Origin of the sequence: Limisphaera ngatamarikiensis (genome assembly GCF_011044775.1) — a bacterium.
In the GTDB taxonomy this organism is placed as follows: domain Bacteria; phylum Verrucomicrobiota; class Verrucomicrobiia; order Limisphaerales; family Limisphaeraceae; genus Limisphaera; species Limisphaera ngatamarikiensis.
In genome coordinates this window covers 1-57671 of record NZ_JAAKYA010000096.1, presented here as the reverse complement: position 1 = coordinate 57671, position 57671 = coordinate 1, and the positions used below count along the sequence as shown (strand labels likewise).

Sequence of the window (57671 nt, the reverse complement as noted above, 5' to 3'; positions counted from 1 at the left end):
GGTTTGATCGTCCGGGTCCGGCCTTTGACCGAGACCAGCCTGATTGTGCACTGGCTGACCCGCGAGTGGGGGCGGCTGGGCACGGTGGCCAGAGGGGCGCGCCGGCCCCGCTCACCGTTTCAGGGTCGGCTGGATCTGTTTTTTCACGAGGAACTGGTGTTTTACCGGAGTCGGCGGTCGGACCTGCACCTGTTGCGTGAGGTTCACCTGCTGGCGTCGCATCCGGGATTGCAGACGGACCCGGAACGGTTGCGCCTTGCCGCGGAGGCCGTGCGCCGGATCGAACAGGTGACCGAGCCCGAGGCACCCGTGCCGGGCGTGTTTGAGCTGTTGCTGGGTTTGGTGCGGCATTTGAACGGGCATGCGGCGCGGGCGCGGTTGCGTTTGGCTTTTGAGTTGCGGCTGTTGAGTCTGCTGGGGTGGGACCCGGTGCGACCGGCGGCGGCGTTGTCGGAACCGGCGCGGGCTCTGGTCGAACGGTTGCGCACCGAGGATTGGGCGGCGCTGGAGGTACTCGATCCGGCCGGTCCGGTGACGCGGGAGGTGACCCGGTTTGTGGAGCGGGTGTGGCGGGATCACGTGGGGGTGACGGTGACGGAGCGGACCTGCGGTCCCGATAGGGGTGGGGGCGCCGCACAACGCGGGGGCGGGCCGTGCACGCCCCGGGAGGGCCGGGTTTGAGCTTGCCGGGTGGGGGCGTGATCTGTTAGCACGGCCGCATCCTTATGGCTGCCATCGGGCGTTTTCAGCGAGGCGAGGAAGTGTTTTACGCGAAGGTGGTCGAGGGCGAGCTGTACCGCATGCAGGGCGACCTTTTTGGGTCGCCCTCGTTTGAGCGGAAGCCGACGCCCATGAAGGGGGTTCGGACCCTGGTGCCGGTGACGCCGAGCAAGGTGATCGCGGTGGGTTTGAATTATGCCGATCACGCGCGTGAGACGGGCAAATCCGTGCCGCGGGAGCCGTTGTTTTGGTTCAAAGCGCCGTCGTCCCTGCTGCCGGATGGGGGAAAAATTGAGATCCCATTTCCGGAGCACCGCACGGACTACGAGGCGGAGCTGGCGATCATCATCGGTCGGCGGGCCCGGAACGTTACGCCCAGCGCGGCGTCGCGATACATCCTCGGCTACACCGCGGCGCAGGACATCACGGACCGGACGCTGCAGGCCAGCGACGGGCAGTGGGGCCGGTGCAAGTCGTTCGACACGTTCACGCCGCTGGGCCCCTACATCGAGACGAAGCTGGATCCGCAGGATCTGACGATTCAGTTGTTCCAGAACGGCCAGTTGCGGCAGAACTCGCACACCAGCCAGATGATTTTCAATTGCTTTCAGCTGGTCAGCTTCATCTCCACGCACCTGACGCTGTTGCCCGGGGATGTGATTCTGACGGGTACGCCGGCGGGCATCGGCCCCATTCAGTCCGGGGACCGGTTGGAGGTTCGGATTCAGGGGCTGGCCCCGCTGATCAACACGGTGAAATGAGGGCGGCCGGAGAGGAGCCGCCGAAATCGGACGGATTTTTGGCGAGAGAGACATCATGCGCTGGACCCAAACCTTGATTCCGACGTTGCGGGAGGCGCCGGCCGAGGCGGAGATCGTGTCGCACCAGCTGTTGTTGCGGGCGGGGCTGGTGCGAAAGCTGGCCGGGGGTGTGTACAGTTTTCTTCCGCTGGGGCTGCGTGCGTTGCGCAAGGTGGAACGGATCGTGCGGGAGGAGATGGATCGCGCGGGGGCCATCGAGGTGTTGCTGCCGGCGTTGCAACCGCCGGAGATCTGGCAGCAATCGGGCCGGTATGAGACGGCCCGGCAGGTCCTTTACAAGGTGTACGACAGCGCGCGGCGCGAATGGGTGTTGAGTCCCACGGCCGAGGAGGTGATCACGCTGCTGGCCGCGGCGGAAATCCAGTCCTACCGCCAGTTGCCCAAAAACTTCTACCAGATCAGCGTCAAGTTCCGGGACGAGATCCGGCCGCGGTTCGGGCTGATGCGGGCGCGTGAGTTCATCATGAAGGACGCGTACAGCTTCGACGTCAGCGACGAGGCGGCGCAACAGAGTTATCAGCGGATGTACGACGCCTACACCCGGATCTTTGCCCGGTGCGGGTTGCGCACCTTCCCCGTGGAGGCGGACACGGGCGTCATTGGCGGGACCTTGTCGCACGAGTTCATGGTGCCGGCCGAGACGGGCGAGAACGAGGTGGCCTATTGTGAGGCGTGCGGGTATGCGGCCAATGTGGAAAAGGCCGTCAGCGGGGTGAAGGCCGAATCCGCCCCGGGTGGTGCTGCGACGCCGGGCCCGGAAAAATTTGCCACACCCGGCGTGCAAACCATCGAGGACCTGACGCGACCGCCTTACAACGTCCCGGCTGCACGGCAGATCAAGACGCTGGTTTATCTGGTAGAGAGCCGGCCCTTGATTGTGTTGTTGCGGGGTGACGACCAGTTGAACGAGGCCAAACTGGCGGCCCGCCTGGGCACCACGACGTTCCGTCCGGCCACGGCCGAGGAGATCTTCACCCTTTTGGGGGCGCACCCCGGCAGTCTGGGTGCGGTCAGCTCCACGTTGCCCGGAGCCGCGCCCCCGGTGTGGGCGGACGAGCGTCTCCGGGGTGCCACCGACATGACCACGGGCGCCAACGAGGACGGTTTCCACCTCCGTCATGTGGATGTGGATCGGGATTTGCGGGTCAACGAGTGGGCCGACCTTCGCACGGTGCGTGCGGGCGAGCCCTGCGCGCGGTGTGGCAAACCCCTGCAGATCCGCCGGGCCATCGAGGTGGGCCACGTGTTCAAGTTGGGCACCAAGTACAGCGAGAAGCTGGGTTCGGGCTTCATTGACGAGTCCGGGGTACGCCGGCCGTGTGTGATGGGGTGTTACGGGATTGGGGTGACGCGGACGCTGCAGGCGGTGATCGAACAGTCGCACGACGCGGACGGTATCATCTGGCCCGTGTCGGTGGCGCCCTACGAGGTTTGTCTGACCCCGTTGCAGATGAGCCCCGGCAGTCCCGTGCGCGAGGTGGCCGAACGCCTGTACGAAGCGCTGCAGCGCGAGGGTATCGAGGTGATTCTGGACGATCGCGAGGAACGACCCGGCGTGAAGTTCAAGGATGCGGACCTGGTGGGGTTCCCGTTCCGGGTGAACATTGGCGAGAAATCGCTGGCCAGGGGTCAGGTGGAGATCAAACGACGCGCCGGCGGAGCCCTGGAGGTGGTGGGCGTGGACGAGGCGGCGGGCCGGGTCGCAACCCTGGTGCGGGAAGCCCGCGCCGCGCTGCAGGTGGGCGGTTGAAGCCGGTGCGGCCGGCGTGGCCATTGATCGTCACGGAGCCGGTGTCAGGCGCCGGACCCGGAGGTTTCGGAACCACGTTTCGGTGCCGTGGTCGGTGAGCATGATCCGGCCCCGGCATTTCTCACCGAATCCCGGCGTGTCCCTGAATTTGCTCGCGCGGATGGCGTTGCGGAGGGCGGGACTGTTCAGTTCGTAGGTCAGGACGCAGACGTCGTTGAGCCAGTGCTCGACGAGGGTCCCGCGGACCACGATGCGGGACCGGTTCCATTGTCCGGGCGGGTGGGGTTGGACGGCCGGGTGGGGCGCCAGCACGTCGTAGAAGGCGGCCGTGCGATGGCGGGGGTCACTGACGGTGGTATCGTCCACCATTTGGTATTCGTGGCCGGGGGCGGCGGGCCGGGATTCCAGCACCAGGTATTTGACGCCGTTGTTCCCGCCCGGGACGATCTTCCATTCCCACTCGAACTCGAAATCGTCGAACTCGGCCTCGGTTACCAGGTCCCCTGCACGTCTACCGGGCCATCGGACCAGGCATTGATTCGTGATGACCCAGCCGCGGTCGGGGAAACGAGTGCCCCGATAAGCCCGCCAACCGCGCGGGCTTTGGCCGTCAAAGAGTGACACCCAGGGCTCTGCGCTGGCCGTGGTGGAGTCGGACGGGGGCCCGGCATGACCAGCGAGGCTTGCGAGCACCAGCCACGGCAGAACCATTGCGAAAACCGTTTGTTGCCGGGGTCGGATTGCGCATATCCGGGCTTTGAACGTGCTTGCCAGAGAGGACCGGACCTGGTTCATCAGGCCCGGAGGATGGTCCGATCGGGGGCCGGTGGCCAGTCCGATCTGCGGTTTGTGGGATCGGCGTGGTGGCGGTTGGCCGGGTGCGGTTTTGCATCCTTGACCGGCCCGGGATCCTGAGGGTGGGTGACCGTGGCCTGCGGCCCTGATCCGGGCCGGGCCCAACAGGTCTCCGGTGAGAGACTTACATTCCCTCGGGCCGGGCACCCGGCTGGTGTCGAGTGGCGGGTTGGGAGCCCCGTGCGTGGCCGCTTTAGGGCGACCGGGCGACCTGGCTTGCGGGGAGCGTTTCCTGATGCCGGGTGTGGCAACGCGGCTGGTTACACGTGGGCTCGTCACGAGATGCGCGGAATGGTGGGCCGGCTGGCCGGGCCCTTGCGGGGTGTGTGGGAGCCCCGGGCCGTGCGGTTGGATGGATTTTGGGTTGCGTGGGAGGATTGCGCTTTACACGGTCGGCGGGCCGGATAGGCTGGGGCGCCGGAACAAGGACGAGGTTTATGAATACGAGATTCGCGTTGCTGGCGGCGTTGGCCTGTGCGGGCGCACTGTTGGGGAGTGGTTGCGCCGGGCCGGAGCAGAAGCTGGGGCGAGGCCTTCGGAACACGGGCGAATTGCTGCGTTGGGGGGAGATGCGCCGGACGGTGGAACAAACCGCCTTGTTCGATTCACCGGATCAGGCTTACACGACCGGTCTGGTTCGCGGTTTCAACCGTTCACTGGCCCGAGTGGGTATCGGTTTGTACGAGATTGTCACCTTCCCGGTGCCGCCGTATGGGCCGGTGGCCACGAATTATCTGAAGCCGGAACCGGTGTATCCGGATAATTACACGCCGGACATTCTGGCGGTACCGGAATTCGACTCGGCCACGGAGTTGGGCTTCAGCGGCGGGGACGTGGCCCCGATGATCCCCAACAGTCGGTTCAGGGTTTTCGACCGTTGACGGCGTCAGGATTTTGTTTTGGCTGAGGCGCACCGGCGGGCTGGGCCCGGTGCGCCTTTTGCTTCCCATGACCTGCGTCCGACAATCTCCGGCCAAGGTGAACCTGTTCCTGAACGTCCTGGGGCGGCGGGCGGACGGGTATCATGAGCTGGAGACGATCCTCCACCCGTTGGCCGTGCATGACACGCTGTATTTCGAGCCGCGGCCGATGGGGATCCAGCTGACGTGCAACGATCCTGCGCTGCCCGTGGATGGCAGGAATCTGGTATGGCGCGCGGCCGAGCGGTTCTTTGCGGCGGCCGGGGTTCGTGCCGGCGTGCGAATACATTTGGAGAAGCGCATTCCGCAGGGGGCGGGTTTGGGCGGTGGCAGCGCCAACGCGGCAGTGACCCTGCGCGCACTGAATGAGATGTTCGAACGGCCCCTGTCGGATCCGGCTCTGCACGAGCTGGCAGCCGGGTTGGGATCGGATGTACCGTTCTTCCTGTTGGACCGGCCCGCGTTGGCAACGGGCCGCGGGGAATGCCTGGAAGCGCAGGACTGGTTTCCTGCCCTGCGCGGATGCGCGTTTGTGGTGGTGCACCCGGGGTTTGGCATATCGACCGCCTGGGCGTACGGGCAGTTGGCGCGGTTTCCGGCGTTGCTCAAGGGTGCACCCGGCCGTGCCCGCCAGGTGTTGGAGGCGCTGCAGGGATCGGATGTACGCCGGGCCGCCGCCGGGTTTTTCAACAGTTTCGAAGGACCGGCTTTTGAAAAGTTTCCGGTGCTCGAGCTGTATTGCGAGTTTTTGCGGGACCGGGGGGCGCTGGCGGCGCGAATGACGGGGAGCGGTTCGGCTGTGTTTGCCCTGGTTCGGGACCTGGCCGCGGCTGAGGCGATGGTGGAGCCTTTGCGGAGCCGGTTTGGGGCGGGGCTCTGGACGGCGGCGGTTCCCGTGGTGCCGTGCTGAAAGCGGGGCGGGCAGGAGTTCGTGGCCGGGTGGGGCTGATGGGAAGGGTCGGCAATCTGGCTGGATCGGAGGCGAGCGCAAGTGAGAACCCCGACCGGCCGATCCGAGGGGCAAACGGTGAACGCTTGGCCCTCATGGTCGGGTTGGGTTGGCGACGTGGAGCATGAGGTGGTCGGTGAAAACGAGGGTGCGTGGAGGGCGGCCAGGGCTGACGGCAGGCCTCCTGGGCTGCTTGATCTGGTGGGGCGCTTTTTGGGGATGTCTGGCGGGGGGGAGCGGATTGAACGTGGCCGTGGTGGTGAACGCCGACAGTCCGGCGTCGCTGGCCCTGGGCAATTATTACCGCGAATTGCGCGGTGTGCCGGCCGCGCAGGTCTTTCGGATTCGCTGGGGCGGCGGTCCGGTGGAGTGGTCCCGGGCCGAGTTCGAGAGCCGACTGCTGGTGCCGTTTGCGCAGTGGCTGGAGTCGTCGGGGCTGACTTCTCAGGTGGACTACGTGGTGCTTTCCATGGACATCCCGTATCGGGTGGTGGACTTCGGCACCAACGGGCCGGTGCGGAACAGTACGACCTCCGTGTTGTTTTATGGATGGCGGGACGACGCGAACGCGCCCGGCAATTTACCCCGGTCGTGCAGTTTGCCTTCGGCGGCCCTTCATAGTTACGCGGGGAGCGAGATGCCGTTCCGCAACGTTACCGGCAGATCGGCCTGGTCGAACTGGTTGGCGACGATGATCACCGCTTCCAACCTGCCCGCCGCGCGGGCGATCGTGGATCGGGGCGTGTTGTCCGATGAAACCTGGCCGACGCAGGCGGTTTACTTGTTGAAAAGTACGGACACGGCCCGCAACGTGCGGCATTGGGCCTTTGACGACGTGATTCTGGAGCAGCGGGTGTTGGGACGGATGACAATGATTCGAACCAATGCGAACTCGCCGTCGGGGTTGGGTCTGCAGCTGGGCAGCCAGAGCGGTTCTTACGGGTTTTCGCTGCCGTCGGATCTGTTCGTGCCGGGTGCGATGGCGGACAATCTCACCTCTTATGGCGGGTGGCTGTTCGAGGACGCGGCCGGGATGACGAGGGTACCGGACTACATCGCGGCGGGTGCCACCGCCAGCTACGGCACGGTGGTGGAGCCGTGCAACTGGACGGAGAAGTTTCCCGCCCCACGCAACTATTTTTATCAGGCCCGGGGTTTCAGCATTGCGGAGTGTTATTACCAGAGCGTGGAGGCACCGTATCAGGGGGTGTTGGTGGGCGAACCGTTGGCGGCCCCGTTTGCGCGGCGGCCACAAGGTCGGTGGGAATCGCCCGGGGAAGGGGCCACCGTGTCGGGCACGATCCCCTTGCAGTGGCAGTTTGTGGCTGTGGGGGAGGAACAGCCGGTGGGGCGTGTGGACCTGTTCGTGGACGGTCGGTTTCGGCAAACCTTGTGGGAACGCGGACCGCAGGCGGGGAACCGGGTGGAGTTAACCCTGGCCGGGCAGACGATTTCGCACACCGTCTCGGCGGGGTCAACCCTTGCCGATGTGGCCGCCGGGCTGGCTGCTGAGATCAACCGCTCCGAACATACCAACCAGACCGGCGTGATCGCCGAGGCGATTGGCGATCGGTTGCTGCTGCGGTCGGTTGTGCCCGGGCGTGCCGGCGTGGAGGTGCCGGTTTCGGTCGCCACCTCCGCCGGGGCTGCCTCCGAACGGACGTTGTTTGCGCATGTGGCTCGGCCGTATTTCGTGGACTCGACCGCGCAGGGGTACCGGGTGTTTCGGGTTCGGAACCTTGCCGGGCCCGGGCATGCCCAGGGATTGACGCTGACGGTGACCGGGCCTTCCGGGCAGGTGACGGTGAGTGTGCAGAATCTTTTGAGTACCAACACGGCCGGGTTGGTGGCGGCGCTGGTGGCGGCGGTGAACGAGCATCCGGACTTACAGGGGCCGGACGGTGTGAGAGCCGAGGATTATGATGGCAATTCAGACGGTTCAGCGGCGGAGTTTGCGCTGCGGGCGCGGTCGCCCGGCTGGGCCGCCGCTGCGGCGCTGAGCGCCTCGTTGAGTGTAACCGGGGCGGCCACGGTGGAACCCGCGGGGACGCAGACGCTGGAGGAGAACCTGGAAGATTTGCAGCCGCGCAATCATCTCTACCTGGCGGCCGGGGTTACAAACCTGGCGCTGACCTTTGCGTGGGACACAACGCGGGAGGCCGATGGCTGGCACGAATGCACCGCGGTGGCGTATGAAGGGACGCACGTGGCCACGCAAGGGCATTTGCGTCGGACTTTTCGCGTGGTCAACACGGGCCGAACCGCCGCGCTCACGCCATGGAATGCCGGGCCCTTGACGAAGCTGGGGAGCACGTTGCGCTGGCGCGTGACGGTGGAACCCGGCCCCGCCGCCCGTGTGGAATTGCATACCACGGGCGGGGCATGGGCGGCGGAGACCAACGTGACCACGGCCCTGTTCGAGGTGCCCGGCCCGGACCTCGGTGAAGGGTTGCATCCGTTTTTTGCCGTCGTGACGTGGCCGGACGGGGTGCAATACCGGACAGAGACACACTGGGTGCGGTTGATTCCCGACAATGCCCCGGCCGGCCCGCTGCGACTGGAGATGGAGGGACCGCCCTGGCGGTTGCGCTGGCCGGTGGTGGTGGGGCGGACGTATACGGTCTGGAGCACGGACGATTTGGGGTTGCCATTCCAGGCACGGGGCACCTGGGTGGCGACGAACTCGCCGATGGAATGGATCGAGCCCGCCCCCCACGCAGGGGCGCGGTTCTATCGGGTGTCGGAACAACCCTGAAACCGGCTTCGGCCGGGCCGGACGATCCTCAGCGATGAGGTTGTCGGGCGTCCTGCGGGATCGCCGATGGGGCGGAGGTGGGGGGATTCGTGCCGGGCGACGTTTTGAGTTTCTGCCACAGTTCCAGTTGGGCTTGGAGCCGCTGGGCAAGGGCCTGGAGTTGCGCGGTTTGTTCGGCCTGGAGTTGGCGCAACTCTTCGAGCACGGCTTGTTGGGCCGCGGTGTCGCCCCGTTGTTCCGCTTCACGGAATCGCTGCTGGAGCTCTTCCTGCCGGAGCTGGAAGGATTGGGCCGTGCGACGGAACTCCTCCAGGGTGGCCTCGCGCAGCCGGGTGGCGCCCTCGTGAACGCCGACGGATTCGGGGTCGCCCAGGGTCTGACGGAGTCCGGCCAGGACCTCTTGTTCGTCGGGTGCGGGTGGGGCGGTCGCCGGTGACGGCGTTGGGCCCACCTCGGCCAGGGCACGCGCCAGGTCGAAGGGTAGTGCCGGCTCCCAGAAGGGATCGAGCCGTGGGATCACCCGTTGTCCGCCCGGGCCCTCCAGCACCAGACCGATGAACCCCGCTGCACCGCGTTCGAGATGAAACGCCTGGAGGCCGGCGCGGGCGGCAGCGGCCTGATCTTCGGGGGACCGAACCTCGTGGCGGATGATGCGAATCCGGGGCGAGGCGTTGGAGAGCCGGCCCAGGAATTCCTCCACATGCCGGGCGAACGTCCGGTCCTGTTCCGGCACGGCCGGGTCTTCCAGGCCCACGTAAAAATGGACCGTGACCGGTTCTCGAAGGGATTGGAGGACGGCCTGAACCGGCGCGGGCAATGGACCCGGGGTGGTTGGGGCCTTCCATGAGCCGGGGCCTGACACGACGCTCCACAGTACGACACCGGCGGCCAACCCGGCCAGGAACGCCAGGACAAACCCGGTGAATCCGCGGGGCCGTGTCAGCGGTGTGGTGCCGGGTCGGGGCGGCGGGCTGGGCGGTTCGGGCGTGGTGACCGACTGACTCGTCATGAGCCCACTTTAGGTTAAGGCCGACCGGGTGCAAGGGGTTTGATGGTGGCGCACACCCACCGGAGGGTTGGGGAGTTGGCGGAGAGGCGAATTGCGGCGGTGGGTTCGCCGGACTTGCCCTGGCGGCTGCGGGGTCGGAGGATGAGGTTATGGGCATGGGGCGCTCGGCTTGGTTGGGCCTGGCTTTATTATGGGGCGCAGGCGTTTGGCGCCGGGGCATGGGAAGACCGGTTTGTCTGGGTGTTTGGGTGGAATTTGGAGCGGCCGGAGGACGTGCCCCGGGTGGTGGAGGTTTTGCAAACGGCGGGTCGGCACGGATTCAACGGTGCCGTGGTGTCGTTTGGCCTGGACACGCTGTGTCGCAAGACACCGGCGTTTTTCGAGCGGTTGCAATTGGTGCAGCAGGTTTGTGCCACCAACGGTCTGGAACTGATCCCGGCGGTGTTCTCCGTGGGTTACGGCGGCGGTTTTTTGGCTCACGATCGGAACCTGGCGGAGGGTCTGCCGGTGAGCAATGCGTTGTTTCGCGTCGAGGGCGGCGTGGGGCGTTTTGTTCCCGAAGATGTGGAATGCCTGCGCAATGGCGGGTTTGAGGAGCACCGGGGCAACCGGTTCGAGCACTTTGCATTTCATGATCAGCCGGGCGAGGTGAGTTTCGCGGATACGAACGTCTTCCACGGGGGCGGGGTGTCCTTGCGCTTGGAAAACTTTCGGGCCAACCCGCATGGGCATGGTCGGGTGATGCAGGAAATCCGCGTCCGACCGCACCGGTGTTACCGGGTGAGTTTGTGGGTTCGGACGGAGGAGTTGGATCCGCCGGCGGCCTTCCGATGTTTGGTGTTGGCGGGGGACCGGGAACTGGCGCCGCGGACGTTCCGGGTTCCCGGCACGGGTCAGTGGCGGCAGATTCGTTTCCTGTTCAATAGTCTGGAGTACGATCGGGTGCGGGTTTATGCGGGGGTGTGGGGCGGCCGGTCCGGTAGGGTCTGGATTGATGATTGGTCGGTGGAGGAGGCGGGCCCGGTCAACGTGCTCCATCGGCCCGGTACCCCGGTGGTGGTGCGGTCGGAGGCGGATGGCCGGGTGTACGAGGAGGGCAGGGACTATGCGCCGTTGGTAAACACCGACTTCAATCCGTGGCGGGACGACGGCGCCGAAGCGGAGTTGAAGTTGCCGCCCGGCAGCCGGATTCACGAGGGTGAACGACTCCGGGTGAGTTGGTATCATCCCATGCTCATTCACGAGTCGCAGGTGACCGTGTGCATGGCCGAACCGCGCCTGGACGAGATCCTCGATCACGAGGCGCGGTTGCTGGCGGAACGGCTGAAGCCCCGGCGGGTGTTGTTGAACATGGACGAGGTTCGCATGGGTGGGACTTGTGCGGCTTGTGCCGGGCGGGACATGGCCCGGTTGCTGGGGGAGTGTGTGCAACGGGAGGTGGCGGCGCTGCGCCGGTACCTGCCGGACGTTCAAGTGTACGTGTGGTCGGACATGTTCGACCCGCACCACAACGCCCATGCGAATTATTACCTGGTCCGCGGCGATTTCACGGGTTCGTGGCGGCACCTGCCCCGCGACGTGGTGATGGCGGTCTGGGGCGGGAAACCACGGCCCGAGAGTCTGGCGTTCTTTGCACGGGAAGGGTTTCCCATGCTGGTGGCGTGTTATTACGACGCCGACGACCTTGAGGACGTGGCGGGATGGCTGAAAGCGGCGCAGGGATTACCCCGCGTGCGCGGATTCATGTACACGCCCTGGACCCGGAAATACGAGCTGCTGCCGGAGTTTGCGCGCCTGCTCGGGTTTGCCGGCGGCGGGTCGGCCGGCGGGGTCCGGAACAACCCGCGATGAAAACCCGGTCGGCGGCTTGAGGGATTGTGGATGAATTCTGTAACTTCGCCCGGTTCCGCGGCTCGATGCCCGACAGGGACCCGTCATGAAATGTGAAGATCTGCTCCGGATCCTGAACGAGTACGTGGACGGGACGGTGGACCCGGCCATTTGCAAGGAGTTCGAGCAACATCTGGCCGGTTGCAATCCCTGCCAGGTGGTGGTGGACAACATTCGCAAGACCATCACGCTCTACAAGAACGGCGAGCCGTATGAGCTGCCGGTGGAGTTTCGGCAGCGGCTGCACGCGGTGTTGCGCGAACGCTGGAAACAGATGCACTCGGAGCGCCCACAGTCGTGATGAAGAGCCGTCGCATTGTGATCGTGGGGGGCGTTGCGGGAGGGGCATCCGCTGCCGCCCGGATTCGGCGCCTGGACGAGCACGCCCGGATCGTTGTCTTCGAGCGCGGTCCGCATGTCTCCTTTGCGAATTGCGGCCTGCCGTACTACGTCGGGGGCGAAATCACGCAGCGGGAGGAGCTGTTGTTGCACACCCCGCAGAGTTTGTGGGACCGGTTCCGCATCGAGGTCCGCGTGCGGACCGAGGTGATGGCCATTGACCGGTCGGCGCAAACGGTGCGGGTGCGGGATTTGACCACGGGGGAGGAGGGTTCAGAGGGCTACGATGCGCTGATTCTGGCGCCGGGGGCGGTGCCGGTGCGGCCGCCGTTGCCGGGGTTGGACCGGCCGGGGCATTTCTTCGTGCGCAATGTGCCGGACGTGGAGGCGATCCGGGACTGGATCGAGCAGCACCGGGCGCGCCGGGCGGTGGTGGTAGGGGGCGGTTACATCGGGTTGGAGATGACCGAGCAACTGCACCGGCGCGGGCTGGAGGTGGCGCTGGTGGAGGCGTTGCCGCAGGTGATGGCGCCCCTGGACCCGGAAATGGCCGGCTGGTTGCATCGGGAATTGCGCAGCCAGGGTGTGCACCTGCACCTGGGTGATCCCGTTACGGCCTTGGAACCCCCTGCGGAGTCGGAATCGGCAGCAGCGTCGGTGGTTCGGCTGCGCAGCGGGTTTCGGCTTCCGGCGGACGTGGTCATTCTGGCGTTGGGGGTCCGGCCGGAGGTTACTTTGGCGCGGCATGCGGGCCTGGCATTGGGCGAGCTCGGGGGGATCCGCGTGGACGATTACTTGCGGACCAGTGACCCTCATATCTGGGCGGTGGGGGATGCCATCGAGGTGCGCGACCGCGTCACGGGTCAATGGACCTTGTTGCCGTTGGCCGGGCCGGCCAATCGCCAGGGCCGGGTGGCAGCGAACAACGTGTGCGGTCGGCCGACCCGGTACGAGGGGAGCTGGGGCACGGCCATTCTGCGATTGTTCGGTCTGACTGCGGCCTGCACGGGTGCCAACGAGAAAACCTTGCGGCGGCTGGGGCTGCCGTTCGAAGCGGTGCACCTCCATCCGGGTTCCCACGCGGGCTACTATCCCGGGGCGCAACCGATTGCCATGAAGATTTTGTTCGATCCGGAGAGCGGCCGGCTTTGGGGTGCGCAGGCGGTGGGGCGGGACGGCGTGGACAAGCGCATCGACGTACTGGCCACGGCGTTGCAGGCCGGATTGACCGTGGATGACCTGGCCGATCTGGAGCTGGCCTACGCACCGCCGTTTGGGTCGGCCAAGGATCCCGTGAACCTGGCGGGCATGGCGGCGCAGAACGTGCGTCAGGGCCTGGTGCGACTGGCCCAGTGGCACGAGGTGGAGCGGCTGGACCCGGCCCGAACGCTGCTGTTGGATGTGCGTTCCGCCGAGGAACGCCGGCAGGGCGCCATTCCCGGCTCCGTGCACATTCCGTTGCCCCAGTTGCGCGACCGGCTCCAGGAACTCCCGAGGGACCGCGAGATCATCGTGGCCTGTGCCAGTGGACAGCGTTCGTACTTCGCATGCCGTGTGCTGGAGCAACACGGCTTTCGCGTGCGGAATCTCACGGGGTCGTACCGGACCTGGTCGGCAGCCAGGGAGACCCCCGGCGCCGCTGCGGGCCCGAGTGGGGGCATGGCCTGAAGGACTGACCAAGCGAGGGCTGTTCAACAGGACCACGTCCGCGGGGTTGGGCGGGGGTGCATTCGTCCTGGCGGAGTCGCGCCGGCTTTTCGCGGGGCGGGCTGCTGCGCGCCGGGCGTCAAGGTTTTTGTTGAAGCGGTGGGCCGGGTGTCGCTAGGCTGGCGCGCACTGGGGTGAGCGCCTGTAAGACGCCCGCGTGAAGGCTCGTGTCGGGAGCGGATGGCGTCCGGGCGATTCACCCGAACGCAACGCGCTGGCGGATATGACGACACCCACGCCTTTGCTGGCCATGGCCGTGAGCGACAGCCCGGGCAGTCTGCTGCGACTCGGCTTCATTGATCTGGTCATCATCGTCCTCTACTTCGTGGTGGTTCTGGCGATCGGGTTTTACCTGAAACGGTTTGCCAACACCGGGGAGGATTTCTTTCTGGCCGGTCGCAAGATGACGGCGTGGATTGCCGGGTTGAGCTTCATTTCGGCCAATTTGAGTTCCCTGGAGACCATGGGCTGGAGCGCGATGGCGTACCAGTACGGCATGCTGGGGGCGCACGCGTATTTCATTGGTGCGATCCCGGCGATTCTGTTCCTGGCCATCGTCATGATGCCGTTTTACTACATTTGCAAAACGCATTCGGTGCCCGGGTACCTGAAGCTGCGGTACGGCGAACCGGCACGGGCCCTGGCCGGGATTACATTCAGTTTTCTCACCATTTGTGTCAGCGGGGCCAGCATGTTCGCCATGGCGAAGATTCTGAATCTGTTGCTGGGCTGGAACATGCACGTGAGCATCTGGGTTTCGTCGTTGACCGTGGCCATTTACGTGGCGCTGGGCGGGTTGCTGTCGGCGGTGTTCAACGAGGTGTTGCAGTTTTTCCTGATCTGGGCGGGCTCGCTGCTGATTCCGATTCTGGGTCTGATTCACGCGGGTGGTTGGCGGGGCATGATCGAGAAGATCCAGCAACACGCGCCGGTCATTCATCCCACGGTACAGAACGCGGATTTCACCAGTCTGTGGAGGAACCTGGGCAGCTTCGATGCGAACCCGATGGGGATTGACTGGTTCGGCATGGTGTTCGGGCTCGGGTTGGCGGTGAGTTTCGGGTACTGGTGCACGGATTTCCTCCAGGTCCAACGGGTGATCGTGGCCAAGGACCTGCGGTCGGCGCAGAACGGCACCATCATTGGCGCATTTCTGAAAATGATGGTGCCGTTGATTGTGACGGTGCCGGGGCTGTTGGGACTGGCGGTGCTGGTGCATCCGGACGGCAGCCCGGTGGTCCTGGTGCCGGAGAGTGATCCGCGGGCCGGGATCACTCATCGCACCTACAACGACGTGCTGCCGCTGTTGATGAGTCAGTACCTGGGGCCGGGGCTGTTGGGTTTGGGGGTCACGGCCATGATCGCCGGCTTCATGTCCGGGATGGCAGGAAACCTCAGCGCGTTTGCCACCGTCTGGACCTACGACGTGTACAAGCCCCTGATCCGGAGACACGCGGAGGACCGGCATTACGTCGGCATGGGGCGTGCGGCATCCATCGTGGGCATCCTGCTTTCCATTGGGACGGCCTACCTGCTGTTCTTCTTTTCGAACATCCTGGAGTATCTGCAGGTGCTGGTGTTCTTCTTCATCGTCCCGTTGTTTGCGGTGATCCTGCCGGGGATGCTGTGGAAACGAGCCACGCCCGCGGCCGGTTTCTGGGGCTTTTTGGCCGCCATCCTCGCTTCCATTGGCATGTGGGCCTATGTCCACACGTTTCCGGACGGCTGGCGTCCCCAGCCCAAGGCGACGCTGGCAGAGGGGTCGGTGGTGCGGTTGGAACGGGATGCGGCCGGGGATTTGCAACGGGTGATCGTGGAGAGGGGAGCGATCCAGCTTGTGAACGTGGCAGCCGCGGCGGCCCGGCAGGAGGGTATGCCGCTGGCGTTGCCGGGCCGGGTCAACGATGGCCGGGACGAGCGGCCGCTGCAGTTGCTGGCGCCACGGGTGGTGCTGGCCGATACTCAGGAGGCTTTGAAGTTTGGTGTTGAAGGGGTTTCGGTGACGGTGATGCCCGGGGTGCAGATGAGTCACATCATGGTGGAAAAACGTTTTGCTCCGGAGGCGTTCAATCCACGGCACGCGAAAGTGATCGCCCGGTCGGAAAAGGCCAAGCCCATGGCGATCAACATGTACAGTGCATGGTGGTCGTTTGTGGTGGGGATCGTGGTCACGGTGCTGGTGAGTCTTGTGACGCGGCCCAAGCCGGAATCGGAATTGCGGAACCTGGTCATGGGCCTGACTACGCTGCCGGATGAGGGCCCGTGTCCCTGGTATCAGAAACCGATTCTGTGGGCCTCCGTGGTGGCTGCGATTCTGGTGGCGGTGAACGTGATCTTCTGGTGAGGTGGCCATGCAAACGGAAAAGCAGGTTCCGATCTGGTTTTTCATCGGGGTGGTGCTGGCCCTGTACGGTCTGCTGATCATGCTGGCGGGGCTTTACGAGATGGTAAACCCGCCCCCGGAGGAACGTCGGGTGGCCCTGTGGCACTTGCATGCGCCGGTCTGGTGGGGGGCGTTTCTTCTGATTGTGGGCCTGTTCTACACGGTCCGGTTTCGGCCCCGTGAGGGTGAATCACTCACCGGCCGGGCCTGACCGCTTGGTTTTCCTGCCCGTTTGGACGCCTGTTGCCCGCCCGGTTCCGGCCCGGCGCGCGCCGTCGGGCCCTGGAGCGGGCGGTGATCCTCTGTCAATTTCCCCAAGCGTTTTGGCGTTTTTGGGATAAGGCCCGCGGGAGGGGCGGGGTACATTGGCGTGTGTCAGGTTTCTTGTATCAGGGACACATGGCGAATTCCGCCGCCGTCGTGCGCGGCGGGGGCCGGGGGCCATGGTTGTGGTTGGTCTGGCTTCTGGTGCCCGGCTTGTCCGCGTCGGGTGCCGGGAGCGGGGCGGTCCCTGCCGCCGGGCCGATGGAGATCCGGGTGCGCGCGGCGGGGTTTGTGCCCGGCGAGTGTACCTCCGTGGGGCCCGCGGAGGAACGGGTTTCGGTTCGGGTGGTGACCGCCCCGGACCCGTACCCCTTCAACCAGGCCTGTGTCAAACAGCGCACCGACGTGGCCCGGCTGGGGCCGCGGCCGGACGTGCCCTATTTTCACGTGCGCTGGGCGTTGCCGATTCCCCCGGAGAACGATACCAACCTGATGGGCTGGGTGGCCGGTGTTTCTCCGGAGGTGTGGGCCCACAATCATTCGCCGGGTTTTGAGATCCTGCCCAACGGGGATGTGTTGGCCGTGTACTTCAGCGCACGGATGGCCTCCGGCGCGGCGGAAAGCGCCCCGGACACCCGCTTCGTCCAGGCGCGACTCCGGTTCGGGGCCGAGGAATGGGAGATGCCCGAACTGTTTCTGGATTTTGAGGGGCTGAACGATCAGTCGGGACTGTTGTGGCGGGACGGGGAACGGGTGTGGTTTTTCGGCGGTGGCCGGGGCGCAAGCCCATGGTTGCCCTTCAAGATGGCAGTCACCACCAACCACGGGGCCACGTGGCGGTTGGAGCTGCCGCGCTTGACGGGGCCGGCCCGCGATTACACGGCACAGCCGATTGCAAATGCCTTCCGTTCTTCTGCCGACGTGATCTATTTCGCGATGGACGCGGCGGGGGAAGAGAGCTTCTTGTGGGCCAGCGCGGACGGGGGGCGGACCTGGCGTGACCAGGGGGGCCGGGTGTCGGGTCGGCATGCCACCGTGGTGCCTTTGGATGAGGACGGCCACCTGCTCGCGTTTGGCGGGAAGAATGTCAGCCTCGGTGGATGGTCGCCCCGGAGTGAATCGCGGGATTGGGGGGGCAGTTGGACGCGGCCGGAGCCTTCCGCGTTTCCGGCCCTGAGCAGCAACCAGCGGCTGTGCATGATCCGGCTGGCCAACGGCCATCTTTGCCTGGTGACGGATGGTGTGACGCGGCGGACCGGTGAATCGCCCCCCGGTTGGACGAACGGTCCCGGCCCGGTCGTGGCCATTTCCACCAATGAGGGTCGGTCCTGGCATTTTAAACCGCTGCCGGTGGCGCTGCCGCATGAACGGGACCGCCGCGCCGGCACACTGGGCTATGCGACGGTGCGGCAGGCGCCCAACGGTGTGATTCATGTACTGGCCACGATGACGCATCCCTGCCTGCATTACGAGTTCAACGAGGCCTGGGTCTTTTCGGACGCCGGCGACATGGTGCCGGAATCCGACGGCGGTCGGGTGGAACAGTACCGCGAGGATTATCCGGACGGCTCGCCCCGGACGATCTGGAGCGCCCGGATTTGTCCAAATGGACGTTACGTCCTGCACGGTCTCGAGGTGAGTTATTATCCGGACGGCCGTCGCGCCCATGAGGTGACCTATGTGAACGGACGCAAGAGCGGCCGGGAACGATACTGGTCACCGGACGGGCGGCTGGTGTGGGAATGGGAACACTGGCCGGAGCAGAATCGCAGTGTCTGGCGATGGTACTGGCCCAACGGCCGGAAGCGGTTGGAGTCCACCTGGGAAACGCGACCGCTGGCACGGGATTTGACTCGGCGATTTTATGGTCGGCAGGCCGACGGGCCGGTGCGCCACTGGGATGAACAGGGCCGGCTCGTGTACGAGGGGCGTTTTGTCCGGGGCCGGCTCATGACGCCACCACCTCCGGAATTGCCATGAACGGGCGTTGGCTGGACGGGCTTGTACTGCTGTTGTACCTGGGCGCGATGGCGGCCGTGGGGTGGCGTCTGGCCCGGCGCCAGACCTCGACGGAGGCCTATTTTGTGGCCCGCCGTTCGGTGCCGCACTGGGCCATGGGCCTGTCCATGTTCGCCACCCTGATCAGCAGCATCACCTTCATTGCGTATCCGGGCTCGGGCTTTGCCGGCAACTGGAGTGAATTGGTGCCCGGCATCATGGTGTTGGTGGTGCTGGGGTTGGTGGGGGCGGTGGTGATTCCGTTTTACCGCGAGGCCGTGGGGGTGAGTGCCTATGAATATTTCGGGCGCCGGTTCGGCTACGGCGTGCGGGCCTACACGGGGCTGGCCTTCATCGCGGGGCATTTTTCGAAGATGGGTTTCGTGCTGTATCTCATGGCGCTGACGGCCAGCAGCATGACGGGTTGGGACCTTTACCTGCTGCTGGGCCTGGTGGGGTTGGTGACCTTGTTTTACACGTGGCTGGGCGGGCTGGAGGCGGTGATCTGGACGGACGTGGTCCAGGGTTTGCTGATGTGGTTGGGCGCATTGGTGGTGCTGGGGCTTTTGCTGTGGATGATTCCGGGCGGGCCGGAGGCGGCCGTCTCGCACGCGGCCCGGGCGGGCAAGTTCGAGCTCGGGCATTGGACGTTCGACCCGGCAGACGCACGGAGTTTCTGGGTGATGGCGCTGTACGGGTTTTTCTGGTACCTGCAGAAGTACGGGGCGGACCAGACCGTGGTACAACGGTACCTGGTGGCGCGGTCGCACCGGGAAGCCTTTCGGGGGGTGGCGCTGGGTGCGGTGTTGTGTGTGCCGATCTGGACGCTGTTCATGTTCATCGGCACGCTGTTGTGGGCATATTATGACCTCGGGGGTGCGCCGTTGCCGGCGGCGGTGCTGGACGCGCAGGGCAGGGTACAGGCGGACAGGGTCTTTCCACACTTCCTTTCGACGCAGATGCCCGCGGGCCTGGCGGGCCTGTTCATAGCGGCGCTGCTGGGGGCCGGCATGTCCACGTTGTCGTCGGACTTGAACTGTCTGGCGGCGGTGGGCGTGGAGGATTACTACCGTCGGTTGCGGCCGGACGCGAGTGACGCGGCGCGCCTGCGGATGGGCCGTGGGCTGGTATTGTTGGCCGGCGTGCTGGCAACCGGCATTGCCGCCCTGATTGCCTGGCGGGGCGAACGGGTCCTGTCGTTCTACTACGCGGTGACTTCGATTGTGTCGGGCGGTTTGGCCGGGTTGTTCCTGCTGGCGTTTTTGAGTCGCCGAGCCAATCGGCGGGGCGTGTGGGTGGGGATTGTGGCGAACCTGTTGTTCACGGGTTGGGCCGTGCTCACGCGGGGGTCGGATCCGTGGTTGGACCTCGGGCCGTACAACTATCCGTGGTCGGGTGTGATGATCGGAATCCTCGGGCATTTCGTGGTGTTGCTCGTGGGCTATGTGGCGAGCTGGTGTTTCCCGCCGGAGGCAAATCCCGGGTGGACGTTTTGGGACTGGCGTCGGACTCGAGGGGCGGGCACGGGGCAGGGGCACGGGAGGTTGTCATGAGCTTCATCGGAATGCAGCAAGTGCCCACTCTGATGGTGGGCGAGGGTTGCGCGGCCGAAGTGGGCCGCTGGTTGAAGGGGCGGGGTTGTCGGAGACCCCTGCTGGTGAGCTGCCGTGCGCTGCACGGTACCTGTCAGACGTTAATGAAGCTCTGGGGAACGGACGGGCTGGAGTTTGTTTGTCTGCCCGAGGTGGATGCGGAACCGACGGTGGCAGGGTTTGAGGGGCTGCGGACCAGGGCCGGGGCACTGGCACCCGATGCCGTGGTGGGCCTGGGTGGGGGGAGCGTCCTGGACGTGGCCAAGTTGCTGGCCGCATTGGTGGACCGGCCCGAGCCGGTGAGGGCGGTGTTCGGAATCGACCGGTTGCCGGGGAGGAACCTGACGCTGGTTTGTCTGCCCAGCACCGCGGGCACGGGAAGCGAGGTGTCGCCCAATGCCATCTTGTTGGATGAAGCCACGGAACTGAAACAGGGGGTGATCAGTCGTCACCTGGTGCCGGATGCGGCCTTTGTGGATCCGGAGCTGACCTACAGCTTACCGCCGGCGGTGACGGCGGCCACGGGTTTTGATGCGCTGACTCATTGCATCGAGGCATTTGCCAACCGGCACGCGCATCCCTGGGTGGATGCCGTGGCGTTGCAGGGGATTCGATGGATCGGAGGTTATCTGGAGCGCGCGGTGCGGGACGGATCGGATCGCGAGGCGCGACGGTATCTGGCCTACGGGAGTCTGTGCGGCGGGCTCTGCCTGGGGCCGGTGAATACGGCGGCAGTGCACGCGCTGGCATATCCGCTGGGGGGTCGGTACCGGGTGGCGCACGGGGTGGCCAACGCGGTGCTGCTGCCGCACGTGTTGAGATTCAACCTGGAGGCTGCCCCGGACCGCTACGCCGAGGTGGCCCGTGCACTGGGCGTGACGGACGGCGGCAGCGTGGAGGCGGTGGCACGGCGGGGGTTGGAGCGCCTTGTGGCCCTGGCCCGTGCGTGCGGGTTGCCGCGCGGGTTGGCGGAGCTGGGCATACGACGGGAGGATCTGCCGGAGCTGGCCCGGAGCGCAATGCAGGTGCAGCGGCTGTTGCGCAACAACCTGCGTCTCGTGACCGAGACGGATGCGCGGGCCATTTACGAGGCGGCTTTTTGAGTCGGACATGAAGGCACAGGAAAAATGGCAAGGGGTGGTCGTCCCCATGGTCACACCCGTGACCGCTGATGGGCGGTTGGATGAGGCCGTGGTGGAGACCGTGGTGACGTTTTTGGTGGAGCAGGGTGTGGATGGGCTGTTTGTGCTGGGGACCACCGGTGAGGGGGCCTCGGTCCCCCGGGAGGACGCGCTCCGGCTCGTGCAGCGTACGGTGGCTTGCGCCGGCGGGCGTGTGCCGGTCTATGCCGGATTGGGTGAACTCCCCGATCCGATGCAGGGCGATGGGAATCTGTATTTGGAGGCGGGAGCCCGGGTCTTGGTGGCACGGCCGCCGAGTCGGTTCCCGTTTGAGGAGCTGCCCCGCTGGATCGAAACCCTGTTGGGGACGGCGGCGGGGCCGGTGATGTTGTACAACATCCCCACGCTCAACGGCGTGTCGTTGCCCCTGGACCTGTTGGAAGGCTGGGCCGGGCACCCGCGATTGGTGGGGATCAAGGATTCCGAGAACGATGCGGTCCGGTTGCATTCGCTGTTGGCGCGGTTGGGCGGGCGACCGGACTTCTCCATCTTTGTGGGTGTGGGCGCGCTGATGGCGGAAGGCCTGCGCCTGGGCGCCGATGGCATCGTGCCCAGTGTGGCCAATCTGATTCCCGATGTGTGCGTGGCCATGTGGCGGGCAGCGAGGCGGGGTGACTGGTCCACCGTGGAATCCTGCGCGCGGCGGGCCATGGAGGTGGCGGGCCTGTATCAGAACGGCCGGACCCTGGGTGAGTCGCTGGCCGCCCTCAAGGCCGCCATGGCCGTGCGCGGGTTGTGCGGTCCCTGGGTGTTGCCGCCGCTCATGCCGATGAGCCCGGCCGAGATGGAAGGGGTACGTTCCACCATGCAGACTCTTCAGTTGCTGGCATGAACGGGGGGGTCTCGCAAAGACCGGTGCTGGCGGTTACGCTGGGTGACCCGGCCGGGGTGGGACCGGAACTGGCGGTTCGAACGCTGGGGGAGGGCGAAGTACTGGAGCATTGCGTTCCGGTCCTATTTGCCGGGCAGGGTGTGCTGGCACGGCTGGAGGCGGCTGGATTGGGACGCCTCCCGTGGGATCGTGTGCCCATGGAAGCCTGGCCTGCACGGGGTCGGCCCACCGTTCCTCTTGTCGTGGATTGCGGTGTGCCCGGGGACACGGACTGGCTGCCGGGGGAGATCTCAGCCGCGTGTGGCCGTGCCGCATGGGTCTACATCGAACAGGCCATTCGCAGTGCGCTGGCGCGGCAGGTCGACGGTGTGGTGACCCTGCCGGTGCACAAGGTGGCCCTCCGCCGCGCCGGGGTACCCTATCCGGGACACACGGAGATCTTCACCGCCCTCACCGGTGCGCAACGAACCTGCATGATGCTCTGGAGTGAGGCGCTAATCGTGAGCATGGTCACTACTCACATCGGCTTGGCGGAGGTGCCCGGGCGCCTGAGTGTCGAGCGCATCCTGGACGTGATCGAACTGACCGGCGGGGCGTGCCGGCGTCTGCTGGGCCGCGAGCCCCGCCTTGCGGTTTGCGGGTTGAATCCGCACGCGGGCGAGAACGGTTTGTTCGGGCGCGGAGAAGAGGAGCGATTCATCCAACCGGCGGTGGAAGAGGCCCGGCGCCGGGGTTGGCAGGTGGAGGGCCCGCTTCCGCCGGACACGGCGTTTGTGCCGTTTCTGCGCACGCGCTACGATGCGTGGGTCGCCATGTATCACGATCAAGGACACATCCCGTTCAAAATGCTGGCCTTCGACAGCGGCGTGAACGTGACGTTGGGCCTGCCCATCGTGCGCACGTCGGTGGACCACGGGACGGCCTTTGACATTGCGTGGCAGGGTAGGGCCCGCAATGAGAGTCTGCGAGCCGCATTGCGCGTGGCTGCGCGACTGGCAACGAGCGGGGCGACATGATCCTGGTGGTTGCGGATGACCTGACCGGTGCTGCCGAGCTGGGCGGTGCGGCCGTGGCGCGCGGCCTGTCTGCCTGGTGGGTGCGGCAGCCGCCCTGGCCGGAAGATGCCGACGTGCTATGCCTGGACACCCGTACGCGGGATTTGCCCCCGGGCGATGCGGCGGCCCGGGTTCGGGAGGGGGTTGCCCCGTGGGCGGGGCGTGCCGGGCTGCGGGTGTACAAAAAGGTGGACTCGGTTTTGCGCGGCCCGGTGTTGGCGGAAGTCGAAGCGGTGCGAAGCGCATTGGGGTTCCGGAACGTGCTGCTGTTGCCGGCCAATCCCTCGCGGGGCCGGACCATCCGGGACGGTCATTACTTCATCGGGGGCGTGCCGCTGGACCGGACGGAATTTGCCCGCGACCCGGTGCACCCGCGCGTGACGTCCGATGTCCTGGCCCTGGTGGGACGCATGGAGGGCGTGCAAGTGCGCCTGGCCGGTTTGGACGAACCTTTGCCCGCCAGTGGAATTGTGATCGCACAGGCGGGATCGGAGGCGGACGTGGCCCGGTGGGCCGCCCGGTGGGGTGAAGAGACGCTGCCGGCGGGTGGACTGGACTTCTTTCGCGCGCTCTTGGATCGCTGGTTGCCTCCGCGACCTGAACATGCCACCCGAAGCGAGGCCCTCTCCGGTCGGATTGGAGTCACGTGTCAGAAGCTCACGACGCCTGCGACGATCCGGCGCGTGTTGCTTGTCTCGGGCACGGCCAGTCCGCGTGCACGAGAATGGCGCCAACAGTGCGGGCGGGCCGGGGTTCCCGTGGAATGTGTGTTTTCTGGGGATGAGACCGACCTCGGGGATTTGGCGAGTGTGGCGGATCGAGTTGGGCGGGCTTGCGCAAATGGCCTGGCCGCTGAGGGTCGGGCCATGCTGTGCCTGGGTGAGCCCGCCCGGGCGGCGTCCCTGGGAGACCAGCCGTCGGTATGGCTGGACTTGTTGGCTCGTGCTGCCCGGGTGGTTTGCGAGAGGGAAACGCCGGATCTGGTGCTGGTGGAGGGCGGCGCCACGGCCGCGGCCCTGCTGGATGAATTTTCATGGGACCGATGGCGGATTCAAAAGGAATGGGCTCCCGGCGTGGTGGAACTGTGCGGGCCTGACGGGTCAGGGCCGGCGTTGGTGTTGAAGCCGGGCAGTTACGCCTGGCCGGAGGCAATCCGCCGGCTCTGGTTTAAGGGTCGAACCTTGTGACATGGAAGTCCCGGGAACTCGAAGCGGGACGGCCGGCAGGTTTCAGGGAACACTTGCCCAGACGTGCGCTGCCAGCATGCGCACTTCCTCGCGGGTCCGGTCCCATTCCTCCTGCAATCGGGCCAGGTCGGGCTCGAACACTTCGCGGGCCCACGCCTGGGCCTGGAGCTGGGCCTCACTGATCCAAACGTGGGGATGTTCGGTAAAGATGGGGTTCTGCAGTTCTCGCGGCTGATTCCGCAACCATGCCATTGCCGAGATCAGAAGGATACACCCGACGGGGACCCAGACCCAACGCCACGGGATGCGGAGGGCTCGCTCCGGGGGGACAGCACATGGGTGTTGGGCCCGGCGAACAGCTTCGGAGATTTTCGTCGGCAGATCGGCCGGTGGATCCGGTGCCGGAGGGACTTGGCGGAGCAAAGTTTCGTGGACCTGCCGGAGTGCGCACAGGTCCGGTTCCACCGGAGCCTTGTCGGCCGGCTCGGGCAAGGGGGGTGGATTGCCGGGGGGAAGGTCCCATCGGCTCGTGATCTGATAGAGTTTCCACCAGCGGTTCATGGGTTCGGATCGGGTTTGGCCGGGGTTGCACCGGCGGTTTGTGCGGTTGTGGAAACCGGCCACGCCCTCTCCGTGGCGGTCCACGATACCTCGCGGCTTTGAGAACCCGGGGCTGCGCGCGTTTTCCACGCCCGTGCGAGCGCCTGGCGCGCTCGAAACAGCAAAACCTTCACATGAATTTCGGTCAGGCCCAGGGTGCTGGCAATCTCCCCGCAGGGGAGGTCCTCATGGTACCGGTGCCACAAAACCTGGAACTGTTTCGGGGGCAGATGCCTCGCAGCCCAGGACCACAGGTCGCTCCAGAGCTCCTGACGCGCGGTTTGCTCGTCGGGCGTCCGGTGCAGATCGGGTAACGAGTCGCTGAGTTCATCTGCTGCGGGCGGTCGTCTCCGCAGGAAATCGCGCCACTTGTTGCGCGCCAGAGTGAACAACCAGGGGACCCAGGCCCGCCCGGGATCAAACCTGGACAACTGCCGGTATGCGGTCACAAAAGTTTCCTGGGTCAGATCCGCCGCGGTGTGACTGTCCCGACAGCAGGTGTACAGGAATCTCCAAACGCGGGCGTGATGGCGCCGGACCAGCTCGTCAAAAGCCTCCAGGTGCCCGGCCTGCGCATGGGCGGCCAAGCGTTCGTCTGGCCAGGTTTCCAGTTCCTGCATCACTGTGCGGGCCCCTCCCGGGGAGGGGCCGGTGCCGGCGCGGGTGGGATGCCCGCGAAGGCGGGCTTTTCACCCCGACACCGATCAGTTGAGTGCGCCTGCGGAGGCCCGGTTACCGGCGGCGGTTCGAAGGCGGTTCAGGATTTCCGACGCCGGCAGTTTCAACCTGAGGGTGACCGTGGCGCCATTCCGTTCCACCTCCAGTGCGCGGGCCAGCCATTGCGCATCGGGCCGATCCTGTTGCAACGCCAGCAGGCCGATCAGCCCCCGTACAATGTTCTCCACCTGGGTGGCGGTTTCTTCATTGTCGGTTTCCAAACCGAGCCTGCCCTGAATGTGGTTCTCCGACTCGCTCAAGGCCAGCTGCGTCAGGCGGCTTTGACGGAGGACGGCTGCCTGCGGGTCCTGACCCGGCATGGCGCCCTGACGCGCCAGCCCCACCAGAAAGGCACCCTGGGGGATCGCACCGGCCATGCGTGGGTTCATGAGCAGGCTGGGTTGCTGACGATCCAGGACATCAAGGGCTTCGCCAACGCGGTCGGGTCGCTGGCCAAAGATGACGACCCGACTCTGATAAATGGCCGCATAGGTTCGCGCGGGCACACCGTCCCTGGGCGGTCGTTTCTCATCGATCCAGTGGTGGATGGTGTGGTTGCGATGCTGCAGCGTCTGGTGGTCCTTGGCGCCCTGTGCCAGTGCGGTCAGCTGGGCGGCGTCCACGTCGGCGTACACGAGCAGGACGCCGTCTTCCTGTGCCTGGCCGACGCTGTAGAGCGTGAGGCCGTGCAGATCGCTTCGTGGATCGAACCGAAACATGGCCCTGAAGGCCTCCAGCTTCTTCCGGTGCTGTTCCTGTTCCAATTCGGTCAGGATGTGTCGGCCCAGCGTGGTCTGACGGAACCCATCCAGGTCCCAATGTAGCACCCAGGCCACCTCCCGCGGGACATCAGCGGGTTGCAAGGGGGCGGCGGACGACGCGGTCAAGCCGAGAGCCAGGCCCGCGCCCGTCAGTAATCGTCGCCAGGTTGGGTTCCCCGACCGGGGCCGGGGGGGCAACCGCACGAGACTCACGAGGTTGTTTGGTTTGGTCGTTTTCATAGCACCCGAACCTACGCGTCTGCGCCCCTGCAGGGTTACAAAAAAACGCGAGCGGGTCACAAAAAAGAGGGACCGGCCCGAGCCGGTCCCCTGAAGGAAACCTTGCCGATGCAGGACTCGGCTTAGTAGTCCATGTCGCTCATGTCACCGTGCCCCTTGGATCCCTTCTTCTCCTTCTCGGGGATTTCGGTGATGAGGCACTCGGTGGTCAGGAGCAGACCGGCGATCGAGGCCGCGTTCTGCAGGGCGGTGCGGGTGACCTTCTTGGGATCCACCACACCGGCTTTGACGAGGTCCTCGTACTGGCCGGTGACGACGTTGTACCCTTCGTTGCCCTTCCGGCGTTTGACCTCCTCAACGATGACGGAGCCCTCAACGCCGGCGTTGTTGGCCAGCTCGCGCAACGGGGCTTCGATGGCACGTTTGACAATGTCGATGCCGATCTTCTCGTCCTCGTTGGCGGGCTCGACGGCGTTGATGGCCGGCAGGCAACGCAGCAGGGCCACACCACCGCCGGGCACGATCCCTTCCTCGACGGCGGCCCGGGTGGCGTGCAGGGCGTCCTCCACGCGGGCCTTCTTTTCCTTCATCTCGGTCTCGGTGGCCGCGCCCACATGGATCACCGCCACCCCACCGGCCAGCTTGGCCAGCCGCTCCTGCAGCTTCTCCCGGTCATAGTCCGAGGTGGTCTCCTCGATCTGGCGACGGATCTGGTTGACCCGGCCCTGGATTTCGGAGGGTTTGCCGTGGCCCTCAACGATGGTGGTGTTTTCCTTGTCCACGATGACCGTCTTGGCCCGGCCCAGGTCGCTCAGCTCGACGTTCTCCAGCTTGATGCCCAGATCCTCGCTGATGAACTTGCCACCCGTCAGGATGGCAATGTCCTCGCACATGGCCTTGCGACGATCGCCGAAGCCGGGCGCCTTGACCGCGCAGCATTGCAGCGTGCCACGCAGCTTGTTGACCACCAGCGTGGCCAGCGCCTCGCCCTCGACCTCCTCGGCGATGATCAGCAGCGGCTTGCCGGCCTTGGCCACCTTCTCCAACAGCGGCAGGATGTCCTTCAGGCTGCTGATCTTCTTCTCATACACGAGGATGTAGGCGTCCTCGAGCTTGCACTCCATCGTCTCGGCATTGGTGATGAAGTAGGGCGACAGATAGCCCTTGTCGAACTGCATGCCTTCGACGACTTCGAGCGTGGTCTCGATGGACTTGGCCTCCTCGACGGTGATGGTGCCGTCCTTGCCGACCTTGTCCATGGCATCGGCGATGATTTCGCCGATGGCGGTGTCCCAGTTGGCCGAGACGGTGGCCACCTGCTTGATTTCCTCCTTGTCCTTGACCTTCTTGGCCAGTTTCTCCAGGTGCGCCACGGCGGCGTCCACGGCCTTCTGGATGCCGCGCTGGATGCCGATCGGGTTGGCGCCCGAGGTGACGAATTTCAGGCCCTCGCGATAGATGGCCTCGGCCAGCACGGTCGCCGTGGTGGTACCATCACCGGCGGCGTCGCTGGTCTTGCTGGCCACCTCACGGACCATCTGGGCCCCCATGTTTTCATAGGGGTCCTCCAACTCGATCTCCTTGGCCACGGTGACACCGTCCTTGGTGACCGTGGGGGAACCGAACTTCTTGTCAATCACCACGTTGCGGCCCTTGGGGCCGAGCGTGGCGGTGACGGCCTTGGAGAGTTTGGTCACGCCGCGCAGGATGGCCATGCGCGCGGCCTCGTCAAAGAGTAGTTGTTTGGCTGCCATAGTTGTGATCCCTGGTTGTATTCAACTCGCGTTTTTGCAGAATCCACCTTATTCGAGAATCGCCAGCAGGTCGTCGGAGCTCATCAGCTTGTACTCCTTGTCATCCACCTTGATCTCCGTGCCGCCGTACTTGCTGACGAGCACCCGGTCACCGACCTTGACCTCGAAGGGGATTCGTTTGCCATTCTCATCGAGTTTGCCCGTGCCGAGTGCACGGACAATGCCCTCCTGGGGTTTCTCCTTGGCGGTGTCAGGAATAATGATCCCGCCCTTCTTGACTTCCTTCTCCTCGACCGGCTCGATCAACACCCGGTCGCCGAGTGGTTTGATGTTCAGTGCCATAGTTCCTTGTTTCGATCGTTACGCTGTTTCCTGGGTTTGCCCGCATCTGCGCCCGTCGCAACCCGGCGACGGGCCAAGCTCCGCGACTGCCCTCCGCGGGCAGCCCCCGGACCGGCGGACCCTCCGATCCACCGGCCGGAGCAGCCGGGAAAACCGTTCACTTCCGGTCCTTGTCATCCACAACCTCGGCGTCGATGACCGGCCCTTCCTCGCCACCCTTCTTCGAGGACGATTCCTGCCGACTTTCACGGGCCGACTCGCCCGACGAAGCCCTGCCGGCACGGGCACGCTCGGCGGCCGATCGATACAGGGCCTCGCTCACCGACTGCCAGACCTCCATGAGTTTCTCCGTGGCGGCCCGGATGGGCGCGGCTTCCTCGTTCTTCAGGGCGTCCTTGACCGCCTGCACCGCGCGTTCGATCCGTTCCCGGTCCGCCGCACTGATCTTGTCGCCGTTTTCGCGCAGGAATTTTTCCGAGCGGTACACCGCGTTGTCGGCCTCGTTGCGCGCCTCGGCCGCCTCCCGGCGCCGGCGGTCCTCCTCGGCATGCAGCTCGGCCTCCTTGCGCATCCGTTCCACCTCCTCCTTGGTAAGGCCGCTGCTGGCGGTGATGGTGATCTTCTGTTCCTTGCCGGTGCCGAGGTCCTTGGCGCTGACGTGCAGGATGCCGTTGGCGTCGATGTCGAAGGTGACTTCGATCTGAGGTACTCCGCGGGGTGCGGGTGGAATGTCCGTCAGGGTGAAGCGCCCGATCGTCTTGTTGTCCCGGGCCATCGGACGCTCCCCCTGCAACACGTGGATTTCCACGCTGGTCTGATTGTCGCTGGCGGTGGAGAAGATCTCCGACTTGCGCGTGGGAATGGTGGTGTTGCGCTCGATGAGTTTGGTAAACACGCCACCCAGGGTTTCAATGCCCAGCGACAGGGGCGTGACGTCCAGAAGTAGAACGTCCTTTACCTCACCCTTGAGCACGCCGCCCTGAATGGCCGCACCCACGGCGACCACCTCGTCCGGATTGACGCCCTGGTGCGGGTCCTTGCCAATCAGCCGTCGGGCCGTCTCCACCACCTTGGGCATGCGGGTCATGCCGCCGACCAGCACCAGCTCGTCCACGTCCTCGGGCTTCAAACCCGCATCCCGCAGGCAGGCTTGAACCGGGCCGACCGTCCGCTCGAACAAATCCTCGCAAAGCTGCTCCATCTTGGCCCGGGTCAGCTTCATGTGAATGTGTTTCGGGCCGCTCGCATCGGCGGTGATGAAGGGCAGGTTGATCTCGTACACCAGGGTCGAGCTGAGTGCGATCTTCGCCTTCTCCGCCTCTTCCTTGATCCGTTGGAGGGCATCGGGCTGCTTGCGCAGGTCAATGCCGTGCTCCTTGCGGAACTCCTCCAGGATCCAGTCCATGATGCGGTTGTCCCAGTCGTCGCCGCCGAGGTGCGTGTCACCGTTGGTGGCCTTTACCTCGAACACCCCGTCGCCGATTTCCAGGACCGAAATGTCGAAGGTGCCACCGCCCAGGTCGTACACGGCAATGACCTCGTCCTTCTTCTTGTCCAAGCCGTAGGCCAGTGAGGCCGCGGTGGGCTCGTTGATAATGCGCAGGACTTCCAACCCGGCAATTCGGCCCGCGTCCTTGGTCGCCTGCCGCTGGGCGTCATTGAAGTAGGCCGGCACCGTGATGACCGCTTGCGTGATCTTTTCGCCCAGGCGCATCTCGGCGTCGGCCTTGAGCTTCTGCAGGATCATGGCCGAGATCTCCTGCGGGCTGTACTGCTTGACCTTACCGCCAACCTCAACCTCCACCCACGCATCACCGTTGGGGCCCTCGATGACCTTGTAGGGGACGCGTTTGATCTCCTCCTGAACCTCGCTGAACTTGCGGCCCATGAACCGCTTGATGGAGTAAATGGTGTTGCGTGGGTTGGTGATCGCCTGCCGCTTGGCTGCGTCGCCCACCAGCCGTTCCCCGTCCTTTGTAAAAGCCACCACCGAGGGCGTAACGCGCCGGCCTTCCGAGTTCTCCAACACCACCGGCTCGCCCCCTTCCATCACTGCCATGCACGAGTTGGTCGTGCCCAGGTCAATTCCCAAAACTTTCGCCATAAACAAATCCTCCTACCGTTGCCGCCCTCAATGGCGTTTTGCGCACTTGGCTTTGAGCTAGCCTGATGCCAACCAGGGCAAAATTTCGTTATCCAACTGATGATCAATCACTTGCCACACTCCAGCCACCTAACGATCCAACCGGAAAGTGTGTCAGGCGAGACGCAATGGCACAGGTTAAATCCGGGTGTGTGCTCTTGTGGCACACGAGCCAAGGGGTGTGGTGGGGCTGAACCTGGCCGGCTTTTGGCGGGGTTGTACAAGGGCTCCACAGCCGTGATTCCGCTTGGCGGGCGAAGGTGGGTGTTTCACCTTTCTCGCATGGAAAACAGGGTTGGCAACCTGACGGGGCCGGAGCTGGCCAGGTACATTGAGCACACGCTGTTGCGACCGGATGCGACCCGTGCGCAGATCGAAAGGCTTTGCGAGGAGGCGCGAACCCATGGTTTTTACGGCGTGTGTGTGAATGGGTCCCGGGTGGAGTTGGCCGCGTACTGCCTGGAGGAAACGGACGTTCGGGTGGTGGCCGTCGTGGGTTTTCCGTTGGGCGCGGCAAGCGCCGATGTGAAGCGGTTTGAGACCGAGGCGGCCGTGGATGACGGTGCCCATGAGATCGACATGGTGATGAACGTCGGCCTCCTCAAAGACGGCGAGTACAAGCGCCTGCTTCGGGAGTTGCGGGACGTGGTGGAAGCCGCCGACGAACGTCCGGTGAAAGTGATCCTGGAGACCTGCCTGCTCAGTCGCGAGGAAAAAATCCGGGCGTGCGAACTGGTGCTCGATTCGGGAGCGCGGTTCGTCAAAACCTCCACCGGATTTGGCCCCGCCGGCGCAACGGTGGAGGATGTGAGACTGTTGCGGGAAACCGTGGGGGACCGTCTGGGGATCAAGGCCTCGGGCGGAATCCGGGATACGGCAACGGCGTTGGCCATGATCGAGGCGGGCGCGGACCGGATCGGCACCTCCAGCGGTGTGGCCATCCTGCGGGGGTTGCGATCGGACCCCGGGGCCGCGCCGGCCAACCGGGGCTAACCCTAAAGCGGCCGGCCCCGCCCCGGGTGGGCACCTTGGTGGGGCTGGAAGCGATTCAGGGGACGCTGCTCAGGAGTCTGCTTGTTCCCCAACGAGGGGCATGCCGCCAGGCTGGCATTCATAACCCACCTTGGGACATTTATCACCGCCCTCCACCCGCGCGGTCGGTTGCCCATCTTGGGACGCAACCCCGTCCAAGGGCACCTGACCCTTCAACGAGGCCCGAGGGCCGGTGGAGGCGCGACTCCCTTTCGCTTTTCCGCGGGTATTTATGGGCGGCCAGGCATGGGTCGACTGCCCCTGACCGGGCATTGGGCCGGCGGCCGCCGGATTTCCCTGCAGGCCTGCCATGGCGTCGTTGGTAACTGCTACAAGCCTGTCGGATTCGGGGCAGGGCACCGTTCACGGTGCCGGTACGGGTGCGGTTGACCGGTCCCCAATGGAGTCCGTGCATGGGTCACCGCCCTTCATGGCACGGGCTGCACCACCGCCCTCCAGGCCGGGAACTTCGCCTTGACGTTCAGCTTGTGTGATGGGACGATGCTGTGACAGAACGAAGTCTTATGGGTGGCTGCTCACAGGAACAGGCTTTCCGGCTGTTGCTGCAGGTGCATGAGGCGCAGGGGTTTGAAAATGCGTTTCATCAGGCGACCGGTCTGCGCGTGGTGTTACGGCCCTTACCGGTTCTGGCGGAGGGGGTGGGGACGCTGCCGCTGGACAACCCCGTGTGTCAGTGGGTCGTAAGTACGGAGGCGGGGCGTGCATTGTGCGCGCAAAAACAGGCACAGCTGCGGCAGGCGCTGGAGTCGGGACAGCAGGTCGAGCCGTTCTGTTGTGTGGCTGGTTTGACCGTGCTGGCGGTGCCGGTGCGGGTATGTGGGGAGCCGGTGGCCATGCTGCACACGAACCGGCTGTTGGTGCGGCGGCCGGATCCCGGGGAGCTGGAGGCCGCGTCCGCGCAGTTGCGGAGTTGGGGTGCAGCGGTGACGCCGGAGGCCATGGCGGAGGCGATGGCGAACCTGGTGGTCCTGGAAGGGCATCAGGTGGAGGCGGTGGCACGCCTGCTGCGGATTTATGCGGAGCATCTCGGGGACCTTGCCAGTCGCCGGATTCTGGCGGATCGGCAGGGCCAACCCTGTGCGCTGGCGCAGGCATTGGCCTACATCAAGGAGCATCATCGGGAGCGGTTGCCCCTGCGGGAGGTGGCCCGGCGCGTGAATTTGAGTCCGTACTACTTCTGCAAATTGTTTCATCGCACCATGGGCATGACCTTCACGCAGTACCTGACCCGGGTGCGGCTGGAACGTGCCAAGGATTTGCTGTTGAACCCGTCCTTGTCCGTCAGCGAAGTGGCGTCTGCCGTCGGGTTCGGCTCGATTCCGCATTTCAACCGGAGTTTCAAGCGCTACACCGGCATGACGCCCACCGCCTACCGTGCCATGCGGCTGGGCCGGTCCCGATCCGCAACCGCGTCCCCAACGTGGGTTGAGGGAGTGGTGGCCCTCAACGGACAGATTTCCTGACCGGTTCCCGGATCGGGCGTTGGCCCGCCGTCAGCCGACGCATCACTCCACCGGTTCGAGGGTGATCCGGCGCACCTCGAATTCACCGCCCTCGCTCTGGATGCAGATGTGGCCGGAGGTCACGTTGCACTCGGTCGCCTGGTTCATGAGATGGCCGTTGACGTAGACCCGGATGGTGTCGCCTTTGCACACGATTTCGTACGTGTTCCACTCGCCGACGGGGTTTTCGCGGGACGGCCCCTGTTTGGGGACGCGGCGTTCGGCCCGACCCCGGTGTTCCTTGAAGTCGGTCCCGCCGATCACCCAAAAATCTCCCTGGTTTCCGTGCTGGCCCTGGGCCTCGATGCTCCGGGGCCAAACCTGGTCGGGCCCGCTCATGTGCAGCAGCACGCCCGTGTTCCCGGCTTTGAGGAAACGCCATTCCACGGTGAGTTTGTAGTCCTGGTAGGCGTCCACGGTCCGGATGTAACCGGCGGGTTTGCCCGTGCAATGGATCACTCCGTTGCGCACCGACCAGGTGTTGGTGGGATCGCCGCCGGGGACAAACAAGTGCCAGCCAGTGAAGTCGCGGCCGTTGAACAACTCGGTTCGTTGTTGCGGTCGGATGGGCTCGGCGGCCCGGAGCAAACCCAGTCCGGTCAGGAACCAGACAACCGCAACGTATCCAACCTGGAGAGGTGAAGAACCCGTGTGCCCGACTGCTGTTTTCACAAGCCGCAGCATCAGGGCTGCGGGCGGGCCTGTCAACGACGGAGGGAAGGAAGGCTCCCGGGCACGGTGTGCCGGAAGCACGGCGCACCGGCTTCCGGTCACAAGGCCGGTCAGCGGGGCGTTACCGGGGCGGGGGTCATTGCGGCCGGGAAACGCCCCATGGCCGGGCTTATGCCCGGCACCCCGCCTGGCGTTGCCGCGGCGGAGTCCGGTGTCAGGACTCGGCGAACAGGGCCCGGGCGAACTGTTCGGGGTCGAATGGTTGCAAATCGTCCGGTTGCTCGCCCAGACCGATGAATTTCACCGGGACACCCAGCTCGCGCTGGATGGCCACGACCATGCCGCCTTTGCTGGTGCCGTCCAGTTTGGTCACCACCAGTCCGGTCAGGGGCACGGCCTTGTGGAACTCGCGGGCTTGCTGGAGCGCGTTCATTCCGGTGGGGGCATCCACCACCAGGAGGACCTCGTGGGGGGCTCCGGGCACCTGGCGGCCCACCACGCGATGCACCTTTTGCAGCTCCTGCATCAGATTGTGTTTGGTGTGCAGGCGGCCGGCGGTGTCCAGAAACACGTAGTCAATGCCCCGTGCCCGGGCTGCGGCCACCGCGTCGTGTGCCACCGCTGCCGGGTCGGCACCGTACGCGCCCGCCACCACCTCCACACCCAGGCGCTGGCCCCAGAGTTTCAGCTGCTCGATGGCGGCGGCGCGGAAGGTGTCGCAGGCGGCCAGCAGGGCGGTGTGTCCCTGCTGGCGCACGGCATGCGCAAGTTTGGCCGCCGTGGTGGTTTTCCCCGTCCCGTTGACACCCACCAGCGACACGACCGTGGTCATGTGGGCGGCTTTGCGCAGTTCCGTGCGCGGGCTGGCAAGGATGCGCGCCACCTCACGCTCGGCAATGGCTGCCACGTCGAGCCCGGCCGGGCCCTGGGTTTCGTACGCCCGGCGCACGGCCTCGACGATCTCCTGCGTGGTTGCCACGCCGAAGTCGGCCGCCAGCAGCGCCTGCTCCAGTTCCTCCAGTGTGGTTGCATCCAGCCGCGGCGAGCGGGAGAGGATGCGTTTGATTTCGTGGACCAGCTTGCTGTGGGTTTTTTGCAAGCCGGCCTTGAACTTGGCGAACAGTCCCTTCATGGAATGGCTGTATCGGGCTGGTGCTTGCGGGCGGCGGCGCGTTCCCGGATCCGCGCCTGCAAGCGAGTCACAAACTCCGGGGCCAGACGGATGGAACCGATGAGAGGCTGGCCCTTGTTGTAGCCATGGCAATCCGAGCCGCCGGTGACCAGTAACCCGTACCGCGCCGCCATCGAAAGGTAATGATCCGTCACCGATGGCGAGTGCTTGGTGTGAAAGCACTCCAGGCCGTCCAGACCGGCGCGGACCAGCTCCGGGAGGAGTGGATCCGCGTAGTAGAGTCCCGGGTGGGCCAGCACGGCAACGCCTCCGGCGCGGTGCAACAGGGCAATCGCGTCTCCGGCCGAGATGCGACTTTTCGGCACCCAGGCCGGGCGATGCTTTTTCAGGAACCTTTCAAAGGCCTCGTCCAAATCCCGGCAGAACCCCGCCTCCACAAGGGCCCTGGCCACATGCGGTCGGCCCGGCGAGCGACAATTGGCCAGCGCGAACACACGGTCGGCCTCCAAAGGGATGTTCAGTTCGTTCAGACGGGCCACCATGTCGCGGATGCGTTGCTGGCGCACGGCCTGAAAACGCTTCATCGCCTCAAGAAACGGCGGGTCGTCCGGGTCGAACCCGTAGCCCAGGATATGGATCTCCTGCCCTTCAAATTCCGCGGTGAGTTCCACCCCGGGAATGAACTGCAGCCCCAGTGCGGCGCAGGCCCGGGCCATGGCCGGGCAACCCTCGACCGTGTCGTGATCCGTAATGGCCACGCAGACAAAACCCAACCGGTGCGCCTCCTGCGCCAGTTCCTCCGGCGCAAAGGTTCCGTCCGAAAACCGGGTGTGCAAATGCAGGTCGGCAAACACCGGATCCAATCAACGATCCACCCGCGCGCCCGGGACTGCGGATCATCCACCGGCCGCCGTCCGGGCCGGCCGCATCAGGTCGCTCTTGATGCGGTCGAGGATGCCGTTGACAAACTTCCCGCTTTCCGGGGTGGAGTACTTTTTCGCGATATCCACCGCCTCGTTGATGCTCACCACCGGCGGGATGTCCTCGCGATACAACATCTCGTAGATGGCCAGCCGCATGACGTTGCGGTCCACGACCGCCATCCGGTGAAGGTCCCAATTCCTGGCATATTGCCGGATCTTCGCGTCAATCTCATCCCGGTGTGCGAGGGTCCCGCGGATCAAGGGCTCGGCAAACTCGCGGATCTCGATCTCCTCGGCCGTGGGCGGCGGAGGTTCCGTGGCCTGGCCCCACGTCGGGCTGGTGGAGTCGGCATGAGCCGCCATGCGCTGCGTTTCCCAAAACTCCCGCAACGCCTCCTCCAAGTCCTCCGGAGGATTCAAATCGTACTGGAACAAAAACTGCACGGCGCGTTCCCGCGCCTCACGACGTTTCCCCTTGCCCATGGCGATGTACGATGAACCAACTCGAAAATCCGGGAAATACAAAACCGACCTGCCGAACCGGGCCCCGGGCCCCGGCCGGACCACGGCCGAGGGCTCATCCTCACACGGTCCCGGGCGCACAGCAGGTCGCCCGGTGCACCGCCGGCACCGGGCTGTCCGGCACCTCCGGATACTCGTACCACTCGCCCAGGTAATTCCGCAACACGATGCGGTCGTCCGTGTGTTCCACCACGTATTCGGGTGTGATGGGCACCTTGCCGCCACCTCCCGGGGCATCAATCACGTAGGTCGGCACGGCATACCCGGTAGTGAAACCGCGCAGCCGCTGCATGATTTCCAGGCCGCGTCGGACGCTGGTGCGCAAGTGCGCCGAGCCGGCAATCAGGTCGCACTGATAAAGATAGTAGGGCCGGACCCGGCACATCAGAAGCTTTTGTACCAGGGCCAGCATCACCTCCGGGTCGTCGTTCACGTGACGTAACAGGACGGACTGGTTCCCGAGCGGGATGCCCGCGTCGGCAAGCCGTTCCAGGGCCGCCCTGGCCTCCAGCGTCAGTTCCCGCGGATGATTGGTGTGCACGCTGATGAACAGGGGATGATGGCGCCGCAGGATCTCACACAGCCCGGGTGTGATCCGCTGGGGCAGAAATATCGGAATCCGGGTGCCGATCCGAAGCAGTTCCACATGCGGAATGCTCCGGAGGGCCGACAACAGTTCGCCCAGCTTTTCGTCGCTCAACAGCAGCGGATCGCCGCCGCTCAACAGCACGTCCCGCACCTCGGGATGGCGCCGGATGTAGTCGATCTGCCGGTCGAACTGCGGATGGAAATCATACCCGCTGGCGTTGCTGACCATCCGCGAGCGGGTGCAATACCGGCAATAGGAGGCGCACCGGTCGGTCACCAGAAACAGCACCCGATCCGGATACCGATGCACCAGCCCCGGTACGGGCATGTGCGCTTCTTCACCGCAGGGGTCGGACATTTCCCAGGGCGCCGTCCGGGTCTCTTCAATCCGCGGAATCACCTGACGCCGGATGGGACAATACTCGTCGGACGGGTCAATGAGGTTGAAGAAGTAGGGCGTGATGCCCAGGGCCAGTTTGCGGTTGGCCAGCAGGGTCCCGGCACGTTCCTCCGGGGTCAACGTGGGCAACAACCGTTCCAGTTGTTCCAACGAGGTGATTCGATGACGCAACTGCCAGCGCCAATCCTCCCACTCCTCCGCGGGCACATCCCGCCACGGACCCCGACCCGGACTGGTGAATTCCTTCCATCCCGCGCGGCGACTACCGCCGCCCTCGGCTTTCTCGGACGATGAAGTCAAAGACCCCATGATGCCCGAACTATAGAAGCCGTGCCCGGACTGTCAAGGAACCCGCCCGGCCCGATCCAAATGCCATCGAAACCGCCGACACGCTTCCGCCACGTCCGGCGCACGCAGAATCGCCGACACCACGCAAATCCGCCTTGCCCCGGCGGCCAACACCTCCTCCACGTTCTCCAGCGTGATCCCACCAATGGCAAACCAGGGCACCTGCAGGTGTTCGGCCGCCCAACGCACATACGCGAGCGTCACCGGACGTGCGCCCGGCTTCGTGCCCGTCGGATACACCGGTCCCACGGCAACATAATCCGCCCCGGCTGCCACCGCCCGCAACGCCTGTTCCGGTGCATGGGTGCTGAGTCCCACCCGCAGTGACGAACCCGGCGGACGCAGTTCCGACACGTGCCGATGTCCGGCGTCAAAGAAATCCTCCTGCCCCAGGTGGCAAAGCTCCGCCCCCACCCGCAACGCCACCTCCGGGTGATCGTTAATCACCAGCCCCACCCCCGCGGCCCGCGTCACCGGCAGGATCCGTTCCGCCAGCGCCTCGATCTGCCCGGCCGAGAGGTCCTTGGCCCGCAATTGCACTAGGTCGGCACCACCCTCGCAAAGCTGTTCCGCCACCATCACCGGATCGCGCCCCGCCAGGTAGGCCGTGTCCACAAACGCGTACAGTCGGCACTCTTCCAAGGGTTTCATGACAATGTCCCGCACACCGGCCCGGTCTTCACAAACTGCACCGGCCGCAAATAGACCGGCTCCAACTGCTCGGGTGGCACCGGTCCGGCCCGCAAAGCCAGCCGACCCACCCACCCGGCGGAAGGTTCCAACACCCGTCCTTCGGGAAACCAGCGGCTTACCTCGGGCCCGGCCCAGAGCCAGTGCCCCCGGTCCACGTCCCGCTGTAGAGACTCCACGGACTCCAAGCGTAAAGGCTCGACCTTCTCCCAACCCCCGGGGCCGAGGTCATAACCCGCCACGTAGAGTTCACGACGCTGTCCGTCCACCACCACCCGAAGCTTTCCACGCCAACCTCGATCCCACGCGCATCCGGCCATGGCGTCCATGCTGTTGGCCCCATACACGGATACGCCCCGCGCGAGATGCCAGCCCTGCGCCATCGCCAGTCCGGCGCGGATGCCGGTGTATGATCCCGGCCCCAGCCCCACCGCCAGGGCCTCAATGTCGCCCCGGTCCCAGCCGGCCTCCCGCAGCAGCCGATCCGCCGTTTCCAGCACCGCGGCGGCACGATCCCCCACCAACGCGATCTCCACACAAACCACCGGCTCCGCATCCCCACGCCACTCCAGCAGCGCCATCGAACGCGGCTCAGCCGAGAAGTCCCAGGCCAACGTCTTCATAAATGATCCGCCTCCGATTCGGCCCCAGAATCTCCAGGTGCACCCGGCGAAGCCGCCGCGGCAGCGGGGCCCAGGCCGGCCATGGGGCCGTGCCAACCAACCGTTCCGGCCACTCAATGACCGTAACCCCCTCGTTCACCAGATACTCTTCCAAACCCGCGTTGACCACCGCCTCCGGTCCGTCCAGACGATACAGGTCCAGATGAAACAGAGGCAGACGCCCGCCCCGGTACACGTGCAACAGGTTGAATGTCGGCGAATGGACCCGGGCCGGGCTGCCCAGGCCCCGGGCCAGACCCCGTACCAACACGGTCTTACCCGCACCAAGCTCCCCGTACAACAAGATCACCCAGCCGGGATCCACTTCTCCACCCCAGGCTCGGCCCAGCGCCTCCGTGTCGGCGGGCCCTTCCGATGTTACCGTGTCCACGTCCACCACCATATCCGGCCGCAGACCGGGTGAAAACCTCGCACCGGCCCGGCCGGAGGGCCTGGACAGGTTCGACACTGTAGGCTCAGCGCGGCTGGCGCAACTGATCCAGCGCGTCACAGAAGGAACAGAGATCGTTCCGCACAATCGCCCGAATCTCCTCCAAAACCGGCCGATAAGCCGGAGCCGCCCGCCCACCCACCAAAACCGCCACCGCGCCCGGCAAGAGTTCGCGAAGCCGGCGCAGTTCCTCCGGCAACAGCGGGTCATCGGCCGGATACACAATGCTTAACGCCACCGCCCGCGCCCCGCTTTGCAGGGCTGCCCCGGCAATCTCCGCAGCCGGCAGATTGCACCCGAGTTGGATCGCACGCCAGCCCACCTGCGCCGCGGCCGCACCCGCCAGCAGGGCCCCCAGCTCATGCATCTGACCGGAGGGCGTCCCCACCACCAGCCGGGGTGCCTGCGCCGGCAACCGGGGCTCAAACCCTCCCAAAAACACACGCAACACGCCGCTCAGGAAATGCTCGTGCGCCGCCATCAATGTACCCACCCGCCACCGGCACCCCACCTCCTCGATCAGCGCAGTCGCCACGCGACAGAGAAAGCCCCTGTGCCCGACGGTGACCAGGGCCCGGTTCAACACCCGCTTCAGCCCCGCCTCGTCAAACGCCTCCACCCGTTGCAGGGCCTCTTGGACGAACGCACAGGCACCGCCGGGTTTCGCCGCCGGAGACTCCACGTCTCCGTTGGAGCCCGGTTCCACTAAGAGCTGCAACCGATCCTCGGGCAACCGCGCAATGCAACCGATCGGATGCCCCGCCGCCACGGCCCGGGCCAACCAGTGCAACCGCTGTACCTCCCGCTCCGTGTAAAGTCGCCGCCTCGAGTCCGTCCGACGGGGTTGAACCGCACCGTAACGTTTTTCCCACACACGAATCACATGCGGACTCAAACCGGTCCGTTCCGCCACCACCCGAATCGTGTAACAGGGCGTGTCCAATGCGGACTCAACCCTCTCCAGGCCCGATTGTTTCAGCCCTTCAGCACCTGCCATGTCGCTCCCACCTTGACCTGCGGCCCCACCCACCCTGATCGCCCCGGACGCTCCAACGCCCGGGCCCCAGCCCCGGATCGGCCCCGACTGTTCAACCCCGCAGGCGCGGTCCCCCCGGCTCCAACGCATCCCGGGCGCCCTGCAATGTTAGACAAATCCTATGCTCCGCCCTGCACGGCCCGACTCCGGGACCGCGGTAGTCCGAATGTAACCAGCTCATGTTGAATATGTTACGACCGTGCAACGCTTTTTGTCGTCACGAGCGACAAAATATTTGAACAAAAAATTGACTGCAACCATCGAATCTTGTAGTCGTGGTGGTGGTGACTGGGCCACCGGTCCACGAGCCCAATAGAGTCCACAGCAATGCGAATCGTTACCAACAAAAAGAACTCCGGGCGCTCAACCAGGGCAGCCTCCAATGCGCGTCCTGCCCGTCAGGTGCGGCCGCGAGGGCTTGTGCCCGCAAAGGTACGCAATCGGAGTCGCAAATCCAGCGCTACCACTAAGAAAAATCAGGTCATTCAACCGATCCCTCAGGAACCCAAATCCACCGTACCGGAACCTGCCCCGGGTTCGGCGGCTGCGACTGCGTCGACCGACGAGACCGTGGTTCCCCGGTCGCCCGACCTCCCCGAGGAACTCCAGGGCCTGCCCCACGAGACTGCCAGCGCGATCACGCTCTACATGCGCGAAGCCGGGCAGGTACCCCTCTTGACCCCGGAGCAGGAGGTGGAACTGGCCGCCCGCATCAAGCAGGGTGACGAAGCAGCGCGTGAACACATGATCCGCGCCAACCTGCGGCTCGTGGTCAAAATCGCCCGCGAATACGAGGGGCTGGGTCTGCCGCTGCTGGACCTCATCAACGAGGGCAATATCGGCCTCATGAAAGCCGTGGAACGGTTCGACCCGGCCAAAGGGGGCAAGCTTTCCACTTACAGCTCGTGGTGGATCAAACAATCCATCCGTCGTGCTCTGGCCAACCAGGGCAAAACCATCCGGCTGCCCGTCCACGTGGCCGACAAGATTTACCACATGCGGCTGGCCGAATTGCGATTGCAAGAGGCCCTCGGCCGTGAACCCACCGAGGAGGAGCTGGCCCAGGAACTCAAGACCACGCCGCGCAAGGTCGCTGCGCTGCGATCGGCAGCAGTGCGTCCCGCTTCGCTGGACGCTCCGCTGGGGGACGAGGACAGCAGCCGGCTGGGCGAGGTGGTCCCGGACGAATCCTCGCCCAACCCCGCCGAGATCCTCGAGCGCCGCACCACCGCGGCCAAGGTCCTGGAGCTGGTAAACCGCCTCCCCGAACGTGAGGCCACCATCTTGCGTTACCGGTTCGGCCTGCATGGCGGACCGGAGAAAACCCTCGAAGAAGTGGGCCGAAAGTTCGGCGTCACCCGCGAGCGGGTGCGTCAGCTCCAAAACCTGGCGCTCAACAAACTGCGCCGCATGTTGGAGGAGGACCTGCACGCCCTGGGCCTCTCAACTTGAGGCCAACCGGGGGGCTGGCGAAACCTTCCAGGGACCGCACAAACCCTGCGCCTGCAGCTTGGGGATCACCCCACACTTTTGTCTGCCTTCCGGTGACGCCACCGTTGGCACGGAACGGTTCCCCGGCACCATGGGTTCCCGGCAATAAAGTTGCCGGCGTGCGGTCCCCACAGGTAGCCTGAACCCGTCATGTGGCGCCTCTGGTTGGGGTTTTGTCTGTGCTGGCTGCTGTTCGGGCCCATGAAGGGGCTTGCCCAACAGGGACCCGATCAGCAGTACGTCCACATCTATTCGACCATCCAGGAGGGAGACCGGCTGTTGGCCCGGGGACAACCTCGAGCCGCCTTGAACAAATACCTCGAAGCCCGCGAGGCCCTGCAACGACTCGAAAAAAGCTGGCCCGACTGGAACCCGCGCATCGTCCGATTCCGGCTCCAATACCTCGCCGAACAAATCGCCCGCGCCACGGCCGCCTCGCCCGCGGGCCCTGCGACGCCCCTGCCCGAGCCCTCCCCAGCTCCACCCACTCCCTCCACACCTGAGCCCGATCCGGCCCTGCTGCGCGAAATCGAATCCCTCCGGCAACAGGTGGCCCAACTCCAGGCGGACAAGGCCCTCTTGGAAGCCCGCCTTCGCGAAGCCCTTTCCGTCCAGCCTGCCGCAACCGACCCCAGGGAACTCGCCCGTGCCGAGGCCCGCATCCGCGACCTGGAAAAGGAGCGCGACCTCCTCAAGGCAGCTCTCGAGGATCAACAGCGGCGGCTCACCGCAGCCGATCGCTCCGCCGAGATCCAGCAACTCCAGCGCGAACTTGAACAAACCCGGCGTGAACTGGCCGAGCAAACCGAGCTTGCCCGCCGCCTCGCTCGCGACAAGGCCGCCGCCGAAGAACAGCTCACCGCGCACGGCCTCACCGCCGCCCGGGAACTCCAACAGGCCCGCAAACGCATCGCAGCGCTCGAGCAGGAACTGGCCGCGCTGCGGGCGCAACCTGCCACACCCCCGACCGCCCCGCCCGACGTCCTCGCCCTCCAGCAGGAACTTCAACAGCTCCAGCAACGCCTGGCCGAACAAACCGGCCGCGCCGAGGCCCTCGCACGCGAAAACGAACGGCTCCAACAGCAACTGGCCGCCCTGACCTCAACCCCCGCCGACAAGGCTGCCCTGGACAAACTCCAACAAGCCCTGTCTGAAACCCAGCGGCAACTTCGGGAACAGGAAAACCTGAGCCAACAGCTCACCACGGAGAAGACCCGTTTGCTTGCCCGTCTCGAAGAACTTCGTGCCCGGACCGAAGCCCTCGAAACCCTGCGCGCCGAAAATGCCTTGCTCAAACAGCAACTGGCCAACCTCACCGCCGATGCAGCCGCCCGGACCAACACGCTCGAAGAATCGCGTCAGGCCCGGCTCCGGCTGGCCACCCTTCAGTCCGACCTCGAGATCCTGCGGCTCGAACGCGCCGCCCTGGAACAGCGACTCGTAACGGCACGGAGCAACGAAACCGCCCTCGTGCGGGAAAGCACCGAGACCATCGCCAACCTCCGCGCCCGCCTCGCCGCCCTGGAAGCCGATCCGGTGCCGTTCACCCCGGAAGAACTGGCCCTCCTGCGCGCGCCTGCACCAACCCTGTTGCCCGCCGCTGCCGCCAAGCCCTCCTCACCGCCCTCGTCTATAGGACCGAGCCCCGTCCCCGCTCCCGTCACCGCGGTCAACCCGCGCGAAATTGAGGACGTCCTCGAACGCGCCCGCCGCGCCTTCGATCAAGACAACCTCGAGGAGGCCGCCCGTCTGTGCCGCGAGGTGCTTCAGCAGGTGCCCCGGCACCCGATCGCCCTCGCCAATCTCGCCCTGGTCAGCCTCCGGCAAAACCGGCCGGACGAAGCCCGAACTCATGCCGAAGCCGCTCTTGAACAAGCCCCCGACAACGCCCGGGTGCGGTCGGTGCTCGGCCAGGTCCTTCTTCAGACCGGCCGGTACGACGAGGCCCTCAACCAGTTCAGCCGCGCCGCCGAATTGGATCCCCGCAATGCCGAAATCCAGAATTACCTGGGCCTGGCCCTGAGCCATCAGGGACACCGTGCCGCCGCTGAATCCGCCTTCCGCCGCGCCATTTTGCTCCAACCCGGCTACGCCGCCGCCCACCACAACCTGGCCGTTTTCTACCTGCACCGGGATCCCCCGTTGCTCGAACTGGCGCGCTGGCATTACCAAAAGGCCCGCGCCGCCGGGTTCCCCCCCAATCCGGAACTGGAATCGGCCCTGGCCCGCACCGAGCCGCCTCCGCCCGGCTGACCCGCGTCCCAACCCGGAAGAACATCCGGTCCCCAACCCGGACCGCACCCCTGCCATCGGGGACATACCCGCGCCCCTCACGCCCTCATTGCCGCCCTTCGATTCGCCCTGCACACTGGCTCGCACACGATGGTAGCCCGCGTCATCCTCGAAGTGGCCCTGGGCAGGGAGCTCGATTACCTTGTGCCCTCCGAATTGGAAGGCCAAATCAAGCCCGGCACACGTGTGGAGGTGCCTCTGGGACGCAGAAAGGCCTTCGGCCTGGTGACCGAAGTCGCCAAAGATTCCCCTTCACCCAACCTCAAACCCATTCTGCGCGTCGTTGCAACACCCTCCCTCGTGACGCCGACCGTCCTCCGACTCGCCCGCTGGATCGCAGAATACTACTGTTGTCCGCCCGAGGTCGCCTTTCGCAGTGTATTGCCCGGAGCGGTGCGGCATCCGGACGCCGACTGGCGCCGGCGCCTCTACGTAAGGCTCACCCCGCCCCAAGGGCCGCTCCCCCGACTTTCCCCGCGTCAGAAGGAAATCCTGCACGTGGTCGAGGAACGCCGGGCCCTGCCACTGACCGAACTCCAGCAGCTGACCGGTGCCAACGTGGCCACCATCCGCCGGCTCGAGGACAAAGGACTGGTGGAAATCGTCCCGCAGATCGAAGAACGCGACCCGTGGGCCCGTGAACAGATCCTCCCCACCACGCCCCTCACCCTCAACGAGGCCCAGTCCCAAGCCGTGCGCGCCATCGTGGAAGCGCTCGACCGCCTGACCCCCCGACCCGCGGCGGTGTCCGACCCCTCCCCGGACGCCCGGCCCGGCGCCCCCGCTTCGCCCGGAGTCTTCCTCCTCCACGGCGTCACCGGCAGCGGCAAAACCGAGGTCTACCTTCAGGCCATCGCAGCCGCGCTGGAACGGGGCAGGGGCGCCATCGTGCTCGTGCCGGAAATCTCCCTCACCCCGCAAACGGTCGAGCGATTCAAGGCCCGCTTCTGCACCGGCCCCCTGCGCACCCTGGTCGCCGTACTTCACAGCCACCTCTCCGCCGGCGAACGCCACGACGAATGGCACAAGATCCGTCAGGGCCGCGCCCGCATCGTCATCGGGGCCCGATCGGCCATCTTCGCTCCGGTCCAGAACCCGGGCCTTATCATCGTGGACGAGGAACATGAACCCACCTACAAACAGGAGGAAGCGCCCCGATACCACGCCCGCGACTTGGCCGTCGTCCGCGGTCGACTCGAGCCGGCCGTCGTTGTCCTGGGTTCGGCCACACCCTCCCTGGAGAGCTATCACAACGCGCGCCAGGGGAAATACACCCTCCTCACGCTGCCCGAACGGGTGGATGCCCGCAAAATGCCGCGCGTGCGCGTGGTGGACATGCGCGCCGCGCTCCGTTCCAACCGCGGCGTCACCATGTTTTCTCCCCAACTCCGGGAGGCCATCCTCCAACGGCTGGAACGCGGGGAACAGGTCATCCTCTTCCTCAACCGGCGCGGTTACGCCACCGCCCTGCAATGCCCCAAGTGCGGTTTCGTAGCCCAATGCCCCAATTGCAGCGTGGCCTTCACCTATCACCGCGCCGGCCAGCGTCTCCTCTGCCACATCTGCGGGGAAAGCCGGACCGTGCCCGCCGCCTGTCCCAACCCCCGCTGCGGCGACCCGGCCATCCGGTACGCCGGCATGGGCACCCAACGGGTCGAAGAAGCGCTGCTGCGCCTGTTCCCCACCGCCCGCGTCCAGCGCATGGACTCGGACATCCTCCAGCGCAAGGAGGAGTACCGTCGCATCCTCGGCGAGTTCCGCGCCGGCAAAATTGACATCCTCGTCGGTACCCAGATGATCGCCAAGGGCCTCCACTTCCCCAACGTCACTCTCGTGGGAATTGTCCACGCCGATCTGACCCTGCACCAACCGGACTTCCGCGCCGCCGAAAGAACCTTTCAGTTGCTCACCCAGGTGGCCGGTCGGGCCGGCCGGGGGGACATCGAAGGCGAGGTCATCGTCCAATCCTTCACCCCTTACCATCCGGCCATCCAGTACGCCCGCCGGCACGATTTCGAGGGCTTTTACGAACAGGAAATCGAGTTCCGCTCCCAATTGCGCTACCCTCCCTTCACCCGTGTTGCCCTGCTGACCGTGCGCGGACGAAACGAGGAAAAGGTCCGGTTTGTGGCCTCGCACCTCCGGCGCGAACTGGAAACGCACCTGGCCGGCTGGGACGACCTCATCATGTCCGGACCCGCACCCGCGCCCCTGGAGCGCGCGCAATCCTACTACCGTCACCACCTCATGCTTCGAACCCGCCGCATGCTCCAACTTGCCCGCGAACTGGCCCGCTGGCTCCACCAGGTCCGGTTGCCCGAGGATGTCCGGCTCACCGTGGACGTGGACCCGGTCAACCTTCTATAAAGCCCGCGCCGTCCGGGCCCCACCCTTCCTCCCCCAGCACAGCCTCGTCCACACCCCCGCCACGCAAGAACTCAACAAACATCGGAAACGGTCGGGCCGCAAAAACCCACCGGCGCTCCCGCCACCAAAACGACAATCCCGCCGCATGCAACGCTTGGGCCGGCAAAATCAGACGCACCCGATCCTCCGGCGTCAACCGCCCCTCCACAAACGCCAGATACAGGCCCGGATCACCCCCGTACAGCTTGTCCCCCACCACGGGATGCCCCAGGTGCGCCAGGTGGATCCGCAACTGATGCTTCCGACCTGTCCCGGGCCACAACCGCACCAAACTGAACGGTCGCGGCTCGCTCACAGGAGTTGTGCCCGCACGTTCCCCCACCGGTGAAGCCGCCGCTTCGTCTTCCCACCAGCCCGGATCCGGCCTCAACGGGATCGGCCGTTCAAACCGGCATAGGACCTCGTAGTCGGTCACCGCCGGTACCCCCGTGGCTACGACGCGGTCCTTGATGGTGACGGGACTTTCCGGATCCGGGCCCAGCGGCGCTTCGATCCGTCCCCGATCGTCCCTCACATGCCCGTGCACGATCGCCAAATAAACCTTTTGCACCGCCCGACCCTCCATCAGCTTGCCCAGCTCGGAGGCCGTTTCGCGCCGCTTGGCCACCAACACCAGCCCGCTCGTTTCCCGGTCCAGTCGGTTCACCAGGTGCGGCGTCGCCTCCGGACCGCCCCGCAACCGTAGTTGCTCCACCAAACTGGAGCGACCATCCGGCTTCGTCGGATGACACACCAACCCGGGCGGCTTGTTCACCACCAGCAACTCGTCGTCCTCGTAAACCACCGGCAAGGGAATGGTCGTCACCTTTGCTTCCATGGATCCTTCAAGTTGACAACCCTCGCTCGTTCCGTCCAACTCCGAAACACGCAGACCCACGGCGTTCCGGCCCCGCCCACCAGCACCATCTCGCCCCTACAAGACCATGCCGCCCTTTCCCACAAGCGGACGCAACCCCCGCATGACCCGCGGGTTCAACCGAAGATTGGCGCACCTGCCCGGTCCATGGTACTAAATGGGCGGTGTTTCTCTGGTGGACAAGGAAGGCCCGTCCCCTCTCGCCCATGGCACGGTTCGGGCGATTCGTGTTGCTCGAGCGTGTCAAAAGCGGCGGGATGGCGGAGATCTGGTTGGCCCGCGACGACGCGCATCATCACTATGCCCTGCGCGTCATGCACGCCGCGCTGGAATCGCGCCGCGCCGCCCGACGTCGCTTCCTCCACGGTTGCAAGGTGCTCGCCGACCTCCAACCGCACCCGTTCATCGTCCGGTACTACGAACACGGCCGCCAGGACGGCCGCCATTACCTCCTGATGGAGTACGTGGAGGGCGAAAACCTCAAGGAACGCGCCGCCCGCATGGACCCTGTGGTGACCGAGCATATCGCCCAAATCCTCCTCGACATGGCCGCCGCCCTCGAACACATGCACAACCGCGGCTATATGCACCTCGATTTCAAACCCGAAAACGTCCTCATCACACCCGGCGCCAGCATCCGCCTGGTGGATTTCGACATCGCCCAGCCCATCCCCAGAACCCCCGTCCGACTCGACCGCAACCCCGGCACCCCTTCCTACATGGCCCCGGAACAGCTCCTGCACCAGCCCCTCGACCAGCGGGTGGACATCTTCGCCTACGGCGTCACCGCCTACGAATTGCTCACCCACCAGAAGCCCTTCGAAGGCAGCTCCCCGGATGAAATCCTCCGCAGCCAACAGGACCCAACCCGACTTCGCCCCCCGCGCGAACTCAACCCCGACGTGCCGCCCGCCCTGGAGCGCATCCTCCTCCGATGTCTCCAACCCGACCCCAACCGGCGCTACGCCCTCATGAGCCATCTCCGGCACGACCTCGAGCAGGTCTTGTATCGCTGAGCCGGATCCCCTGACCTCGAGACATCCCCGGGCCCGGCAGGGCGGGCATCCCTGCCGGATCGCAGGTGTCCCCATCCACCCCGCCCGTGCGAGCCTCCCTGCCGGCGCTTCAGCAAAAAGGCGCCCCTGCGAATCCCGCGACAAACCGGCGCGGTGTACCCCGGACGCCGGACCGGCGCTGTCCCGCCGCGTGAGTCTCCGCCCTCTGCGACCAACCAAACGCAACGCACTCCATTCCGACCGCTGATGTCGCCAACATCAGGGGACGGTTGACCGGGACCCTGCCGGCCCGGTCTCGCCTGTTCGGCACTCTCCGCGACCTGCTGATAGCTTCATCATCAAATCACGATGAGTTGATGATTGAACTTGCCGCCTCCGAACCCCGTGCCTATCTTCCAGGCCATGGAACCGAGTCGCTGCCAGTCCGCGACCGAACTCGAATCGCTTCTGCACCGGCGCATCGTCCTTCTGGACGGCGCCATGGGCACCCTCATCCAGCAGCAGGGTCTGAACGAAAGCGATGTCCGCGGCGAGCGATTCCAGCACCACACCGGCAAACCCCTCAAGGGCAATCACGATCTCCTCGTCCTCACCCGGCCCGAGTTGATCCTGTCCCTCCACCGCCAGTACCTGGAAGCCGGCGCCGACATCATTGAAACCAACACCTTTTCCTCCACCACCATCGGCCAGCACGAGTTTTTCGGGCCGGCACCCGCCGGACCGCGCAAGGACGAGGACTACTTCGAGCAGGTGGTTTCGGATCCCGGCCTGCGCCAGCTGGTCGCCGATCTGAACCTTGCCGCCGCGCGCCTGGCCCGCCGGGCCGCCGACGAGATCAGCCATCGGACCGGGTCCCCACGATTTGTCGCCGGGGCCATCGGCCCCATGCCCGTCACCGCCAGCCTGTCGCCCGATGTCAGTGACGCCGGCTTTCGCGCCGTCAATTTCGACCAGCTGCGACGCGCCTACCGCGACCAGATCGAAGCCCTCATCGCCGGCGGGGTGGACCTGCTGCTGATCGAAACCATCTTCGACACCCTCAACGCCAAGGCCGCCGTGTTCGCAGCCGAGGAGGTGTTCGAGTCGCTGGGCCGGCGCCTGCCCCTCATGATCTCCGGCACCATCACGGATCGTTCCGGCCGCACCCTCATCGGCCAGACGCTGGAGGCGTTCTGGATCTCCATCGAACACGCCAGGCCCCTGACCATCGGACTCAACTGCGCCCTCGGTCCCCGTGAAATGCGCCCCTTTGCCGAGGAACTGGCCCGCTTGGCCCCCGTCTACACCTGTTTCTACCCCAATGCAGGATTGCCGGACCCGCTTTCGCCCACCGGGTTTCCGGAAACCCCGGAAAGCCTCGCCACCCAGTTACAGGAATGGGCCCGGGCCGGCTGGGTCAACATCCTCGGTGGCTGCTGCGGCACCACGCCCGCTCACATCCGACGACTCGCCGAGGCCGTGCGCGATTGCCCGCCCCGTACAATCCCCCAGGTCCCGCGCACCCTGCGCCTCAGCGGACTCGAACCGCTCAAGTTCACCCCCGAAACCAATTTCGTAAACATTGGCGAGCGCACCAACGTGGCCGGCTCACCCAAATTCGCGCGGCTGATCCGCGAGGGCGACTACGCCGGTGCGGTGGCCATCGCCCGGCAACAGGTCGAGTCCGGCGCCCAGGCCCTCGACGTGTGCATGGATGAGGCCCTGCTGGACGGCGTCCGGGCCATGACCCGGTTCCTTCGCCTGTTGCTCAGCGAACCGGACGTCGCGCGCGTTCCCATCATGGTGGACTCCTCCAACTGGGCCGTGCTGGAAGCCGGCCTGCGCTGTCTGCCCGGCAAGGGCATCGTCAACTCGCTCTCCCTCAAGGAAGGTGAGGAGAAATTCCTCCAACTGGCACGGCAGGTCCGTCGTTACGGGGCTGCCCTCGTGGTCATGGCGTTCGACGAGCGCGGTCAGGCCGACACCTTCGAACGCAAGATCGAGGTTTGCCGTCGCAGCTACGAATTGTTGACGCAAAAGGCCGGTTTTCCCCCGGAGGACATCATCTTTGACCCCAACGTCCTCACCGTCGGCACCGGCATCGAGGAACACGCCAACTACGCCGTGGACTTCATCCGTGCCACCCGTTGGATCAAGGAGAACCTGCCGGGCTCACGCGTCAGCGGCGGCATCAGCAACGTCTCGTTCAGCTTCCGCGGCAACAACCAGGTCCGCGAAGCCATGCACAGCGTCTTCCTCTACCACGCCATCCGCGCCGGCCTCGACATGGGTATCGTCAACGCCGGCCTGCTGGCCGTGTACGAAGACATCCCCGCCGAGCTGCGCGAACGCGTCGAGGACGTCATCCTCAACCGCAGGCCCGACGCCACGGAACGGCTCATCCAGTACGCCGAACAGCTGAAGGCCGCCGGCATGGCCCGCGGCGGTGAACGCACGGGTGCCTCCGGCACGCCCGAATGGCGTCAATGGCCCGTGGAGGAACGCCTCAAACACGCGCTCATCCACGGGATCGACACCTACATCGAAACCGACACCGAGGAGGCCCGCCAAAAACTCGGTCATCCGCTGGCCGTGATCGAAGGACCGCTCATGGCCGGCATGAACATCGTGGGCGACCTTTTCGGCGCGGGGAAAATGTTCCTGCCCCAGGTGGTCAAATCCGCCCGCGTCATGAAAAAGGCCGTCGCCTGTCTCACCCCCTGGCTGGAGAGGGAAAAGGCGGAACGTCTCGCCGCCGGTCACGCCGTTCAACCCCAGGGCCGGATCGTGCTCGCCACGGTCAAGGGTGACGTGCACGACATCGGCAAAAACATCGTGGGCGTCGTGCTGGCCTGCAACAACTACGAGGTCATTGACCTCGGGGTCATGGTCCCCTGCGAACGCATCCTCGAGACGGCGCGGGAGCGACGGGCCGACATTATCGGCCTGAGCGGGCTCATCACCCCCTCCCTGGACGAAATGGTGCATGTGGCGCGGGAGATGGATCGGCAGGGGTTCACCCAGCCCCTGCTCATCGGCGGGGCCACCACGAGCAAGGCCCACACCGCCGTCAAAATCGCCCCCGCCTATCGCAACCCGGTCATCCACGTCCTGGACGCCAGCCGCGCGGTTCCCGTGGTCAGCCAGCTCCTTCACCCGGAGCAGCGCGAGACTTTCATCCGCCAAATCCGCGAAGAATACGAACAGGTCCGCAGGGCCCATCAAACCCGGCAGCAACCCTTGCTGACCCTCCAGGAAGCCCGCGCCCGCGCCCCCAAACTGGACTACTCCGACCGGCCCCAACCCGAATTCCTCGGCCTCTGCGTCCTGCATCCTGCCGAGGATCCACCGCCCGCCCCTCTGCCGCCAGGGGTCCGTGCCGCCCCCGTCGCCCTGGCCGACCTGGTCCGCTACATCGATTGGTCCCCCTTTTTCCACGCCTGGGAACTGCGCGGCCGGTATCCGGCCATTCTCGACCACCCGCAGCACGGAGCCCAGGCCCGACAACTCTTCGCCGACGCCCGGAAACTCCTGGAACAGATCGTGCACCAACACCGACTCAAACCCCGCGGCGTCTATGGGTTCTTCCCCGCCTGGCGGATCGGTGACGATATCGAGGTCTATGCCGACCCCACCGGCACCCGCCCGCTGGCACGGCTGCATTTCCTCCGCCAGCAAATGCCCAAGGACGACGGTTCGCCGAACTGGTGCCTCGCCGACTTCGTCGCTTCGCCCAACGATGCCGGACCCGGCGGCCCGGACTTTATCGGCGCCTTTGCCGTCACCAGCGGACACGGACTCGAAGCCGTGGTGCGGGAATTCAAAGCCGCCCACGACGACTACCAGGCCATCCTCGCCGAAGCACTCGCGGATCGCCTGGCCGAGGCCTTCGCCGAATGGCTCCACGCCCGCGTCCGACGCGAATGGGGCTACGGCCGGGACGAAAACCTCACACCCGAGGACCTCATCGAGGAACGCTACCGCGGAATCCGACCCGCGGCCGGGTACCCCGCCTGCCCCGATCACACGGAAAAGGCCATCCTCTGGCAGTTGCTCCAGCCCGACACCTGGGCCGACATACGCCTCACCGACTCCTACGCCATGTGGCCCGGAAGTAGCGTCAGCGGACTCTATTTCGCTCACCCCGAGGCCCGGTACTTCGGCGTGGGCAAGATCGGCCCCGACCAACTCCGGGATTACGCCGCCCGAAAAGGCGTCCCAACCGAGGAAATGGCCCGATGGCTGGCCCCGTGGTTGGCCGAAGGCTGAACCCCTCGCACAGGAACGCCCGCTCCACACCTACCGGGCGCCCTGTTCCAACCGGTCAAACATCAAATCCAAAACCCGCGCCTGCAGATAGCTGTTGTCCAAATTCCAACGGGTCACGTCCGGATGCTTCGACCACTTCACCGACCCGTCGGTGAACAGCACGTTGAATCCGCCCTCCCGGGCGTGCGCCCAAAAGTTCAACCCCTGAATCACATCCACCGCAAACAGCTTGTGCGGCTCCAACTGACTCTCCCGCCGATACCGCCGATGGGTGTCGATCGGGCCCGGCTGGTTCCCTGCATTCACCGTGCGCGGATTGTAAAGATAACTCGACCGCACGTCGCCACCCACATCCGTGGTCAATAACGGTGCATAATAACCGCTGCTGAACGGTCCCTCCTTGAACGCCGGACAGAAGAAAATGGTGCCGTCCCCGGTGTACTTGAGCGGATACAGATACCCGCCGTTCTGCCATGTCCAGCCGGGTACCGGAATGTTCTGGGGCGCCTTCGCATTGGCCGGGCCGTTGACCACGTACCGACTGTAATGCGACGCGCTCAGGTCGTCCTCGTTCGGCAACCCCACCCGCCACGGCGGCAGCCGGCCCGCAAAGTCCTGCACATACATCATCGTGCCCTGGCCCAACTGCCGCAGATTGCTCACACAGGACATCCGCTGGGCCTTGGCCTTCGCCCGGGACAGCGCCGGCAACAACATCCCCGCCAATATGGCGATGATGGCAATGACCACCAGCAACTCAATCAGCGTAAATCCTCCGGCCCGAATGGCGACCCGGAACCGCCGATCCGCCGTCGCTACCGTCCGGAGGATCTCACCTTGCCAGCGTCCTGATTTCATGACCCCTTCTCGCGCATCGGGCAATCACGGTTGACCCCGCTGCAGCCGCACCAGCGTCTCCTCCACCGCGGCCCGTTGCGCCGGCGTGAGTTGCGGGTGGCGCAGAAGTTTCTGGAACTGTTCCACCGCCTCCGCCCGGTTCCCCGTCCGGGCCACGCCGAGCGCCTCCTCCAAGAACACCTGAAACGCCGCCGGTGCACCGGCAAACGCCCGGCGCAGATTCTCTTCATCCACCAGGCTTCGTGGACCCGTCCCCGGTTGAGGGCCCGCACCTCCCGCTCCTTCCATCCGGGGTGCAGGGGCTGCTGACCCCGGGTCCGTGACAGCCGATTCCGGCGCCGCACCGGACCCGGCCGCCCTTTCGCCGGACCGGCCGCAACCTGTAACCCACACAACCGTCAAAAGCGTCACCGACACCATTGCCCCCAACCCACGTACGCCCCACCTGCACCCCTGGGCCGGTTGCGTCCTGCCGGCGCATGAGGCGTGCCCATGCCGCTCATTGCTTTGCATCACGAACCAACCTACCTCACCTCCACACACGCGCTATGGCCAATTCTGGTCATGCGGGTCGGTTGTGCCCGTGCCCGTGCAGTCGCCACCACAATGTGTCCTCCGGGTGATCCGGAACTGCACGTTCGCAACTCCGCCCGTCCCGGGCCGGCGTGCAGTGGCACGCCTCCAAGCCCGGGACATCACGAACGGCAGGGTCGATCCGCCCGCACGATAGATTCTGCGATTCCCATTGCAGCACTGCCTGAGAGCCGTGTCTACGAGCCTCATCCGGAGACTTCCCGGAGGCACGCCGGGGCCGGAGCACAGGCCAGCCGGCCCGGGCCTGAACTGTTCCTCCGGACCGGCCTTGCACCGCACAGACCCACGGCCGGGGCGCGTTTGGGCAACAAGCCAACCCTCCAACCGGCTCCGCCGTGCATCCTTGGTTTCACCGTTGGCCGCGTCCCTCCGAGGCGCCCGGGGGAGTGTGATCGTTGCCGTGAAAGCCGTTCCGCCCGTTACCGCGGCCCATCTGCCCGGCCCCCACGACCTCAACCGCACCACGCGGGCTCCGCACCGACCCTTCCAAAACCCGTGGAAAGGCGATCAGGCAGACCCGGAGCCCGTCACCGCACGTAAATCAATGAACCCGGCACATCAAGGCTGCAGCGCCCTTTTGAAGGCAAACAATCCGACAAAACGGACGCATCCCCACCCGCATCCCGCAGCTTTTGCCGTACCGACGCAACCGCGCGGGCCAGGTCGTGTTCATCCCACACCCCCTGCAGCGAACCAGCCCCACGCCAACTGACCGGATGTTCCCTGGCCAGCTCGCGCTGTTCCTCCCGAAACGCATTCAGCTCGTCCAGGGCATCCTTGTACGACGGGAACGCCGGCTCGTTGCGCTTGGCCCGCAGCGCCAGAAACAGGAACATCAACATCTCCGCCGGCGCCAGGTTGATCCGAACCCCGTTGACCTCCAACTCCGACCGTTGCGTATCAAGCGTGAGCTTCAGGTCCTCGGCCGATCGCCGCCGGATCTGGCGCCGACAAAGCTCCACCAGCCGCGTGAACGTCCCGGGCTTACGCCCCAGCTCTTTCACAAGAAACTGCCGCAACGACACAAACGGCACCCAGGCCAGTTCCACCCGGGCCCGTGCCGGGTCGTGGCGCACCCCCGAGGGATCCATCACCGGACCGCCGGGCTGCCCAGGAAACCAGAACCCCGGCAACCCCTCATACGGCTCCGACACCAACACGTGCGTCAGTGCGTCGGTTTCCCGCCCCACCAGCGTCATGCACGCATACAACAGCGCGCTCATCGTCTTGCGTCCGCCCGCAATGGAAACAATCAACCGCGTGTCAGGGTTCTCCACCAACCCCCGAACCTGATCCAACAGGAAGTTCGCCGCCGCTTCATTGTCCGCCCCGGTGCGAATGTCCGCCAGTTCCTCGCTTTCTTGCCGGGTCGGATCCACCCGCGTGATGACCCGAATGTCATCACCGGTCCGACCGAACCGGAGCCGATCCGCCACGGGCAACCCCTCGTGCTCCAGAGCTGTCCGCAGAGCCTCCCAGGGAGCCGCCCCGCCCAGAGCGTCCGAAGGCTCGAACAACCGGCTTAACATCCGCTTTCCCTCGGCCGTCGTCACCGCAATGACCCGATGCGGCACCACCAGGGGCGACCCATCCACCGGATGCGCCAGCGCCCAGATCGTCTCCGTCAGTACCGCCGGCGACATACCGGTCACCGCCAGCAACACCACCTCCCTGTCATCCGGCTCGGCAGGCTCCATACCACCTGACATCTCCACCGCAGCCGTCCCCGGATTCACCGAAGAGGTACCGTCCCCGGTTGCCTTCCGCCCGGCCTGTTTGAGGTCCTTTTGCGACGCAGCTTTCATGGGCCACAGATTCCTTCGACAGGTCCATTCCACTGATGGACACGGTTCCTCGCGACGCCCTGCCCGCCGGCACGCCCTTGCTGTCGCTGTCACCGGCTCACCATGCCCCGGATCATTCCGCCCCGGAACCGTGGTCCACCTTCACGCCCCAAGCTTGAACCAACTGACGTCCGTGGGAAAAGCCTCGGGACCTCCCCGGACCTCCGAGCCCATCCTCCGCGGCGACCGCCCGGAAAAACGCGTGCACGCCGTGGGGTACAAAGCCACTCTGCTGCAACCGCACCACGGTACTCCGACGCCTCCCCACCAGGGCCTTGACAAAGCGCGACCCCGGCGTGCCCGTGCCATCGCCCGGCCTTGCAGTGCAGTTCCGTCCGGGCGTCCCGGCCACACTGTGCACACCCTCCCTGCACCACGAGCACGGCACACCCTGTCCCATGCGAGCCCTCGCGAAATCTCAGGGCCCTGGAATGGTCTGAGAAGGAGCGCCCCATGCACGCCGCAAAGAACAGGGGCCACGCCCGACCGTGCCCCTCCCGCGCGATTGCCGAATCGAAGGCACCCGGCGGCATTTGCCAGCCCGGAAGGGACGGCGTCCTCGCGGTCCGCTAGGAAAGGCAGACACCGGGGCCCGTGCCAAACCTTCAACGCGACCTAATGGCCGGGTGCTCTTCCGAACTCCGACAGGTCGGGAGGGACGGCGTCCCCGCCGTCCGCAAGAGTATTGGGCACAGGGAACTGTGCCCTCCCGCAAGGTCGCATGGGAGGGACCGCGTCCTCGCGGTCCGCAAGAATTGGCGGGCACGGTGGACCGTGCCCCTCCCGCGCGATTGCCAAATGAAGTCGCCCCAACCCATTCGCCAGGTCGGGAGGGATAGCGTCATCGCGGTCCGGGAAAATATCGGCGACGTAGGCCCATCCCGGTCCCGCGCCATCGCCATGTTGGTGTTACCGGGCGGAATCGGCCGGGCCGGGATGGGCCGCATCCTGGCGGTCTGCTGGAACGCGACTGTATATAGCCTGCCAGTCGCAAGCAGGTGTACCGGCCACCCGACTTATTCCAGGGGTAAAAGGCTGCGGAACACTTTGGCGTACACCAACGGCCGCCATGGAGCTCCCGGCACACCTTGTGTCTTATGTTTAGCCGTTCTCTGTGTCCTCTGTGTCTCTGTGGTTCAGTCCTCCATGCCTTCGTGGTGGGGTGGCAAGGGCGAAGATTTTTGCGGTCGCAATTTTTTTGTTGACAGGGTGTGGGGTTGTGGTAGGAGCTGGGTCGACAGTTCCCATGACCTCGGCGTGGCTCAAGCCCGTGTTGAGCGTTGCGGATCCACCCACCCGGAT

The 57671-nt window shown here is 65.5% G+C and carries 45 protein-coding genes (1 of these 45 running past the window's edge); 24 read left to right on the top strand and 21 right to left on the bottom strand.

Features of this window, described 5'->3' with window-relative positions; all coding sequences use genetic code 11:
• The 3 genes in view from recO to G4L39_RS14225 are tightly spaced (at most 55 nt apart) and all read left to right on the top strand, a layout consistent with a single transcriptional unit that may run on beyond the window.
• On the top strand, positions 1–681 hold the 3' portion of the coding sequence (gene recO, locus G4L39_RS14235; protein WP_165109242.1) for a DNA repair protein RecO. It extends 18 nt beyond the left edge of the window; the window shows 681 of its 699 coding nt (coding positions 19–699); the start codon falls outside the window, past its left edge; the stop codon is at positions 679–681.
• Positions 682–725: 44 nt separating this feature from the next.
• Positions 726–1481, top strand: coding sequence for a fumarylacetoacetate hydrolase family protein (locus G4L39_RS14230; RefSeq protein ID WP_165109240.1), 756 nt, complete (start codon positions 726–728; stop codon positions 1479–1481).
• A gap of 55 nt (positions 1482–1536) precedes the next feature.
• Positions 1537–3291, top strand: a complete 1755-nt coding sequence (locus G4L39_RS14225; RefSeq protein WP_165109238.1) for a proline--tRNA ligase — start codon at positions 1537–1539, stop codon at positions 3289–3291.
• Between the two features lie 30 nt (positions 3292–3321).
• Here the strand turns inward: G4L39_RS14225 and G4L39_RS14220 are convergent, their stop codons facing one another.
• Positions 3322–4002, bottom strand: coding sequence for a 3-keto-disaccharide hydrolase (locus G4L39_RS14220; protein WP_165109236.1), 681 nt, complete (start codon positions 4000–4002; stop codon positions 3322–3324).
• 581 nt (positions 4003–4583) lie between these two features.
• Between G4L39_RS14220 and G4L39_RS14215 the strand changes: the two genes are divergently transcribed.
• The 3 genes from G4L39_RS14215 (at position 4584) to G4L39_RS14205 (ending at position 8770) form a co-directional block, all read left to right on the top strand.
• Positions 4584–5027 carry an exosortase system-associated protein, TIGR04073 family gene (locus tag G4L39_RS14215; protein ID WP_165109234.1) on the top strand — a complete coding sequence of 148 codons (444 nt, stop codon included), beginning with the start codon at positions 4584–4586 and terminating at the stop codon, positions 5025–5027.
• 67 nt (positions 5028–5094) lie between these two features.
• A complete protein-coding gene (ispE, locus tag G4L39_RS14210; RefSeq protein ID WP_165109232.1) occupies positions 5095–5976 on the top strand; it encodes a 4-(cytidine 5'-diphospho)-2-C-methyl-D-erythritol kinase in 882 nt (293 codons plus the stop codon).
• A 175-nt stretch (positions 5977–6151) separates the two neighbouring features.
• Entirely contained in the window at positions 6152–8770 is a 2619-nt protein-coding gene (locus tag G4L39_RS14205) for a TIGR03790 family protein (protein WP_205881046.1), read from the top strand.
• 28 nt (positions 8771–8798) lie between these two features.
• On the opposite strand, the gene G4L39_RS14200 is transcribed toward G4L39_RS14205, so the two are convergent.
• Entirely contained in the window at positions 8799–9779 is a 981-nt protein-coding gene (locus G4L39_RS14200) for a motility-associated ABC transporter substrate-binding family protein (RefSeq protein WP_165109228.1), read from the bottom strand.
• Positions 9780–9854: 75 nt separating this feature from the next.
• Here G4L39_RS14200 and G4L39_RS14195 point away from each other — a divergent pair, with 75 nt between their 5' ends.
• From G4L39_RS14195 to G4L39_RS14145, 11 genes are all read left to right on the top strand, one after another.
• Complete coding sequence (locus G4L39_RS14195) at positions 9855–11630, top strand: hypothetical protein (RefSeq protein WP_165109226.1); 1776 nt, start codon at positions 9855–9857, stop codon at positions 11628–11630.
• An 85-nt stretch (positions 11631–11715) separates the two neighbouring features.
• On the top strand, positions 11716–11970 hold the full coding sequence (locus G4L39_RS14190; protein WP_165109224.1) for an anti-sigma factor family protein: 255 nt from the start codon (positions 11716–11718) through the stop codon (positions 11968–11970).
• A complete protein-coding gene (locus G4L39_RS14185) occupies positions 11970–13676 on the top strand; it encodes an FAD-dependent oxidoreductase (RefSeq protein ID WP_165109222.1) in 1707 nt (568 codons plus the stop codon). Before G4L39_RS14190 ends, G4L39_RS14185 begins: the two co-directional genes overlap by 1 nt.
• 196 nt (positions 13677–13872) lie before the next feature.
• Positions 13873–16059, top strand: a complete 2187-nt coding sequence (locus G4L39_RS14180) for a sodium:solute symporter family transporter (RefSeq protein ID WP_205881045.1) — start codon at positions 13873–13875, stop codon at positions 16057–16059.
• A 7-nt stretch (positions 16060–16066) separates the two neighbouring features.
• Positions 16067–16309, top strand: a complete 243-nt coding sequence (locus G4L39_RS14175) for a hypothetical protein (protein WP_165109220.1) — start codon at positions 16067–16069, stop codon at positions 16307–16309.
• Positions 16310–16497: 188 nt separating this feature from the next.
• On the top strand, positions 16498–18342 hold the full coding sequence (locus tag G4L39_RS14170; RefSeq protein ID WP_165109218.1) for an exo-alpha-sialidase: 1845 nt from the start codon (positions 16498–16500) through the stop codon (positions 18340–18342).
• A complete protein-coding gene (locus tag G4L39_RS14165) occupies positions 18339–19913 on the top strand; it encodes a sodium:solute symporter family transporter (RefSeq protein WP_165109216.1) in 1575 nt (524 codons plus the stop codon). Before G4L39_RS14170 ends, G4L39_RS14165 begins: the two co-directional genes overlap by 4 nt.
• The gene (locus G4L39_RS14160; protein WP_165109214.1) at positions 19910–21055 is read left to right on the top strand and encodes an iron-containing alcohol dehydrogenase; all 1146 of its coding nucleotides are present in this window, start codon (positions 19910–19912) and stop codon (positions 21053–21055) included. The genes G4L39_RS14165 and G4L39_RS14160 overlap by 4 nt, the downstream gene beginning before the upstream one ends.
• Positions 21056–21062: 7 nt before the next feature.
• Positions 21063–21965, top strand: a complete 903-nt coding sequence (locus tag G4L39_RS14155) for a dihydrodipicolinate synthase family protein (RefSeq protein ID WP_165109212.1) — start codon at positions 21063–21065, stop codon at positions 21963–21965.
• Positions 21962–22981: a 4-hydroxythreonine-4-phosphate dehydrogenase PdxA gene (gene pdxA, locus G4L39_RS14150; protein ID WP_165109210.1), complete on the top strand. Its 1020-nt coding sequence runs from the start codon at positions 21962–21964 to the stop codon at positions 22979–22981. The genes G4L39_RS14155 and pdxA overlap by 4 nt, the downstream gene beginning before the upstream one ends.
• Positions 22978–24207 carry a four-carbon acid sugar kinase family protein gene (locus G4L39_RS14145; protein ID WP_165109208.1) on the top strand — a complete coding sequence of 410 codons (1230 nt, stop codon included), beginning with the start codon at positions 22978–22980 and terminating at the stop codon, positions 24205–24207. Before pdxA ends, G4L39_RS14145 begins: the two co-directional genes overlap by 4 nt.
• A 42-nt stretch (positions 24208–24249) precedes the next feature.
• On the opposite strand, the gene G4L39_RS14140 is transcribed toward G4L39_RS14145, so the two are convergent.
• The 6 genes from G4L39_RS14140 to dnaK all read right to left on the bottom strand — a co-directional run bounded on the left by G4L39_RS14140 (position 24250) and on the right by dnaK (position 30725).
• Positions 24250–24459 (bottom strand): hypothetical protein, encoded by a 210-nt coding sequence (locus G4L39_RS14140; RefSeq protein WP_165109206.1) that lies wholly within the window; start codon positions 24457–24459, stop codon positions 24250–24252.
• Between the two features lie 305 nt (positions 24460–24764).
• Complete coding sequence (locus tag G4L39_RS14135; protein WP_165109204.1) at positions 24765–25427, bottom strand: RNA polymerase sigma factor; 663 nt, start codon at positions 25425–25427, stop codon at positions 24765–24767.
• Between the two features lie 84 nt (positions 25428–25511).
• Positions 25512–26525 carry a hypothetical protein gene (locus tag G4L39_RS14130; protein ID WP_165109202.1) on the bottom strand — a complete coding sequence of 338 codons (1014 nt, stop codon included), beginning with the start codon at positions 26523–26525 and terminating at the stop codon, positions 25512–25514.
• Positions 26526–26647: 122 nt separating this feature from the next.
• On the bottom strand, positions 26648–28279 hold the full coding sequence (gene groL, locus G4L39_RS14125) for a chaperonin GroEL (protein ID WP_165109200.1): 1632 nt from the start codon (positions 28277–28279) through the stop codon (positions 26648–26650).
• Between the two features lie 48 nt (positions 28280–28327).
• The gene (locus G4L39_RS14120; RefSeq protein WP_165109198.1) at positions 28328–28621 is read right to left on the bottom strand and encodes a co-chaperone GroES; all 294 of its coding nucleotides are present in this window, start codon (positions 28619–28621) and stop codon (positions 28328–28330) included.
• A gap of 157 nt (positions 28622–28778) precedes the next feature.
• Positions 28779–30725, bottom strand: a complete 1947-nt coding sequence (dnaK, locus tag G4L39_RS14115; RefSeq protein WP_165109196.1) for a molecular chaperone DnaK — start codon at positions 30723–30725, stop codon at positions 28779–28781.
• A 321-nt stretch (positions 30726–31046) separates the two neighbouring features.
• Here dnaK and deoC point away from each other — a divergent pair, with 321 nt between their 5' ends.
• Positions 31047–31757, top strand: coding sequence for a deoxyribose-phosphate aldolase (deoC, locus tag G4L39_RS14110; RefSeq protein WP_165109194.1), 711 nt, complete (start codon positions 31047–31049; stop codon positions 31755–31757).
• Positions 31758–32320: 563 nt separating this feature from the next.
• Positions 32321–33280 (top strand): helix-turn-helix domain-containing protein, encoded by a 960-nt coding sequence (locus G4L39_RS14105; RefSeq protein ID WP_165109192.1) that lies wholly within the window; start codon positions 32321–32323, stop codon positions 33278–33280.
• A gap of 42 nt (positions 33281–33322) precedes the next feature.
• Here G4L39_RS14105 and G4L39_RS14100 read toward each other — a convergent pair whose 3' ends face one another.
• From G4L39_RS14100 to G4L39_RS14060, 9 genes are all read right to left on the bottom strand, one after another.
• Complete coding sequence (locus G4L39_RS14100) at positions 33323–33991, bottom strand: 3-keto-alpha-glucoside-1,2-lyase-like domain-containing protein (RefSeq protein WP_165109190.1); 669 nt, start codon at positions 33989–33991, stop codon at positions 33323–33325.
• Positions 33992–34205: 214 nt separating this feature from the next.
• Positions 34206–35123: a signal recognition particle-docking protein FtsY gene (gene ftsY, locus G4L39_RS14095; RefSeq protein WP_165109188.1), complete on the bottom strand. Its 918-nt coding sequence runs from the start codon at positions 35121–35123 to the stop codon at positions 34206–34208.
• Positions 35120–35977, bottom strand: a complete 858-nt coding sequence (locus tag G4L39_RS14090; RefSeq protein WP_165109186.1) for a PHP domain-containing protein — start codon at positions 35975–35977, stop codon at positions 35120–35122. Before G4L39_RS14090 ends, ftsY begins: the two co-directional genes overlap by 4 nt.
• 42 nt (positions 35978–36019) lie before the next feature.
• The gene (nusB, locus tag G4L39_RS14085; RefSeq protein ID WP_165109184.1) at positions 36020–36529 is read right to left on the bottom strand and encodes a transcription antitermination factor NusB; all 510 of its coding nucleotides are present in this window, start codon (positions 36527–36529) and stop codon (positions 36020–36022) included.
• A gap of 100 nt (positions 36530–36629) precedes the next feature.
• Positions 36630–37865, bottom strand: a complete 1236-nt coding sequence (locus tag G4L39_RS14080; protein WP_165109182.1) for a KamA family radical SAM protein — start codon at positions 37863–37865, stop codon at positions 36630–36632.
• Between the two features lie 33 nt (positions 37866–37898).
• Positions 37899–38555, bottom strand: coding sequence for a thiamine phosphate synthase (gene thiE / locus G4L39_RS14075; protein WP_165109180.1), 657 nt, complete (start codon positions 38553–38555; stop codon positions 37899–37901).
• Positions 38552–39217, bottom strand: a complete 666-nt coding sequence (gene tsaB / locus G4L39_RS14070) for a tRNA (adenosine(37)-N6)-threonylcarbamoyltransferase complex dimerization subunit type 1 TsaB (RefSeq protein ID WP_165109178.1) — start codon at positions 39215–39217, stop codon at positions 38552–38554. Before tsaB ends, thiE begins: the two co-directional genes overlap by 4 nt.
• Positions 39186–39647 carry a tRNA (adenosine(37)-N6)-threonylcarbamoyltransferase complex ATPase subunit type 1 TsaE gene (gene tsaE, locus G4L39_RS14065; RefSeq protein WP_205881043.1) on the bottom strand — a complete coding sequence of 154 codons (462 nt, stop codon included), beginning with the start codon at positions 39645–39647 and terminating at the stop codon, positions 39186–39188. Before tsaE ends, tsaB begins: the two co-directional genes overlap by 32 nt.
• Positions 39648–39732: 85 nt before the next feature.
• Positions 39733–40704, bottom strand: a complete 972-nt coding sequence (locus tag G4L39_RS14060; RefSeq protein WP_165109174.1) for a MerR family transcriptional regulator — start codon at positions 40702–40704, stop codon at positions 39733–39735.
• A 609-nt stretch (positions 40705–41313) separates the two neighbouring features.
• On the opposite strand from G4L39_RS14060, the gene G4L39_RS14055 reads away from it, so the two are divergent.
• The 3 genes from G4L39_RS14055 (at position 41314) to priA (ending at position 46893) form a co-directional block, all read left to right on the top strand.
• Complete coding sequence (locus G4L39_RS14055; RefSeq protein ID WP_343203342.1) at positions 41314–42195, top strand: sigma-70 family RNA polymerase sigma factor; 882 nt, start codon at positions 41314–41316, stop codon at positions 42193–42195.
• Positions 42196–42384: 189 nt separating this feature from the next.
• Positions 42385–44487: a tetratricopeptide repeat protein gene (locus G4L39_RS14050; protein ID WP_165109172.1), complete on the top strand. Its 2103-nt coding sequence runs from the start codon at positions 42385–42387 to the stop codon at positions 44485–44487.
• Positions 44488–44616: 129 nt separating this feature from the next.
• Positions 44617–46893 carry a replication restart helicase PriA gene (priA, locus tag G4L39_RS14045; protein WP_165109170.1) on the top strand — a complete coding sequence of 759 codons (2277 nt, stop codon included), beginning with the start codon at positions 44617–44619 and terminating at the stop codon, positions 46891–46893.
• Here the strand turns inward: priA and G4L39_RS14040 are convergent.
• A complete protein-coding gene (locus G4L39_RS14040; protein ID WP_165109168.1) occupies positions 46880–47770 on the bottom strand; it encodes an RluA family pseudouridine synthase in 891 nt (296 codons plus the stop codon). The two genes, priA and G4L39_RS14040, sit on opposite strands and share 14 nt — an antisense overlap.
• Positions 47771–48015: 245 nt before the next feature.
• Between G4L39_RS14040 and G4L39_RS14035 the strand changes: the two genes are divergently transcribed.
• Positions 48016–48825: a serine/threonine-protein kinase gene (locus G4L39_RS14035; protein ID WP_165109166.1), complete on the top strand. Its 810-nt coding sequence runs from the start codon at positions 48016–48018 to the stop codon at positions 48823–48825.
• A 402-nt stretch (positions 48826–49227) separates the two neighbouring features.
• The gene (metH, locus tag G4L39_RS14030; RefSeq protein ID WP_165109164.1) at positions 49228–53073 is read left to right on the top strand and encodes a methionine synthase; all 3846 of its coding nucleotides are present in this window, start codon (positions 49228–49230) and stop codon (positions 53071–53073) included.
• Between the two features lie 30 nt (positions 53074–53103).
• On the opposite strand, the gene G4L39_RS14755 is transcribed toward metH, so the two are convergent.
• The 3 genes from G4L39_RS14755 to csm6 form a co-directional block, all read right to left on the bottom strand.
• Positions 53104–53931 carry a prepilin-type N-terminal cleavage/methylation domain-containing protein gene (locus G4L39_RS14755; RefSeq protein WP_205881042.1) on the bottom strand — a complete coding sequence of 276 codons (828 nt, stop codon included), beginning with the start codon at positions 53929–53931 and terminating at the stop codon, positions 53104–53106.
• Positions 53932–53955: 24 nt separating this feature from the next.
• Complete coding sequence (locus G4L39_RS14020) at positions 53956–54165, bottom strand: hypothetical protein (RefSeq protein WP_165109162.1); 210 nt, start codon at positions 54163–54165, stop codon at positions 53956–53958.
• 887 nt (positions 54166–55052) lie between these two features.
• The gene (csm6, locus tag G4L39_RS14015) at positions 55053–56330 is read right to left on the bottom strand and encodes a CRISPR-associated ring nuclease Csm6 (protein WP_165109160.1); all 1278 of its coding nucleotides are present in this window, start codon (positions 56328–56330) and stop codon (positions 55053–55055) included.
• Positions 56331–57671: the final 1341 nt, after the last annotated feature.

Bases quoted from the DNA above. Each gene is read 5' to 3' on its own strand.
- G4L39_RS14230 (WP_165109240.1), top strand. From the start codon at position 726: ATGGCTGCCATCGGGCGTTTTCAGCGAGGCGAGGAAGTGTTTTACGCG.
- G4L39_RS14225 (WP_165109238.1), top strand. From the start codon at position 1,537: ATGCGCTGGACCCAAACCTTGATTCCGACGTTGCGGGAGGCGCCGGCC.
- G4L39_RS14220 (WP_165109236.1), bottom strand. From the start codon at position 4,002: ATGGTTCTGCCGTGGCTGGTGCTCGCAAGCCTCGCTGGTCATGCCGGG.
- G4L39_RS14215 (WP_165109234.1), top strand. From the start codon at position 4,584: ATGAATACGAGATTCGCGTTGCTGGCGGCGTTGGCCTGTGCGGGCGCA.
- ispE (WP_165109232.1), top strand. From the start codon at position 5,095: ATGACCTGCGTCCGACAATCTCCGGCCAAGGTGAACCTGTTCCTGAAC.
- G4L39_RS14200 (WP_165109228.1), bottom strand. From the start codon at position 9,779: ATGACGAGTCAGTCGGTCACCACGCCCGAACCGCCCAGCCCGCCGCCC.
- G4L39_RS14190 (WP_165109224.1), top strand. From the start codon at position 11,716: ATGAAATGTGAAGATCTGCTCCGGATCCTGAACGAGTACGTGGACGGG.
- G4L39_RS14185 (WP_165109222.1), top strand. From the start codon at position 11,970: ATGAAGAGCCGTCGCATTGTGATCGTGGGGGGCGTTGCGGGAGGGGCA.
- G4L39_RS14175 (WP_165109220.1), top strand. From the start codon at position 16,067: ATGCAAACGGAAAAGCAGGTTCCGATCTGGTTTTTCATCGGGGTGGTG.
- G4L39_RS14170 (WP_165109218.1), top strand. From the start codon at position 16,498: ATGGCGAATTCCGCCGCCGTCGTGCGCGGCGGGGGCCGGGGGCCATGG.
- G4L39_RS14165 (WP_165109216.1), top strand. From the start codon at position 18,339: ATGAACGGGCGTTGGCTGGACGGGCTTGTACTGCTGTTGTACCTGGGC.
- G4L39_RS14160 (WP_165109214.1), top strand. From the start codon at position 19,910: ATGAGCTTCATCGGAATGCAGCAAGTGCCCACTCTGATGGTGGGCGAG.
- G4L39_RS14155 (WP_165109212.1), top strand. From the start codon at position 21,063: ATGAAGGCACAGGAAAAATGGCAAGGGGTGGTCGTCCCCATGGTCACA.
- pdxA (WP_165109210.1), top strand. From the start codon at position 21,962: ATGAACGGGGGGGTCTCGCAAAGACCGGTGCTGGCGGTTACGCTGGGT.
- G4L39_RS14145 (WP_165109208.1), top strand. From the start codon at position 22,978: ATGATCCTGGTGGTTGCGGATGACCTGACCGGTGCTGCCGAGCTGGGC.
- G4L39_RS14140 (WP_165109206.1), bottom strand. From the start codon at position 24,459: ATGGCATGGTTGCGGAATCAGCCGCGAGAACTGCAGAACCCCATCTTT.
- G4L39_RS14135 (WP_165109204.1), bottom strand. From the start codon at position 25,427: ATGCAGGAACTGGAAACCTGGCCAGACGAACGCTTGGCCGCCCATGCG.
- G4L39_RS14130 (WP_165109202.1), bottom strand. From the start codon at position 26,525: ATGAAAACGACCAAACCAAACAACCTCGTGAGTCTCGTGCGGTTGCCC.
- groL (WP_165109200.1), bottom strand. From the start codon at position 28,279: ATGGCAGCCAAACAACTACTCTTTGACGAGGCCGCGCGCATGGCCATC.
- G4L39_RS14120 (WP_165109198.1), bottom strand. From the start codon at position 28,621: ATGGCACTGAACATCAAACCACTCGGCGACCGGGTGTTGATCGAGCCG.
- dnaK (WP_165109196.1), bottom strand. From the start codon at position 30,725: ATGGCGAAAGTTTTGGGAATTGACCTGGGCACGACCAACTCGTGCATG.
- deoC (WP_165109194.1), top strand. From the start codon at position 31,047: ATGGAAAACAGGGTTGGCAACCTGACGGGGCCGGAGCTGGCCAGGTAC.
- G4L39_RS14105 (WP_165109192.1), top strand. From the start codon at position 32,321: ATGGGTGGCTGCTCACAGGAACAGGCTTTCCGGCTGTTGCTGCAGGTG.
- ftsY (WP_165109188.1), bottom strand. From the start codon at position 35,123: ATGAAGGGACTGTTCGCCAAGTTCAAGGCCGGCTTGCAAAAAACCCAC.
- nusB (WP_165109184.1), bottom strand. From the start codon at position 36,529: ATGGGCAAGGGGAAACGTCGTGAGGCGCGGGAACGCGCCGTGCAGTTT.
- G4L39_RS14080 (WP_165109182.1), bottom strand. From the start codon at position 37,865: ATGGGGTCTTTGACTTCATCGTCCGAGAAAGCCGAGGGCGGCGGTAGT.
- thiE (WP_165109180.1), bottom strand. From the start codon at position 38,555: ATGAAACCCTTGGAAGAGTGCCGACTGTACGCGTTTGTGGACACGGCC.
- tsaB (WP_165109178.1), bottom strand. From the start codon at position 39,217: ATGAAGACGTTGGCCTGGGACTTCTCGGCTGAGCCGCGTTCGATGGCG.
- G4L39_RS14060 (WP_165109174.1), bottom strand. From the start codon at position 40,704: ATGGCAGGTGCTGAAGGGCTGAAACAATCGGGCCTGGAGAGGGTTGAG.
- G4L39_RS14050 (WP_165109172.1), top strand. From the start codon at position 42,385: ATGTGGCGCCTCTGGTTGGGGTTTTGTCTGTGCTGGCTGCTGTTCGGG.
- priA (WP_165109170.1), top strand. From the start codon at position 44,617: ATGGTAGCCCGCGTCATCCTCGAAGTGGCCCTGGGCAGGGAGCTCGAT.
- G4L39_RS14040 (WP_165109168.1), bottom strand. From the start codon at position 47,770: ATGGAAGCAAAGGTGACGACCATTCCCTTGCCGGTGGTTTACGAGGAC.
- G4L39_RS14035 (WP_165109166.1), top strand. From the start codon at position 48,016: ATGGCACGGTTCGGGCGATTCGTGTTGCTCGAGCGTGTCAAAAGCGGC.
- metH (WP_165109164.1), top strand. From the start codon at position 49,228: ATGGAACCGAGTCGCTGCCAGTCCGCGACCGAACTCGAATCGCTTCTG.
- G4L39_RS14755 (WP_205881042.1), bottom strand. From the start codon at position 53,931: ATGAAATCAGGACGCTGGCAAGGTGAGATCCTCCGGACGGTAGCGACG.
- csm6 (WP_165109160.1), bottom strand. From the start codon at position 56,330: ATGAAAGCTGCGTCGCAAAAGGACCTCAAACAGGCCGGGCGGAAGGCA.